The sequence below is a fragment of the Lysinibacillus sp. EB271-A1-10B genome, assembly GCF_058791335.1.
In genome coordinates, this window is record NZ_JBYTDL010000008.1 from 115,343 (window position 1) to 173,013 (window position 57,671).

General features: G+C 36.3%; 54 protein-coding genes and 2 pseudogenes (2 of these 56 running past the window's edge). 10 read left to right on the forward strand and 46 right to left on the reverse strand.

Features of this window, described 5'->3' with window-relative positions:
* Both AC3WSK_RS12940 and rpsU read right to left on the reverse strand, forming a co-directional pair.
* Positions 1 to 138: the 5' end (the start) of an NfeD family protein gene (locus AC3WSK_RS12940; RefSeq protein WP_492413443.1), read on the reverse strand. It extends 1,191 nt beyond the left edge of the window; 138 of the gene's 1,329 nt are visible here — the first part of the coding sequence; the start codon lies at positions 136 to 138; its stop codon lies beyond the left edge, outside the window.
* 331 nt (positions 139 to 469) lie between these two features.
* A complete protein-coding gene (gene rpsU, locus AC3WSK_RS12945; RefSeq protein WP_004227078.1) occupies positions 470 to 643 on the reverse strand; it encodes a 30S ribosomal protein S21 in 174 nt (57 codons plus the stop codon).
* 223 nt (positions 644 to 866) lie between these two features.
* Here rpsU and AC3WSK_RS12950 point away from each other — a divergent pair, with 223 nt between their 5' ends.
* Both AC3WSK_RS12950 and AC3WSK_RS12955 read left to right on the forward strand, forming a co-directional pair.
* On the forward strand, positions 867 to 2,204 hold the full coding sequence (locus tag AC3WSK_RS12950; RefSeq protein WP_492413445.1) for a TrkH family potassium uptake protein: 1,338 nt from the start codon (positions 867 to 869) through the stop codon (positions 2,202 to 2,204).
* 25 nt (positions 2,205 to 2,229) lie between these two features.
* Complete coding sequence (locus AC3WSK_RS12955; protein ID WP_492413447.1) at positions 2,230 to 2,886, forward strand: potassium channel family protein; 657 nt, start codon at positions 2,230 to 2,232, stop codon at positions 2,884 to 2,886.
* 68 nt (positions 2,887 to 2,954) lie between these two features.
* Here the strand turns inward: AC3WSK_RS12955 and AC3WSK_RS12960 are convergent, their stop codons facing one another.
* The 19 genes and pseudogenes from AC3WSK_RS12960 to AC3WSK_RS13050 all read right to left on the reverse strand — a co-directional run bounded on the left by AC3WSK_RS12960 (position 2,955) and on the right by AC3WSK_RS13050 (position 24,327).
* Positions 2,955 to 3,524, reverse strand: a complete 570-nt coding sequence (locus tag AC3WSK_RS12960; RefSeq protein ID WP_492413449.1) for a manganese catalase family protein — start codon at positions 3,522 to 3,524, stop codon at positions 2,955 to 2,957.
* A gap of 103 nt (positions 3,525 to 3,627) precedes the next feature.
* Positions 3,628 to 3,891: a spore coat protein CotJB gene (locus AC3WSK_RS12965; protein ID WP_079563481.1), complete on the reverse strand. Its 264-nt coding sequence runs from the start codon at positions 3,889 to 3,891 to the stop codon at positions 3,628 to 3,630.
* The gene (locus AC3WSK_RS12970) at positions 3,884 to 4,111 is read right to left on the reverse strand and encodes a spore coat associated protein CotJA (protein ID WP_492413451.1); all 228 of its coding nucleotides are present in this window, start codon (positions 4,109 to 4,111) and stop codon (positions 3,884 to 3,886) included. The genes AC3WSK_RS12965 and AC3WSK_RS12970 overlap by 8 nt, the downstream gene beginning before the upstream one ends.
* Before the next feature lie 352 nt (positions 4,112 to 4,463).
* Positions 4,464 to 4,949, reverse strand: a complete 486-nt coding sequence (locus tag AC3WSK_RS12975; RefSeq protein ID WP_079563483.1) for a DedA family protein — start codon at positions 4,947 to 4,949, stop codon at positions 4,464 to 4,466.
* A gap of 596 nt (positions 4,950 to 5,545) precedes the next feature.
* Positions 5,546 to 6,217 (reverse strand): deoxyribose-phosphate aldolase, encoded by a 672-nt coding sequence (deoC, locus tag AC3WSK_RS12980; RefSeq protein WP_492413453.1) that lies wholly within the window; start codon positions 6,215 to 6,217, stop codon positions 5,546 to 5,548.
* A gap of 285 nt (positions 6,218 to 6,502) precedes the next feature.
* Entirely contained in the window at positions 6,503 to 7,852 is a 1,350-nt protein-coding gene (gene mtaB, locus AC3WSK_RS12985; protein WP_079563485.1) for a tRNA (N(6)-L-threonylcarbamoyladenosine(37)-C(2))-methylthiotransferase MtaB, read from the reverse strand.
* 366 nt (positions 7,853 to 8,218) lie between these two features.
* Positions 8,219 to 8,986, reverse strand: coding sequence for a CsxC family protein (locus tag AC3WSK_RS12990; RefSeq protein WP_170939055.1), 768 nt, complete (start codon positions 8,984 to 8,986; stop codon positions 8,219 to 8,221).
* A gap of 145 nt (positions 8,987 to 9,131) precedes the next feature.
* On the reverse strand, positions 9,132 to 10,595 hold the full coding sequence (locus AC3WSK_RS12995; RefSeq protein ID WP_492413456.1) for a BC_2427 family protein: 1,464 nt from the start codon (positions 10,593 to 10,595) through the stop codon (positions 9,132 to 9,134).
* Positions 10,596 to 11,083: 488 nt separating this feature from the next.
* Positions 11,084 to 11,869, reverse strand: coding sequence for a CsxC family protein (locus AC3WSK_RS13000; protein WP_481817195.1), 786 nt, complete (start codon positions 11,867 to 11,869; stop codon positions 11,084 to 11,086).
* 413 nt (positions 11,870 to 12,282) lie between these two features.
* A complete protein-coding gene (locus AC3WSK_RS13005; protein WP_492413458.1) occupies positions 12,283 to 13,020 on the reverse strand; it encodes a 16S rRNA (uracil(1498)-N(3))-methyltransferase in 738 nt (245 codons plus the stop codon).
* A gap of 84 nt (positions 13,021 to 13,104) precedes the next feature.
* Positions 13,105 to 14,046 carry a 50S ribosomal protein L11 methyltransferase gene (gene prmA / locus AC3WSK_RS13010; RefSeq protein WP_427483587.1) on the reverse strand — a complete coding sequence of 314 codons (942 nt, stop codon included), beginning with the start codon at positions 14,044 to 14,046 and terminating at the stop codon, positions 13,105 to 13,107.
* A 21-nt stretch (positions 14,047 to 14,067) separates the two neighbouring features.
* A complete protein-coding gene (dnaJ, locus tag AC3WSK_RS13015) occupies positions 14,068 to 15,174 on the reverse strand; it encodes a molecular chaperone DnaJ (protein ID WP_079563491.1) in 1,107 nt (368 codons plus the stop codon).
* A 236-nt stretch (positions 15,175 to 15,410) separates the two neighbouring features.
* The gene (dnaK, locus tag AC3WSK_RS13020) at positions 15,411 to 17,249 is read right to left on the reverse strand and encodes a molecular chaperone DnaK (RefSeq protein WP_079563492.1); all 1,839 of its coding nucleotides are present in this window, start codon (positions 17,247 to 17,249) and stop codon (positions 15,411 to 15,413) included.
* A 78-nt stretch (positions 17,250 to 17,327) separates the two neighbouring features.
* On the reverse strand, positions 17,328 to 17,900 hold the full coding sequence (gene grpE / locus AC3WSK_RS13025; RefSeq protein WP_427483586.1) for a nucleotide exchange factor GrpE: 573 nt from the start codon (positions 17,898 to 17,900) through the stop codon (positions 17,328 to 17,330).
* 18 nt (positions 17,901 to 17,918) lie between these two features.
* On the reverse strand, positions 17,919 to 18,947 hold the full coding sequence (gene hrcA / locus AC3WSK_RS13030) for a heat-inducible transcriptional repressor HrcA (RefSeq protein ID WP_427483585.1): 1,029 nt from the start codon (positions 18,945 to 18,947) through the stop codon (positions 17,919 to 17,921).
* Between the two features lie 89 nt (positions 18,948 to 19,036).
* A complete protein-coding gene (gene hemW, locus AC3WSK_RS13035) occupies positions 19,037 to 20,182 on the reverse strand; it encodes a radical SAM family heme chaperone HemW (RefSeq protein WP_492413461.1) in 1,146 nt (381 codons plus the stop codon).
* Between the two features lie 290 nt (positions 20,183 to 20,472).
* Positions 20,473 to 21,642 carry a chromate efflux transporter gene (gene chrA, locus AC3WSK_RS13040; RefSeq protein ID WP_492413463.1) on the reverse strand — a complete coding sequence of 390 codons (1,170 nt, stop codon included), beginning with the start codon at positions 21,640 to 21,642 and terminating at the stop codon, positions 20,473 to 20,475.
* 96 nt (positions 21,643 to 21,738) lie between these two features.
* Positions 21,739 to 22,584, reverse strand: coding sequence for a DUF5643 domain-containing protein (locus AC3WSK_RS13045; RefSeq protein WP_492413465.1), 846 nt, complete (start codon positions 22,582 to 22,584; stop codon positions 21,739 to 21,741).
* A gap of 553 nt (positions 22,585 to 23,137) precedes the next feature.
* A pseudogene (locus tag AC3WSK_RS13050) lies at positions 23,138 to 24,327 on the reverse strand (DHH family phosphoesterase).
* A 63-nt stretch (positions 24,328 to 24,390) separates the two neighbouring features.
* Between AC3WSK_RS13050 and AC3WSK_RS13055 the strand changes: the two are divergent.
* From AC3WSK_RS13055 to AC3WSK_RS13065, 3 genes and pseudogenes are all read left to right on the forward strand, one after another.
* Positions 24,391 to 24,741 (forward strand): annotated as a pseudogene (locus AC3WSK_RS13055) (polysaccharide deacetylase family protein); the annotation flags it as partial.
* Positions 24,742 to 25,165: 424 nt separating this feature from the next.
* Complete coding sequence (locus tag AC3WSK_RS13060) at positions 25,166 to 26,815, forward strand: pyridoxal phosphate-dependent decarboxylase family protein (protein ID WP_492413467.1); 1,650 nt, start codon at positions 25,166 to 25,168, stop codon at positions 26,813 to 26,815.
* Positions 26,793 to 28,490 carry a methyl-accepting chemotaxis protein gene (locus AC3WSK_RS13065; protein ID WP_492413469.1) on the forward strand — a complete coding sequence of 566 codons (1,698 nt, stop codon included), beginning with the start codon at positions 26,793 to 26,795 and terminating at the stop codon, positions 28,488 to 28,490. Before AC3WSK_RS13060 ends, AC3WSK_RS13065 begins: the two co-directional genes overlap by 23 nt.
* A gap of 94 nt (positions 28,491 to 28,584) precedes the next feature.
* Here the strand turns inward: AC3WSK_RS13065 and AC3WSK_RS13070 are convergent, their stop codons facing one another.
* The 5 genes from AC3WSK_RS13070 to AC3WSK_RS13090 form a co-directional block, all read right to left on the reverse strand.
* A complete protein-coding gene (locus tag AC3WSK_RS13070; RefSeq protein WP_492413471.1) occupies positions 28,585 to 29,520 on the reverse strand; it encodes an SDR family NAD(P)-dependent oxidoreductase in 936 nt (311 codons plus the stop codon).
* A gap of 71 nt (positions 29,521 to 29,591) precedes the next feature.
* Entirely contained in the window at positions 29,592 to 30,170 is a 579-nt protein-coding gene (locus AC3WSK_RS13075) for a TetR/AcrR family transcriptional regulator (RefSeq protein ID WP_079563502.1), read from the reverse strand.
* Positions 30,171 to 30,306: 136 nt separating this feature from the next.
* Entirely contained in the window at positions 30,307 to 30,732 is a 426-nt protein-coding gene (locus AC3WSK_RS13080; RefSeq protein WP_079563503.1) for a GatB/YqeY domain-containing protein, read from the reverse strand.
* Positions 30,733 to 30,836: 104 nt separating this feature from the next.
* The gene (locus AC3WSK_RS13085; protein WP_492413474.1) at positions 30,837 to 31,139 is read right to left on the reverse strand and encodes a DUF5320 domain-containing protein; all 303 of its coding nucleotides are present in this window, start codon (positions 31,137 to 31,139) and stop codon (positions 30,837 to 30,839) included.
* Positions 31,140 to 31,445: 306 nt separating this feature from the next.
* Positions 31,446 to 32,204 carry a formate/nitrite transporter family protein gene (locus AC3WSK_RS13090; RefSeq protein ID WP_079563505.1) on the reverse strand — a complete coding sequence of 253 codons (759 nt, stop codon included), beginning with the start codon at positions 32,202 to 32,204 and terminating at the stop codon, positions 31,446 to 31,448.
* Between the two features lie 482 nt (positions 32,205 to 32,686).
* On the opposite strand from AC3WSK_RS13090, the gene AC3WSK_RS13095 reads away from it, so the two are divergent.
* The gene (locus AC3WSK_RS13095; protein WP_079563506.1) at positions 32,687 to 33,682 is read left to right on the forward strand and encodes a PLP-dependent cysteine synthase family protein; all 996 of its coding nucleotides are present in this window, start codon (positions 32,687 to 32,689) and stop codon (positions 33,680 to 33,682) included.
* 141 nt (positions 33,683 to 33,823) lie between these two features.
* Here the strand turns inward: AC3WSK_RS13095 and AC3WSK_RS13100 are convergent, their stop codons facing one another.
* From AC3WSK_RS13100 to AC3WSK_RS13110, 3 genes are all read right to left on the reverse strand, one after another.
* A complete protein-coding gene (locus tag AC3WSK_RS13100) occupies positions 33,824 to 34,819 on the reverse strand; it encodes a zinc-dependent alcohol dehydrogenase family protein (protein WP_492413477.1) in 996 nt (331 codons plus the stop codon).
* Positions 34,820 to 34,890: 71 nt separating this feature from the next.
* The gene (locus AC3WSK_RS13105) at positions 34,891 to 35,148 is read right to left on the reverse strand and encodes a hypothetical protein (RefSeq protein WP_427483577.1); all 258 of its coding nucleotides are present in this window, start codon (positions 35,146 to 35,148) and stop codon (positions 34,891 to 34,893) included.
* 358 nt (positions 35,149 to 35,506) lie between these two features.
* Positions 35,507 to 35,752 (reverse strand): YoaP domain-containing protein, encoded by a 246-nt coding sequence (locus AC3WSK_RS13110; protein WP_492413479.1) that lies wholly within the window; start codon positions 35,750 to 35,752, stop codon positions 35,507 to 35,509.
* A 306-nt stretch (positions 35,753 to 36,058) separates the two neighbouring features.
* Here AC3WSK_RS13110 and AC3WSK_RS13115 point away from each other — a divergent pair, with 306 nt between their 5' ends.
* Entirely contained in the window at positions 36,059 to 36,484 is a 426-nt protein-coding gene (locus AC3WSK_RS13115) for a GNAT family N-acetyltransferase (RefSeq protein WP_492413481.1), read from the forward strand.
* Between the two features lie 110 nt (positions 36,485 to 36,594).
* Here the strand turns inward: AC3WSK_RS13115 and AC3WSK_RS13120 are convergent, their stop codons facing one another.
* The gene (locus tag AC3WSK_RS13120) at positions 36,595 to 37,098 is read right to left on the reverse strand and encodes a GNAT family N-acetyltransferase (RefSeq protein WP_492413483.1); all 504 of its coding nucleotides are present in this window, start codon (positions 37,096 to 37,098) and stop codon (positions 36,595 to 36,597) included.
* A gap of 209 nt (positions 37,099 to 37,307) precedes the next feature.
* On the opposite strand from AC3WSK_RS13120, the gene AC3WSK_RS13125 reads away from it, so the two are divergent.
* Together AC3WSK_RS13125 and AC3WSK_RS13130 are read left to right on the forward strand one after the other, a co-directional pair.
* Complete coding sequence (locus AC3WSK_RS13125; RefSeq protein ID WP_427483573.1) at positions 37,308 to 37,832, forward strand: SpoIIIAH-like family protein; 525 nt, start codon at positions 37,308 to 37,310, stop codon at positions 37,830 to 37,832.
* Positions 37,833 to 38,055: 223 nt separating this feature from the next.
* On the forward strand, positions 38,056 to 38,673 hold the full coding sequence (locus AC3WSK_RS13130) for an exosporium glycoprotein BclB-related protein (RefSeq protein WP_427483572.1): 618 nt from the start codon (positions 38,056 to 38,058) through the stop codon (positions 38,671 to 38,673).
* Between the two features lie 494 nt (positions 38,674 to 39,167).
* On the opposite strand, the gene AC3WSK_RS13135 is transcribed toward AC3WSK_RS13130, so the two are convergent.
* The 16 genes from AC3WSK_RS13135 to hpaI all read right to left on the reverse strand — a co-directional run bounded on the left by AC3WSK_RS13135 (position 39,168) and on the right by hpaI (position 57,372).
* Positions 39,168 to 40,547, reverse strand: a complete 1,380-nt coding sequence (locus tag AC3WSK_RS13135; RefSeq protein WP_492413487.1) for an aminotransferase family protein — start codon at positions 40,545 to 40,547, stop codon at positions 39,168 to 39,170.
* Between the two features lie 121 nt (positions 40,548 to 40,668).
* Positions 40,669 to 41,973 carry an APC family permease gene (locus AC3WSK_RS13140; RefSeq protein WP_492413489.1) on the reverse strand — a complete coding sequence of 435 codons (1,305 nt, stop codon included), beginning with the start codon at positions 41,971 to 41,973 and terminating at the stop codon, positions 40,669 to 40,671.
* A gap of 507 nt (positions 41,974 to 42,480) precedes the next feature.
* Complete coding sequence (locus AC3WSK_RS13145; protein WP_079563515.1) at positions 42,481 to 43,299, reverse strand: helix-turn-helix transcriptional regulator; 819 nt, start codon at positions 43,297 to 43,299, stop codon at positions 42,481 to 42,483.
* 260 nt (positions 43,300 to 43,559) lie between these two features.
* Positions 43,560 to 45,053 (reverse strand): aldehyde dehydrogenase family protein, encoded by a 1,494-nt coding sequence (locus tag AC3WSK_RS13150; protein ID WP_492413491.1) that lies wholly within the window; start codon positions 45,051 to 45,053, stop codon positions 43,560 to 43,562.
* Between the two features lie 394 nt (positions 45,054 to 45,447).
* Positions 45,448 to 45,834, reverse strand: coding sequence for a 5-carboxymethyl-2-hydroxymuconate Delta-isomerase (locus AC3WSK_RS13155; protein ID WP_492413493.1), 387 nt, complete (start codon positions 45,832 to 45,834; stop codon positions 45,448 to 45,450).
* 15 nt (positions 45,835 to 45,849) lie between these two features.
* Positions 45,850 to 46,638 (reverse strand): fumarylacetoacetate hydrolase family protein, encoded by a 789-nt coding sequence (locus AC3WSK_RS13160; RefSeq protein WP_492413495.1) that lies wholly within the window; start codon positions 46,636 to 46,638, stop codon positions 45,850 to 45,852.
* A 33-nt stretch (positions 46,639 to 46,671) separates the two neighbouring features.
* Positions 46,672 to 47,430: a fumarylacetoacetate hydrolase family protein gene (locus AC3WSK_RS13165; RefSeq protein WP_492413497.1), complete on the reverse strand. Its 759-nt coding sequence runs from the start codon at positions 47,428 to 47,430 to the stop codon at positions 46,672 to 46,674.
* 53 nt (positions 47,431 to 47,483) lie between these two features.
* Positions 47,484 to 49,040, reverse strand: a complete 1,557-nt coding sequence (locus AC3WSK_RS13170) for a solute symporter family protein (RefSeq protein WP_492413499.1) — start codon at positions 49,038 to 49,040, stop codon at positions 47,484 to 47,486.
* A gap of 4 nt (positions 49,041 to 49,044) precedes the next feature.
* The gene (locus tag AC3WSK_RS13175) at positions 49,045 to 49,398 is read right to left on the reverse strand and encodes a DUF485 domain-containing protein (protein ID WP_170939056.1); all 354 of its coding nucleotides are present in this window, start codon (positions 49,396 to 49,398) and stop codon (positions 49,045 to 49,047) included.
* A gap of 62 nt (positions 49,399 to 49,460) precedes the next feature.
* Entirely contained in the window at positions 49,461 to 50,903 is a 1,443-nt protein-coding gene (locus tag AC3WSK_RS13180) for an aldehyde dehydrogenase family protein (protein WP_427483563.1), read from the reverse strand.
* Positions 50,904 to 50,931: 28 nt separating this feature from the next.
* On the reverse strand, positions 50,932 to 51,828 hold the full coding sequence (locus AC3WSK_RS13185) for a cytidyltransferase (protein ID WP_427483562.1): 897 nt from the start codon (positions 51,826 to 51,828) through the stop codon (positions 50,932 to 50,934).
* Positions 51,829 to 51,849: 21 nt separating this feature from the next.
* The gene (locus AC3WSK_RS13190; RefSeq protein ID WP_079563523.1) at positions 51,850 to 52,323 is read right to left on the reverse strand and encodes a flavin reductase family protein; all 474 of its coding nucleotides are present in this window, start codon (positions 52,321 to 52,323) and stop codon (positions 51,850 to 51,852) included.
* 23 nt (positions 52,324 to 52,346) lie between these two features.
* Positions 52,347 to 53,330, reverse strand: a complete 984-nt coding sequence (hpaD, locus tag AC3WSK_RS13195; RefSeq protein ID WP_427483561.1) for a 3,4-dihydroxyphenylacetate 2,3-dioxygenase — start codon at positions 53,328 to 53,330, stop codon at positions 52,347 to 52,349.
* Positions 53,331 to 53,360: 30 nt separating this feature from the next.
* Positions 53,361 to 54,830: a 4-hydroxyphenylacetate 3-monooxygenase, oxygenase component gene (hpaB, locus tag AC3WSK_RS13200; RefSeq protein ID WP_427483560.1), complete on the reverse strand. Its 1,470-nt coding sequence runs from the start codon at positions 54,828 to 54,830 to the stop codon at positions 53,361 to 53,363.
* 27 nt (positions 54,831 to 54,857) lie between these two features.
* Positions 54,858 to 56,375, reverse strand: coding sequence for a 5-carboxymethyl-2-hydroxymuconate semialdehyde dehydrogenase (gene hpaE / locus AC3WSK_RS13205; protein ID WP_079563526.1), 1,518 nt, complete (start codon positions 56,373 to 56,375; stop codon positions 54,858 to 54,860).
* Between the two features lie 70 nt (positions 56,376 to 56,445).
* Positions 56,446 to 57,372 carry a 2,4-dihydroxyhept-2-ene-1,7-dioic acid aldolase gene (gene hpaI, locus AC3WSK_RS13210; RefSeq protein WP_079563527.1) on the reverse strand — a complete coding sequence of 309 codons (927 nt, stop codon included), beginning with the start codon at positions 57,370 to 57,372 and terminating at the stop codon, positions 56,446 to 56,448.
* 132 nt (positions 57,373 to 57,504) lie between these two features.
* Between hpaI and AC3WSK_RS13215 the strand changes: the two genes are divergently transcribed.
* Positions 57,505 to 57,671: the 5' portion of a LysR family transcriptional regulator gene (locus AC3WSK_RS13215; protein ID WP_492413504.1), read on the forward strand. The gene runs 739 nt beyond the window's last position; the window shows 167 of its 906 coding nt (coding positions 1–167); it begins with the start codon at positions 57,505 to 57,507; its stop codon lies off the right edge, out of view.

Genomic DNA, 57,671 nt, shown 5'->3' on the forward strand with positions numbered 1-57,671 from the left:
GTGAAGTCCTCTTTCTACTTCATTATGAATTGGTATATGGTAGACCTTGCTACTTGCAAAAGCAGACGTTAATGGAAACGCTAACAAAAATGTCATCCAAATAACTATTAAATAGCTGAGGATTCTTCGTCTTCGCATCTTTTTCCCTCCCTTCTAACATGCTTCTCTCCTGTATATACGACTGACTATGCAAAAAGTTTCATAAATCCTAATAATTTTATTATACAGTGAATTATTAACTTATGTAGCCCTAATAACCGGATATAGCTTCTACAATTAAGTATGTAACAAAAAAGCCGAATGAATCACAAAGATTACATTCGGCTTCTCCAATATGTACGTAAAAATGAGCTAATGTAAAATACCTGAAATTAATCAACATGCGATTAATTTCAGGTATATTTTTGTCTGCTCAGTGAATCATACAATTGCGTGTTATGAACGTAGGGATTTTTAATGGGAAATTAAATTACCACTTACGTTTACGTGCAGCTTCTGATTTCTTTTTACGTTTTACGCTAGGTTTTTCGTAGAACTCGCGCTTTCTAACTTCTTGAATTGTACCACTTTTTGATACAGTACGTTTGAAGCGGCGAAGAGCATCTTCAAGCGATTCGTTTTTGCGAACGACAGTTTTTGACATCTCTCTTTCCCTCCCTCCGAACACACGTCAATACACAAATAGGCTATTAACCATTTGCTGTGTACTAAAGAATTATAACGTATTGTCTAAAAATGGTCAATAGAAAGTGTACGAATTAATCTGGTGAATTTTTGGTTTTATTCCCTTAAGAATTTTCAGCTCACTTTTGGACAACAATAAACATACAAATTTTATTAATTATAGGTTCAATGAGGAGAATAAAATGAAAACATTTATCAATAAATTAAGTCCTCCAAAAGCGCTTGTTTTGGGCTTCGCCATCATCATTTTAATCGGAACATTTTTCTTAACGCTCCCCATTGCAACGGTCGATACTAATGGTCTTTCATTTTTAGATGCTCTATTTACCGCTACCTCTGCTACTTGTGTAACAGGACTGATTGTTGTAGATACCGGCGATACATTTTCGATATTTGGAGAATTAGTTATTCTTTTTCTTATCCAAATTGGCGGACTGGGCTTTATGACATTTGCGACGTTATTATTTTTACTATTAGGAAAAAAAATTTCTTTAAAAGAACGACTTTTGTTAAAAGAGGCATTTAATAACGTTACAATAGCCGGTTTAGTTAAATTAGTTAAAAGGATCCTGTTATTTACTGCAATCATTGAAATGATAGGTGGCTTCATTTTATCTATTCGTTTTTCGTTCGATATGCCTGTAGGTAAAGCCTTTTACTTCGGATTTTTCCATGCCATCTCGAATTTTAATAATGCTGGGTTCGATATAATGGGTGACTTTAAAAGCTTCACAGAATATGTAGATGATCCTTTCGTCGTATTCACTATTTGTGCACTTATTACGATCGGGGGCTTAGGATTTATTGTTATTAATGAACTATATGAATACCGCGGGACGAAGCGACTTTCAGTGCATACAAAAATTGTTTTAACTACAACGTTTATTTTAACAATTGGCTCGACGCTATTAATTTTCTTATTTGAATACAACAATAGTAAAACCATTGGCCCACTATCTGAATGGGGCAAAATTCTTGGTTCATTATACCAAGCCGTGACACCTAGAACTGCTGGCTCTAATACCCTCCCTATTGGTGATTTTACACATTCAACATTATTTTTAATCATTTGGTTAATGTTCATCGGAGGAGGTTCTGGATCAACTGCTGGAGGTATTAAAATAACAACTTTTGCTGTTTTAGTTGCTACGATGTGGTGTCAAATGAAAGGGAAAGAAGATGTAGTGCTTTTTAGGCGTAGAATTGTTAATGAAACGATTTTGAAAGCTTTAACAGTTACAATGTGTGGGATGATGATTGTCGTACTTGTTACCATCGTCTTAAGTCTTATTGAACAACGTCATAGTTTTATGATGTATTTATTTGAGGCTACTTCTGCATTCGGAACAGCTGGACTGACAATGGGGCTAACTCCTGAGCTATCAACCGGTGGCCGTCTTCTGATTATATTAACAATGTTTGTAGGAAGATTAGGCCCCTTAACAATTGCTTTTGCCATTACAAATCGTCGAAAAACGGAGGTTTTCCGTCATCCAAAAGGAAAGATTATGATTGGCTAACCATAATAAAGGAGCGATGCATACAATGACAATCAAACAATATGCTGTTATAGGTCTAGGTAGGTTTGGTGTAAGCGTAGCCCGCAAATTATATGAAGCTGGGAATGAAGTTTTAGGAATCGATATTAATGAGGAAAAAGTCGAAGATGCTGAACCTTATGTTACACATGCAGTAGTTGCTGATACGACAGAAGAAAAAGCACTTAACTCCATCGGAATCAGAAATTTCGATTGTGTCATCGTCGCTATAGGTATTGATATGCAATCAAGTATTTTAACTGTCTCATTATTAAAGGAAATAGGCATAAACAAAATAATTGCAAAGGCTCTCGGCAAAAGACATGGACAGGTTTTAGAAAAGGTTGGTGCTGATTGGGTTATTTACCCTGAAAGAGATATGGGTGAGCGAGTAGCTAATCAGCTTCTTTCACCAAACATGCTGAATTATATTGAATTATCAAAGGAATACAGTATAGAGGAAATTATGATTCCTTCTAAAATGGTCGGACAAAGTTTACGGGATTTAGACATTCGTTCGAAATATAATGTCAGTGTTATTGCCATAGTTCGCGATGGTAATATTACCATCTTACCATCTCCTGATCAGATTATTGAAGAAAGCGATCTATTAGTTATGATTGGCCATAGAAAGGATCTTACTATTTTTTCAAATGTTGAATAGATAAAAGGCAAAATATCGAAGGTTGTGTCCTAAGATGATTTCCCCCTTGAAACAGCCTTCGATATGTTTTAGAAGATATTCTTGCTATCCCTATCGTCTTTTAAAATCTCTACAGCTTCTCTGAAACGTTGAGAATGAACAACTTCTCGTTCACGTAAAAATTTTAAGCTATCATTTAAATCAGTGTCATCTGATAAATCAATAATCCACTGATATGTCGCCCTTGCTTTTTCTTCAGCTGCAATATCCTCATACAAATCAGCAATCGGATCCCCTTTAGCCTGAATATAAGTTGCCGTAAACGGTGATCCAGCTGCATTCTGATAAAATAATGCCCTGTCATGATTGACATAGTGTTCTCCCAGACCCGCCTCTTTTAGCATCTCTGGAGTAGCATCCTTCGTCAGTTTGTAAATCATCGTGGCTATCATTTCTAAGTGAGAAAACTCCTCTGTCGCTATATCGGTTAACAGACCAACTACTTTATCAGGAATCGTATAGCGCTGATTCATATATCGAAGTGCTGCTGCTAATTCCCCGTCTGCACCACCATACTGCTCAATTAAATACTTAGCCAGCATAGGGTTGCATGTACTCACCCTTACTGGATACTGGAGCTTTTTTTCATAATACCACAAAAATAGTTCCTCCTAGTTACTCATAATCAATTATGCCTTGATCATAATCGCATTCAGAATCGGCTTTGGGCGTGCACAAAAAAACTCCTAATACATTAAAAAGTTAAACTTGCCATGGCCAAGGTGTATCTATCCAATTAAACGGATAATTTGAATAACTTCTCCCAAAATTCATAAGCGGACCAAATTTCTGTTCAAATTCAACCTTAAGTCGCATACTGATTTCAGTGTTTTCGTTAAATTGCTGAATAGCATCAAAATCGTGAGGATGAGTATCTAAATAAAGATTTAATTCCACTATTACAAAATCAATGGCTTGTATTTCTTCAAGTAGCGTATAAAATTCGGGTGGCATCTCCTTACTCATTCTTTACCCCCCCTTGTTGGGGATTTGGATAGGGGCTAAATAATTGAGGCCATAACGTACCAGATTTGAGAGCTTCTCTAGGGGTTGGGTATTGCGGTAGTCCAGGCGGTTGAAAACCCATATATAATTGGGGCGGTGTTGAAAAACTTTTAACCCTTATAGGTGGACATGGATCGAACGGACTAACAAAAGGCTTCCAATACTTATATTGAGTAAACATTGTATCCTCCCTTCTGTATCAATTACATCAGTGGAGTATATGAGGTACATTTAATGTTTATTCAGACGTGTTACGATCTGGAGAAAGTCACATTGTTACGGAACTATGTATCGAATCCGTTTTCAAACCTCCCTTACATAGCAATTAAAAACTTGATCTAATCTAAAGTAAAGGATGTTAGAAAACTGTTTTATCTGTAGCCCTTTATTATCGTAGGAAATAATTCGCGCATCATGTATAAGTACAAACACGTAATAAAACTCGCATTTAATGCGAGCTTTATTACGTGTTTAGTTTGGCAGGGTCTCTTTCCCCATCATACGCACAGATAAAAATTACACCGTATTATTTTTTAAAATGTTACTCCAAGAAAATATCCTATAGAAATAAAAATAATTACCCATACCATAGCGCCAAAACAAGCAAAAGCCAGAAAAGTACTAAACTTCATCTGTGTGATTCCAGACATGTAACTTGTAACGTGTCTAATCCCCGGAACAAAATATCCTATAATTATTGTCCACGGTCCAAAACGATGAAACCATCGTTCAACTTTAGTAAACCGTCTATTATTTAGTCCAAACCACTTTCCATATTTTATTATTAACGGTGTTCCTAATTTACTTCCAATTGCATAACTAAATACCATACCAGTGGATGTGCCTAAAAAACTTAAGATAATACTCAATAGAAAGTTTAAATGTCCCTCATGACACAAAAATCCCACAAACGTCATTAAGATCTCATCGGGAATGGGTAAGCCAATTATTCCTAAAGATAAGATTAAAAATATAGCTAGATATCCATATTGACTTATAAAACTGCTTATGAATTCCACGAATAGCTTCTCCTTTTTTAATACAAATCGTTACCTATATCATTAAACATCATATATTCCCCCATTTTTTCATTTAAAACACTCGAAGGAAATATTAAAAACGGCGAGGGAATTAAGATTAAATAATAGTATTTGATTGACCTAATTATAATCTACGCATTCAATCTTCAATACCCTATGTTATCGATGTTACTAAGTTATGTAAGAATTCGGTTCGTATCTATACAAAGTTCTTGTAAAATGATCCAATCATCAAGATTATTATAAGATTCTCGAAGCAAACCCATAAAAATGATAATATTCCTCTCTGTACATTTTTACAAGTACTCTTCATAATACAACATCTACTACGAGTTAAAAAGAGGTGTATTGTGAATGAAACACCAACAATCGTTCAATAGGTTAAATTTTGATAATAATCATCCAAAAAAAGTAATGGAATTTATCAATTTGCTCATTTTTTTATGTATAGAAATATCATTTCAGGAAATGAATATTTTCCATTATTAGACTATCAATCAAATTTTCAATAAAAACGGGGCTAGTTCTTAACGAACAGCCCCGTATCCCTTACTATATAAGGGTTTTCATTACTATTAATAATTAGAATCTGCAATTAATCCGTTCATAATAGCAACACCAGAACTTGCTCCAATACGAGTAGCTCCAGCCTCAACCATCTTTTGCATATCTTCTAAGCTTCGTACACCGCCAGAAGCTTTTACACCTAAATCTGGGCCTACTGTTTTACGCATTAAGGCAATATCTTCTGCAGTTGCGCCACCAGTAGAGAAACCTGTTGATGTTTTCACATAGTCAGTACCTGCTGCCACAGCTAGCTCACATGCTTTTACTTTTTCTTCATCAGTTAGAAGGCAAGATTCAATAATTACTTTTACAAGTGCGCTACTTTTTGCCGCTTCAACAACTGCAGCAATATCTGCTTGCACAAGGTCATAGTTTTTATCCTTTAATGCACCGATATTGATTACCATGTCTACCTCTTTTGCACCGTTAGCAATCGCATCTTTCGCTTCGAATGCTTTAACAGCTGGTGTGTTAGCACCTAAAGGGAAGCCAATTACTGTACAAACTAAAACATCTGAGCCTTGTAAAAGCTCGCTGCTATATTTCACCCAAGTTGGATTTACACAAACAGACGCAAAGTTAAATTGTTTTGCCTCTGCACACAATTTTTCGATTTGCTCTTTTGTAGCTTCAGCCTTTAATAATGTGTGATCAATCATACGTGCGAAATTTTGTTCCATTTTATTAGACTCTCCTTCTATCAACAAGTTGTACGTACCTCTCTGGAATCATAACATTTTTTAACGTTTCCGTCTAATTTTGAATGAAATTAGATGAATTGAAATTATTTTAGAAACAAATCCATTATGCCTCGGCATAATGCATCCGGAATCAAGTTTGTGCTTGCACATTCGACTCCAAGACTCCGCTTTCGCGGGTATTTAGACACCCACTGAAAGAAGTTAAAATATAGCAAAACACCGTTCAAAGTTTGAACGGTGTTTCTATTCATAGGTACTTTTTTTTTATTTTATAGTTTCTAATACACGAACGAATTGTCCTTTAGAATGAGGATATCCAGCTTGCGTAATTTTCACTTTTACAAGTTGACCGATTAGGCTTTCTGGACCTTCAAATACTACTTTTAAGTAATTATCAGTATAGCCTGTTAAAAGACCTGCCTCAACGCTTTCATCATGCACGAATTCTTCAGGAATTACCTCTAACACTTGATCTTCAAAGCGAGAAGAATATTCCTTCGCTAATTGATCATTTAAAGCGATTAATCGGTGAACACGTTCGTTTTTAATGTTTTCGTCAATTTGGTCCTCCATGCGCGCAGCTGGTGTACCTGTACGTGGAGAGAACGGGAATACGTGTAATTCAGAAAACTTATGGTCACGAATAAAGTTATATGTTTCCATGAACTCTTCCTCAGTTTCACCTGGGAAACCTACGATTACATCAGAAGTGACCGCCAAGTCTGGTAAAGCTTCATGTAGTTTAGTTAAACGTTCACCGAAGAACTCCATTGTATACTTACGACGCATACGTTTTAAAACTGTATCAGAGCCAGATTGGATTGGAATGTGTAAGTGGTTAACAACGATTTTTGATTCACGTAAAACTTCAATCACTTCATCTGTTAATTGACTTGCCTCAATCGAAGAAATACGAAGGCGTTTTAAGCCTTTCACATTTGCCTCTAAATCACGTAGAAGCTGGGCTAAATTGTAATCTTTTAAGTCTTGTCCATAGCCACCTGTATGAATACCAGTTAGTACAATTTCAAGATACCCTGCATCCACTAGTTGTTGGGCTTGGCTTAATACTTCTTGAGGATCTCGAGAACGCATTAACCCACGTGCCCATGGAATAATACAAAACGTACAGAAGTTATTACAGCCTTCTTGTATTTTTAAAGATGCGCGTGTACGGTCTGTAAATGCAGGCACGTCTAATTCCTCATACACACGATTTTTCATAATGTTACGCACAGCATTAATTGGTTGGCGTTCAGTAAGATATTGATCTATGTAGCCAAGTAATTTTGTACGATCCTGTGTTCCTACAACAATGTCAACACCAGGAATCGCCATAATTTCAGCTGGGGATGTTTGAGCGTAACATCCTGTAACACAAATGACAGCGTCTGGATTTTGACGAATAGCTCGACGGATAACTTGACGTGATTTTTTATCCCCTGTATTTGTTACTGTACATGTATTAATGACATAGACGTCCGCTTGACGATCAAACTCCGTACGATCATAACCTTCTTCTTTAAATAACTGCCAAATTGCTTCTGTTTCATAATGATTTACTTTACAACCTAGAGTATGGAAACTCACGATTTTTGATCGCTCGTTACTCATAATATATATCATCCTTTCAAGAGTACACTACAATAAATTAAATTATCAACGTGTCTTATAATAGCACAAATAAATAAAATGAGCCTAGCTTTTTGGCTAGGCTTCAAAAAATATATAAATGAAAATTGTTTACTAATAAGAGTTGCTCTACTAAAAATACAAATAATATAAAAGAAAAAAAGTCCAATCTCAAAATAAATTGCAAAAAGGCAGTTGAAAATTAGATTCACTCTAACTTTCAACTGCCCACTCAAATAGTAAATTTTTATCAGTGCCGTTAAATAGTTTTGGGCAGTTTTTTCAATTACATTTTCTTAGAACAGCCCTTTAATTTGTACTATTTGTTCTACTCCTCTAAAAACTAGATCAAGGACTAACTGGAGGAGTAAGTCCTAAAAGAACAGGAGTTACTACAGTGCTACCCGCTCCAAGGCGAACTTGTTGAACTTGCAGTACTTTTACTGTAAGATCAAGAACAATTTTTTCACGTAATGTGCAGAAAGTACCTTCTGGTGCTGCCATAATTGGTGAAAAATCTAGTTCAAAGAAGTTTGCAGCAACTAACTCGCCAAATGGTTGCTCATTGTACTTCACGAGATTTTGGAAGAAAGCCTTATCCAATCGAGCATCCATTTGAGTAACTTCATTCAGGAAGTTCGCTTCGGCAAACTCAGAAATCCCTAAGATTGGAGTAGTGCCTCCAGGTGTTTGTGGGAAAATAAGTTCTGTAAAACCAGAAAACGGAACGTCTGCAATTCTATCACGAAGTGCGCCATTACATGCTGATGAAGCATATTCAATATTTTTACGAATATGTCCTGCTACAAATAATTTAGCTCTTGTTACTCTAAAAAAGTCAGTGTTATCAATACGTGCAAATCTAACCGGCACTAATTTAACTTGATTTAGGAATACATTTTTTTTCACTCTTTTGATTTCAGTTGCTGCAGGAGTAAGCGTAATATCTGACTCCACAACTATTTGAAGTGTTGGTTCTGCAAGTACAACTGGAACTTTAATAGTTGGGGCTGTAACTGGTGTAGCGATTAGTGGAGTAGCCTCACTATTTAAAGGTATTTGTTCAGTTGATGCTACAGGGCAAGGTAGCATTTGATTTTCTAATTGTTCACTCAAAAAATTCCCTCTTTTCATTTTTTAGTCATTAGAGAGCGCTCTCTATATTGCTAGAATATGTAGCTATTAAATCTATACATGGACGTATATACTAGTTTTTTTCTGATATTACAAAAGGGATTTTTGAGTTGAGAGATAAGTTTTATTACCCTCTAGACTCTTGACTGTCATAACGGACTCGAATTTTCTGTACTTGTAGCATATGAATGATCAATTCTAATACCATATTTTGGCACAATTGGTTTGAGTGAATAATTGATTCATCTTGTGCAGGTACTGCATCCGTAGTCTGAAATGTAGTATATTCAATATTTTGATTTATAAAGCCTTCAATAAATAATTTTCCCTTTAACGCTGTACATGTCCCATTATTTAATGATTGGGAAAACTGACTAGGTACGAATCTACAGTTGGTTAGTACTACCTCATTCGAGATATCTTTTACTCCCACAATTCCTTTGTCAATTTGAATAAATTCTTCAAGACATATTTCTATCTTATATTCCCCTACAACAACCGGAACTCTAATATGCATAACATCATCGGAAGCGTAAGAGTGATTATTTGTTTCTCCTTTTTTAATTGATTGTGTGTTATGTAAAGGAACTACAACTGATTTAGACGGATTACTCGTCTGATTATTTTTTTCATAAGTATCATTTTTCATTAAAAATATTATTTCATTAATTTTTGAGTGAACTAAACGACAATCGGGCTGTTCAGGATAATCGGTTGAAGTATTAAATAGTTTAGTTTCAAGTTGAGGGGTAAGTTGATTGTTTAAATCAAGAAAATCAAATGTATTTTTAACAACCTCACCACAAATAGGAGCATGAAGAAAATCATCAATTTCTATATGAGTAGAAATTAGACTTTTTTTGGTTATAGAACATATTTGTCCTTGCGCTGAACTAATAGATACACTAATATCACCTGTAGAATTGTTTTTCTCCATCTCTTCTGTATCAATATCTCCATCAACTTTAGAAGGGCTGTGTAGCTCGCTATTAGGATCTAAACGCACTGCAAGATCCTCTTCTTCTACAGGACCGGTTTCATCCGCCTCTTCATTATTACGGAGATCATTCATTTCATCCTCTACATCAACTTCAGAAGGGCTGTGTAGCTCGCCAGTAGAATCTAAATGTGTTGCAAGATCCTTTTCTTCTACAAGACTGGTTTCATTCGCCTTTTCTTTATTACGGAGATCATTCATTTCATTCTCTATATCAACTTCAGAAGTGCCGTGTAGCTCGCCAGTAGAATCTAAATGCGTTTCAAGATCCTCTTCTTCTACAGGACTGGTTTCATCCGCCTCTTCTTTATTAAGGGGATCGTTCATTTCATTCTCAACATCAATTTCAGGAGGAATGAGTAGCTCACTATCGGGATTTAGATGCGTTGCAAGGCTGGTTTCATCTTTTTCTATAGCAAGGTCATTATTTTTAAAATCGACATTTAAAGAATATGAAATGTCACCTGTAGTATCTAGTTGAGGTGTATGATCTATCTTTTTCTTGGGTTTAATTTGATAATTACAATTGATGAAAACTTTTTGTTTGGAACTTATTTCTTTCATTTCTCTAAAATTAATCCATGGAGTTTTCATTCGTTCACTCCTAAATAATGTATTGACAAATAACGTGCAACAGGTGATTTGTAAAAAACTCCTAAGCATTTTTCCAGCCAAGACAGCTTTTTGGTCAAATATTCAGACTTTATGCGTTATTCTTGAGAGACATGTTCAAAATCCGTTTCTTCAAGAAAACTCACACTATAACCCTTCTTCGTTTTTAATTCCATGAAATTCTTTTTTCTTTTATTTTGATCTAAGTGTTGCACTTATAATTACAATCCATTTTATGCATTACTTTTACTTTTGCCACTCGGTCATTTCCAAATCTCAGTAGAAATGCGTTTAAGTCGATTATTTAAATAGAAAATATCTATCTTTACATTATTTTGTTTTCAACCCGATAATATATAGCAAAAAGGCAGTTAACAGTTCTATTCAATCAAACTGTCAACTGCCAAAATTCAAATATTGGATTTTCAATATCCCCCGAAACACCCGTTTTTATCTACTCGCTCCTCTAATTAACAAGGATTAGAAGGAGGATCAGGTCTAACTGGTGGATCAGCAGGACTAACCGGTGGAGTCAATCCTGGTAAAACAGGAGTTATTACAGCACTACCAGCTCCAAGGCGGACTTGTTGAACTTGCAGTACTTTTACTGTAAGATCTAGAACAATTTTTTCACGCAATGTGCGGAAAGTACCTTCAGGTGATGTCATAACTGGTGAAAAATCAAGTTCAAAGAAGTTTGCAGCAACTAACTCGCCAAATGGTTGCTCATTGTACTTCACTAGATTTTGGAAGAAAGCCTTATCCAATCGAGCATCCATTTGAGTACGTTCATTCAGGAAGTTCGCTTCAGCAAACTCGGAAATTCCGATGATTGGAGTAGTACCTCCAAGTGTTTGTGGGAAAATAAGTTCTGTAAAACCAGAAAACGGAACATCAGCAATTCTATCTTGTAGCGCTCCATTACATGCCGCTGAAGCATATTCTATATTTTTGCGAATATGCCCTGCTACAAACAATTTAGCTCTTGTTACCCTAAAAAAGTCAGTGTTATCAATACGTGCAAATCTAACCGGCACTAATTTAACTTGATTTAGGAAAACATTTTTTTTCACTCTTTTGATTTCAGTTGCTGCAGGATCCAGCGTAATATCTGATTCCACAACTATTTGAAGTGTTGGTTCTGCAAGTGCAACTGGAACTTTAATAGTTGGTGCCGTAACCGGTGTAGCGGCTAGTATAGTAGCCTCACTATTTAATGGTATTTGTTCAGTTGATGTTACTGGACAAGGTGGCATTTGATTTTGATTTTCACATTGACCACTCAAAAAATTCCCCTCTTTTCATTTTGTAGTATTCGAGAGCTCTCAGTATCAGAATATGTTGCAATTAAATCTATGAATGGACGCGTATACTAGTTTTTTATTCATTTAGATAAAGGGGATTTTTGAGCTGAGGGATAAAAATGAACACAATGCCAGGTACTCACCGTTGTGATGCCTGATTTGACAATATTCCTTCAATATGGGATTTCACTAAAAAAACCGATTCAAAGTTTATTGAATCGGCTCTACTTATAGGATTACCTAATAAAAACAGTCATTGAATGTAGTTTCTAAACCTTTGCACGACTGCCTATATATGCAAAAAAAAAAATGATGTTTACTCATTCATTGTGTGAAAATCTCTTTTAACAAGGCTAAACGCTGTCTCATTCAAATTCATACGATATTGCAGATAGCGCATAGAGTGGTGCCGTTTCTGCTCGTAAAATTCGGGGTCCTAAAGACATCGTTTGAGCACCTGCTTGAAGCAGGGCATCCGCTTCTTTTCGTGCAATGCCGCCTTCAGGACCAAAGATAATAAGAATAGATTTCGACTTCTTGTCATACACGTTTTTTAGCTTCTCTGCAAACCTTGTACGTTGTTCTGCTTTTGCATCCTCTTCATCCGCTATAAAAACGGCGTCGAAATTGCCTACTTGTTCTACTAGCTGTTTAAAAGAAATCGGTTCATATATTTCTGGGATATGTGTACGATGGGATTGCTCAGCTGCCTCTTTTGCAATTTTTTGTAGACGCTCTTGCTTTTTGGCACCTTTCTTTTTATCCCATTTAACGATGGAACGCTCCGCTTCAAATGGCAACAAGGCAAACATTCCAAGCTCTGTCGCCTTTTGTGTAATCAGTTCTAACTTATCGCCCTTCGGCAACCCACATGCCACTGTTACATGGACAGGTAACTCTGGTGAAGGAACGATTTCACCCGTAGTTTGAACGTGTACCTCATCCCCTTCAAAGGCTGAAATTTCACAAATATGAGCAGTATTTTGTGCGACAACTACGATTTTGTCGCCCTCTTTCATACGCATTACTCGTTCAATATGTCGGGCATCTTCTCCGCTAATTCTTGCTTCCGCTATGGCTGTCTCAATAAAATATCGCTGCATTTAAAACCGTACTCCTTTCTAGAAAGAAGAGAAAACGCCAAATCACAAGCACTCGGCTTCCGATTTGGCGCTTCCTCAGTCCACTTATTGTGGTCGACGTGCAATGATTGCTACCCAATCTTCCATTAATAATACTTCTTCGATTACAAAGCCTGAAGCTTCTAGTGCTGCTTTTACATCATCACGTTTTGCGGCAATGATGCCTGAAGTGACATATAATCCACCCGGTTTAACAATTGAAAATGCATCGTCAGTAAAGGACATAATAATTTCTGCTAAAATATTAGCCACAACGACATCAGCTGGTTCCTTTACAGTATCCAATAAGTTCCCATGGAATACTGATACTTTATCATCCACTTTATTTAATGCAACATTTTCTTGTGCTGAACGTACAGCTACTTCGTCTAAATCAAGTGCATGCACGCTCTTAGCACCTAGTAAGGCTGCACCGATTGATAAAACGCCCGAACCCGTTCCGATATCGATAACCCAATCTTCCTCTTTTACAACCTTCTCAAGCCCCTGTAAACACATAACAGTTGTAGGGTGTGTTCCTGTACCGAAAGCCATACCAGGATCTAATTCAATAATTAGTTCGTCTGTTGTTACTGGTACATATTCTTCCCATGTTGGTACGATTGTAAAGCGTTCAGAAATTTTTACAGGATGATAGTATTGCTTCCATGCTGTTGCCCAATCTTCCTCGTTAACTTCCACAATCGAAACAACATTTTCACCAATATCGATGTTGAAGTTCGTTAGATTCGTTATAGCCGCCTTAATTTCTTCGACTGTTTCATTTAAAAAACTAGACTCCGATAAGTAAGCCTTAACAATAACACCATCTTTCGGAAAATCTGCTTCATTTAGCGCATAAATTTCACCATACTGATCTTCTCGTGGCTTCGCAAATTCTGCAGAATCCTCAATAACCACACCACTTGCCCCTGCTTCATGCAAAATATTCGAAATTGCTTCTACCGCTTCATTTTTTGTATGAATGGATAATTCTGACCACTTCACGTAGCTCTTCAGCTCCTCTAATTATTCACCTTGGAATTTTTTCTTAATTTTATCGAATAGTGTGCTTCCTTGCTCTTCAGGAATATCACCACTGATTTCCGCAAATTCACGTAGTAATTGCTTTTGTTTTTCTGTTAATTTTTCTGGCGTTACAACTTTTACTGTTACATATTGATTCCCTGTGCCATAGCCATGGACGTTTTTGACACCTTTGTCTTTTAGACGGAATTGTGCACCTGACTGTGTTCCCGCTGGAATGCGTAGTTTTACTTTCCCATGAACAGTCGGAACTTCAATTTCATCACCAAGAGCTGCTTGTGGGAATGTCAGTTTTAGTTCGAAATAAATATCATCGCCATCACGCTCAAACTCTTTATGTCCTTGAACGCGGAACATAATATATAAATCCCCCGCAGGTCCTCCGTTTATACCTGGCTCACCTTGACCAGACACACGAATTTGCTGACCATCGTCAACACCTGCTGGAATGTTAACTTTGATTTTCTTACGTTGTTGAACTTTCCCTTCACCACGACAAGTAGAACATTTTTCTTTAATGATTTTACCTGCACCTTGACATGTAGAACAAGTACGACGATTCATCATACGGCCAAATGGTGTATCTACTGCCTGATTTACTTGACCTGCACCTTGACATGTTGAACATGTCTCAGGATCAGTACCCGGTTTTGCACCTGAACCTTGGCAAGTATTACATTCTTCATCTTTTGGAATTTCGATTTCTGTTTCTTTTCCGAAAATTGCTTCCTCAAACGAAATATTCATACGATATTGAAGGTCATCACCTTTGCGTGGTGCATTCGGGTCCTGACGGCGACCGCCACCACCAAAGAATGAACTGAAAATATCCTCGAAGCCGCCAAAGCCGCCGCCTCCGAAGCCTGCATTTGGATCCTCGTGGCCAAATTGATCATAGCGTGCTTTTTTCTGATCGTCACTTAATACTTCATAAGCTTCAGCGATTTCTTTGAATTTTTCATCTGCACCTGGCTCTTTATTAAGGTCAGGATGGTATTGCTTTGATAATTTACGGTATGCTTTTTTAATTTCATCTTTAGAAGCCGATTTCGTTAAACCAAGCACCTCGTAGTAATCGCGTTTCTCCATGATTCACACTCCGCTCTTTTTGCATAAAATCTATTGTATCATGCAGTTAAAAAAACTGCCTCTATTTTATTACTAATTATTCATTAAAAATGTTGCATCACATGTTTTTTCTCTTTTCTCTTAAATACCCTACGCCACTAGACAATTAAATGGGCATAACTTATAGCAGTAAATAAAGAGAAAAGCCAAAGCCGCAAGCGGTCTTTGGCTTCTTCACTTAACTGTGTTACTTACTATTATTTATCGTCTTTTACTTCTTCAAAGTCAGCGTCTACGATGTCGTCTTTTTTACCATCGCCAGCTTCTGCACCTGCTTCGCCACCTTGAGCTGCTTGAGCAGCTGCTGCAGCTTGTTCATATACTTTCATTACTAGTGGTTGTAATACACCTTCTAGTTTTTCTTTAGCAGATTTAATGCCTTCTAATTCGCCAGCTTCAAGCGCTTTTTTCAGCTCATCACGAGCATCTTCTACAGATTTTTTCTCGTCTTCTGTAATTTGTTCGCCTAAATCAGCAATTGTTTTGTCAACTTGGAACACTAATTGGTCAGCTTCGTTGCGAAGATCTGCTTCCTCTTTACGTTTAGTATCCGCTTCAGCATTTGCCTCTGCATCTTTTACCATACGTTCGATTTCTTCCTCAGATAAACCAGAATCAGATTGGATAACAATTGTTTGTTCTTTGTTTGTACCAAGGTCTTTCGCTTTAACAGATACGATACCATTTTTATCAATATCGAATGTTACTTCGATTTGTGGTACACCACGTGGTGCTGGCGGAATATCCGATAATTGGAAGCGACCTAATGTTTTGTTGTCAGCTGCCATTGAGCGTTCACCTTGTAGTACGTGAATATCTACTGCTGGTTGGTTGTCAGCTGCAGTTGAGAATACTTGTGATTTAGATGTTGGGATCGTAGTATTACGGTCAATTAATTTTGTGAATACGCCACCCATAGTTTCGATACCTAATGAAAGTGGTGTTACGTCAAGTAGAACTACGTCTTTAACATCACCTGTTAATACGCCACCTTGAACTGCAGCACCCATTGCTACAACTTCATCAGGGTTTACACCGCGGTGTGGTTCTTTATTAGTTTCTTTACGTACAGCTTCTTGTACAGCTGGAATACGAGTAGAACCACCAACTAAGATTACTTGGTCAATTTCAGATGTTGAAAGACCTGCATCAGATAATGCTTGACGTACCGGACCTACTGTACGGTTTACTAATGGTAATGTAATTTCGTCAAATTTAGCACGAGTTAAAGAAATTTCTAAGTGTAATGGACCCGCTTCACCAGCAGTGATGAATGGTAAAGAAATTTGAGTAGATGTTACACCTGATAAGTCTTTTTTCGCTTTTTCAGCTGCGTCTTTTAGACGTTGCATAGCCATTTTATCTTTTGAAAGGTCAATGCCATTTTCTTTTTTGAATTCTGCTACAAGATACTCGATGATAGCATCGTCGAAATCGTCCCCACCTAGTTTGTTATCACCAGCTGTTGCTAATACTTCAAATACACCGTCACCTAATTCAAGAATAGATACGTCAAATGTACCGCCACCAAGGTCAAATACTAATACTTTTTGATCTGTATCTTGTTTGTCTAAACCATAAGCAAGTGCAGCAGCTGTTGGTTCGTTGATAATACGTTCTACTTCTAAACCAGCGATTTTACCAGCGTCTTTTGTAGCTTGACGTTGAGCATCGTTGAAGTAAGCAGGTACAGTAATAACTGCTTTTGTTACTTTTTCACCTAAGTAGTCTTCAGCATAACCTTTTAAGTATTGAAGAATCATTGCAGAAACTTCTTGTGGCGTATATTCTTTATCTTCCACTTGAACTTTTTCAGATGTACCCATTTTAGATTTAATAGAAATAATTGTGTTAGGGTTTGTTACAGATTGACGTTTCGCTACTTCACCAACTTGACGTTCTCCGCCTTTAAATGCAACAACAGATGGTGTTGTACGGTTACCTTCTGGGTTTGGAATTACTTTTGGTTCTCCGCCTTCAAGTACAGAGACACATGAGTTTGTTGTTCCTAAGTCAATACCGATAATTTTGCTCATTAAAATTTCCTCCTATTATTGAAACGCAAATGATGCGTTTTCTAACTAATAATTGTAATTAACTAAATAGTACTAAGTCTATTCGTTCACAGATACCATCGTTGGGCGTAATACGCGATCCTTTAATATATAACCTTTTTGAAGCTCGCGTAAAACAACACCAGTCTCTTTTTCACTATCTTGCTCCTGCATAACAGCTTGGTGAACATTTGGATCAAATTGCTCACCTTCAGCTTTAATAATTTGCAAGCCTTCCTTCTCAGTTGCTTCGATCAGAGAACGGTACACCATTTCAATACCTTTTACGATAGAAGCCGTTTCTTCTGAAGTCGCTTCAACTTGTAAGGCACGCTCAAAATTATCAATGACTGGCAGTAAATCTGACAGTAAAGTTTGAGCACGATACTTTTCAGCAGCCTCACGATCAAGTTGGTTGCGACGACGAATATTATCGAAGTCAGCACGTAAACGTATATGACGGTTTTCCTCATCGTCTAGCTTTACTTGTAACTCAGCTAGCTTTGCTTCGTACTGTTCTTCGATTGTTAATTCGACTTCTTGTTCTTCTACTTTAACTTCTGTTTCTTCTACTTCATTTTCAGCTTGTACGTCTTCTTGTACAAGGTCTTTGTTTTCAGTTGTTTCCGTCACTTGAAATCCTCCTCATTATCAATCACTACGATTCTTCGTAAAGGCTTGTGTTAAATCCATGCGCATTACATCTAGTAAAGCAACAACACGTTTATAATCCATTCGTGTTGGACCAATAATTGCTATAGCCCCTTGCTGTTCTTCACCAATAGAATAAGTGGTCGTAATGACACTACAGTTTTCCATTTCTAGTTGTTTATTTTCCGAGCCTATACGAATATGAATGCCCGATTCATTAGGATGGAAGAGCGATTGCACTTGGCTAGTCGTTTCCATTAAGTCCAAAATCATACGGACTTTATTTAAATCGTGGAATTCCGGTTGGTTGAACATATTTGTTTTACCACCATAGAAAACTTTACTTTCCGAATTATGCATCGTCGCTGTCACGAGAGAGCGAATAAAATCATCCGCTGATTGAACATGCTGTTGTAATACTGTTAGCACTTCAGCTTCGAGTTTTTTATGAATATCTTCTAATGACTCACCAACTAGACGTTCATTTAAGATATTAACCATTTTCTCTAAATCAGAAGCGGTAAAATTAGGAGGTAAACTAAACATGCGATTTTCAACATGTCCATTATTCGTTACGATAATCGCTACTGCTGCATCGCTAGAAAGTGGCACAATTGAAAATCGTTTAACACGATGTCTTTGGACATCTGGTCCTAAAAGAATCGATGTATACGATGTCAGCTCCGATAAAATATTGGCCGACTTTCTGATAATATGCTCTACTTCTACTAAGCGATCGTTAAAAATTGATTGGATTTGCTGAATGTCCCTCGAATTAATGCCTTGAGGGCTCAACAAATGATCTACATAAAATCTATAACCCTTTTCCGAAGGCACTCGACCAGAGGAAGTGTGCGTTTTTTCCAAGAAGCCTAATTCCTCTAAATCCGCCATTTCATTTCGAATTGTGGCTGGACTAAATGTAATCTCTTGCTTTTTGGAGATTTGGCGAGAACCTACCGGCTGTGCAAACATAATAAAGTCGTCTACTATAGCTTGCAATATTTGTAATTGCCGATTTGTTAGCATGATCATCACCTCTGTTAGCACTCAACTAAGAGGAGTGCTAATACTATTATTAAGTTATCAAATCCTACATTTTATGTCAACGATATCGCTCAATCTTCTAGTAAAAATTGTTGAAATACTTCATTCCCTACAAAACGACCTTTTCGAGTAAGGCGAATTCCTTTAGTATCATGCTCCAATAGACCTTCTGAAACTAATTTTTCTATGATATGTGAGTAATGCCTATGCATGGATTCATTAAATTTTTCTTCATATATAGTGTGTGTAATTCCTTCCGTTTTACGCAGCCCTAAAAACATTTGCTCTTCACATTTTTCTTTCTCTGTTACAACATGTTCATATACAATTGGTAGTTCTCCTGCATTTACTGTATCCATATACTTTTTCAATGGTCCATGATTTGAATATCGCACACCTGCTAGATATCCATGAGCACCCGCTCCAAAGCCTGCATATTCATCGTTTTCCCAGTAAATTTTGTTATGTGTAGAACTGAAACCAGATTGAGCAAAGTTACTAATTTCATATTGATGAAGTCCATGTACCTCCATCTGGTTCATTAACACCTCGTACATATCTGCTTCAAGATCTTCAGTTGGTAAATGAAGCTTACCTTTTGTGTATTGATTATAAAAAATCGTTTTCGGTTCAACGATTAGTGAATAAGCGGAATAATGTGGTATATCAAGCCCGAACGCTTTTTCTAAAGTATCCTTCCATTGTGCCATCGTTTGTCCTGGCAAACCGTACATTAAATCCAAACTAATGTTTCTAAAGCCTACCTTTTTCGCTAAGTCAATTGTTTCATAGACATGATTGTTGCTATGTGTACGGCCAATCTTTTTTAACAACTCTTGATTAAAGGATTGCACACCCATGCTTATGCGATTTACACCACCAGCAAATAATGCTTGTAATTTTGCTTCTGATAGCTCGTCCGGATTGGCCTCTGACGTAAACTCCGTCACACTGTCCATTGGAATGTACGTACGGATAAGTTCAAGAAGTCTCTCTAGTTGTTGCGGCGTTAATGCTGTTGGTGTACCGCCACCAAGAAATATCGTTTCGATTTTTTTAAAACTTTCAGGATATTTTTTAGTCGCAAGCTCCATCTCCTTGCCAAGCATTTCTATATATTCATCAACTGGTTGATTTTTAAAATAAAATTTATTGAAATCGCAATAGTTGCAAATTTGATGACAAAAAGGAATATGAATGTAAACACCTCGTGCCATAGCTATCCCTTCTTTCTCGTTAGTCTTTTTCCATTTCCTCATTATAAACAATCGTGACAGGGAACGCCATGAATCCAACCAGTTAAAATAACTAAATCAAAACTAAATGGTTTGGACATTATTTATCTATAACAAGCATGACAGCAATCCCGCTGGACATGTTTTAAAAGGGGAAGATAGTTAAGAAGCTGTACACACTTTATTTAAATAGCCAACTTTCACAAAAAAAATAAAACCCACTGCAACAAGTGGGTTTGATTCAATGCAAATCAATATATTTTTGTGTGTCCTTAATAACATACAAATCCTACACAAATGCCAATTAGAACGAGCAAATAAGGTTGAATTCCCCAACGTAGCAAGCACCATAAAAAAGAGGCTGCGATTACGATGTCTAGTCCATTTTGAATTGTCTGTGTAACAATCGGATGAATAAAAGCTGCAGCTAATATGCCAACAACCGCTGCATTTGCACCAGCCATCGCTCCTCTTAATCCGGCAATACGATTAAGAGTTAGCCAAAAAGGCATTGCCCCTACTATAAGCAAAAATGCGGGTAAAAAAATCGCTATCGTTGCAATAATAGCCCCTGGCACTCCAGCAATGACCATACCTATATAAGAAGCAAACGTAAATAATGGACCAGGGACTACCTGCGTCATTCCGTATCCTGCTAAAAAATCGGAAGAACCCATTAATCCATTTTGGACAAACTGCGCCTCTAGTAAAGGCAATACGACATGACCTCCACCAAATACTAATGCACCTGATAAATAAAACTTTTCAAATAACATAAACCATTCATATTGAATAATTGGGCTAGCGATTGGTAAACCAATAAGTAATAGAACAAACAGCGCTAAAAAACATACACCGGTCATTTTTGAAATCGGCACAAGCGTTTCTTTTGGGTCTTCTTTTTGATTAGTCATCTTAAAAAAGAGATAGCCTATAAAAGAAGCAACAATAATAGTAGTTACTTGAGCAAGTGGATGAACCCATAAAAGCACTACTACAAGTGCTAACAAAGCGATTATAAAATGGCGAATACTAGAGATTAATTTTTGGGACATTTCTAAAATAGCTTGTGCAACAATCGCAACAGCCACTAATTTTAAGCCATGAACCCAGCCCATATCCATCCCTGTATATGCAGAAAAATACGCAAATGCCATAAGCAACAAAACCGATGGCAATGTAAAACCAAGAAATGACACAACACTCCCCAATAAACCGCCTCTTAATAAGCCGATACCCATCCCTACCTGGCTAGATGCTGGCCCAGGTAAAAATTGACTGAGTCCAACTAGTTGACTGTATTCTTTATCAGATAGCCATATACGCTTCTGAACATATTCATTTTGAAAATACCCTAAATGAGCAGTAGGACCCCCAAAGGATGTACAACCTAATTTTAGTGAAACTAAAAAAATCTCCCATAATTTTCGCAATATCTTCAACTACTCTCGATGTCATATATATTCATATTACATTGAGTAATCATCTTTTTAGTTTAAGATATTGTAAAATTTAAAAAGTTACGGATGTAGGTTTCGTTATTTATCTTCAATTTTAATAGCAGAGCCCAGTTCACTTCCATTTTTAGCAACTGGAATTAGCTCATAACTATTTCCGGTCAAATATAATGCGTCGAGGCGGACACCCCATTTTGTATAATCTTCATTTAAAGGATAAGCAGAGTTAATGTGCCAAGTTTCCCCTGACGCTGATTGAATTTTAAAATGTATCGCTTCATTTAGTAAGCTTTTCTCGGAATGAAAGTAAATCGTTGTAGATATTGGTGTAGAAACAACCTTTTCTATCGTTATTTCTTGACCATCTAACAGCTTTACTTTTTTCTCAACAGAGAAGGTATTTCTATCTTCTTGTAATTGCTCTTGCGAAGCTTTCACTTGAAATTCCCATGGCTCGTCAATCTTTTTTTCCCCGTTCCAGTTGTTATAACGAATATCTAAGCTTAATATTTTATCTGCTGGTAGTTCTCTTAATTTCACACTACTATAAATTGTATAATTTTTATCGGATTGTTGGATTGTCTGTCCTCCATTTCTAACCGTGAGCTCTTTTCCATTCACAAAAACTTGTGGAAAGAAAAAGATTTGATTGTCGAAATTTAAGTCCTTGACTGGCTTAAAAGTAGCGTTCAGTAATATTTGGTTATCATCAATGATTATTTCATTTAACGTTAAACGTCCGAGAGCATTTTCAGTAGTTTTGTCGACAACTGTTTTGTATGCTTCAAAATTCAAATCTTTCTTAAATAAAAAATAATAAACAATGACACAAGTAGCTACCAATAAAAGCAATACTACAATAAACCATATTTTGCGTCCTAGGTTTCCCTTTGGCTGATTCTCAACTAGAAGCATATCGGACATCATGTACACCTCATTTTAAGAAAGTATGTCTGCACAAAAGCTTTTTATTTATTGTAGTTTTCAGTTGAACATTATATAACCTCTAACGTTGTCTTGATTTGGCTGATTTCGCTATGTATCTAAAGGAATAATGTATATTCCTTTATTCTGAATGAACATAAAGTATTGCTATTTGGCAAAACGAGGGGTTGATTTCCGTTCCGACTGGGCGCTTTGTTGCTGCCGCTTCGCTGCAGGGTCTCGGGCCAACAGATGTTTTTTGCGCAAAAGCGTAGTGCTAACGTAGCGGCAGCAGAGGGTTTTGATTGTGCGAAAGCGCAGCGACAGCAACAGCACGATGTTGATCACGAAGGCATTATCACAGGGTATGATTTTTTTAGCCTTCGTTCCCCTATTGCTGATCCCCAAGGAGTCACCCCGTCTCCACTTCAATCAACCACACAACATAGTATCGTCACTGATAATAAGAGGAAATCCTCTCATTTAAATCGTTGCACAATCTAAAAGATTCCCTTGACCATTTTTTCAACACTACTTTAGGAATAGTCCATATCCCTTACTCTTGATGACGAACCTTTTTGGCCTCTTCCATTAAATACTCTACAAATAACTCATCTTTCACTAACCATGCTTGATAATTTCTTTTTAAAAACCATTCCGCTTCATAAAAACTTGTAAAGATTTGATCTAATGGCAGTTTATTTTTTCAATTATCCAATCAAAATCACTTATTGAATATAGAAGGAAATTTTCTTCTTCAAGATTTTTATACATTGTCCCAAACGAAGAAAACCTTAAATTATAGCGATTTCGTTTGGCATCTTCCGGTATTGGTGCTATATGAAATGTTTGTGTTACATACTTCTCATAAGCTTCATCTGTTAAAGAGCAACCAGCTGCTTTTTGATGCCCTCCCCCTCCGAATTCTGCTGCAATAGCTGAAACATCTACATGATCATGAATCGTGCGAAAGGAAATTCTTTTGCCACCCATATTTAATATAGCTATAAAATCAAGGTGTACATTTTCTTTTCCCAATTCATTCCCAAGCTCTGAATGATAAGATTCTGCATACACTACACCTGTAAAGTATTCTCCTATCGATGTTTGAACTAGCTCCCGTTTTTTTCGGCGGATGTACCGTTCTATTTTCTCTTCTTCCATACGCAACATTTTCTTTTCAAATTCATCAAAGTCAAAGTGTTCGCTTGTCTTTAAGCGTTCAAGCATTTTTTCTTCAAAGTCATCGATTGATACTAAAAAAAAGAGAGTGTTTAGCCGACGTGCTTGTTGATTATCATTCTTTTCCCATTCCCATGTATCGTACTGTCTCACTAACTCTACAAATTCTGTGATGGCATTTGTTTGTTCTAAAAATCCATGTGAAACAAGGTACTGATAAAATAAGGACGTTGCCGATGTTAAATATCCATTTTCATCTTCTACTATTACTTTACCCCATTCATAATCGTTCAAATGATAAGCTGTTTTATGATGATCAAGCAACTGAACATTGCCAGTTGCTGTATAATAATCATCTAATCTCTTTTCATTTTCCTCATTTGGAGATAAGTCTGTAATTAATAAAAATGTACCTTGTTCGTTCGTGTCTAAAAAAAATTCAATCTCGCGATCAAGCGCTGAAATCGAATTGTACCTTACCTTCACTTGATCTTGAAAAGCAAGTTTGGCTAAAATTCCGCAACCTATTCCATCTAAATCATTATGTGATAGCAATTTGTACATTTTTTCACCTCCCAATTAGTATGGTTTAACATTAAAAAATTATCGGTATTGTTAGGAGTGTTTATGCTGAAAAAGAGGACTACTTATTTAGGACTTGGTCTATTATTCATTGTTGCTTTAGGATTTGGTACATATAAGTTGATGAATGCTAGATCGTACCAACTATTTGGCACTATTACTTCACATGTCGAAACACATCAGAAGGTCGTAGCATTAACTTTTGATGATGGCCCTACTAAAAATGTTAGCGCCATTTTATCCTTATTAGACGACTACAACACTAAAGCAACCTTTTTTCTAATTGGAAAGGAAATTGAGGAAAATCCAGAGGAAGCTAAAAAAATTGTCCAGGCAGGTCACCAAATTGGAAATCATACGTATTCACATCAGCGAATGGTGTTTAAAAGTCCTGCTGTTTACAACAGCTTGTGATGCAGGACAAACATATCACATCATTTATACTCGCTTCTCATTCATAGTCATAAAGCATTAAAAAATCCGCATTTATTTATTAAATTAAAATTATTATTTGCATAGTATTCACCATAAAAAGTTTCTTTTCCTCATAGAATTCCCCCTTCACTAACTTTGCAAAAATACATAAAAAAATGTCATGAAAACCCTTTAAAATCAACATTAACAGAAATAATCCATTATATAAATTCCCCAAATATTTCACCACAAAACAAGTTAGACTATTTAGAAATGTCTAAAATTAATTTTCCAATAAAATATAAATTCATTTTTTGTTATAATATGTTATCATTATTTTAGTAAAACGACCTATTTTTATGAAATAAAAAAACAGGGGAAAAACGAACTATAAAGGATGATGAATATGAAAAAAATCCAGCAATTATTCCAAAGTGAAGATGGAAATATCGAACAAAGAGAGAACTTTTTAACCCTATTAGAGAAAATTGTTACATCATTAGATGAATTAAAAGATCCACAAACAACGACTCTTGGACCGATGAAAGAACGCTCTGACAATTTCTATAAAGAGTTAATGCAAGAAAATCAAGTACCAGTTTCAGGTGTCGGGCTTGATCAAGTTGTAAATGAATTAACAAAATTGATGCAAGGACATCCTTACCATACACGCAACTTTGTAACAAATGTTTTGCCAATGGCAAGCATTCCAGGCATATTGGGCCAATTCACAAATGCTCTACTTAATGGTAACAATCTATGGGATGTATACGGACCTGCTGCCGCAGAATGTGAGGTAAAAGTAGTAGCAATGATGTCGAAGTTAGTTGGCTACGACTATACACAAAGCTTTGGTTACACAACTTGGGGTGGACAAGGGGCTGTTTTCAGTGGGCTACGTCTTGCAATCGCTAAACAATTCCCTAACGCAAAGGAAGATGGCATACCTAATAATTTATATTGTTTTGCTTCAGAAAATGCTCATTACAGCTTATTAAAATCAATTGAAGCAGTCGGCATCGGTAGCAAGCATTTAATTCGTGTTAAAGCTGGACAAGATCATTCAATGGATATCGAAGACTTACGTTTGCGTATGACTGAGGTTATCGAAAAAGGTGGTATTCCAGTTTATGTAGTTGCTACAACAGGAGCTACAGATCAATTTGCTATAGATGATGTACAAGCAATCAAAAATGTTACAACTGAGCTAGAACAAAAACATTCCTTAAAGCCTATACATATTCACGCTGATTCAGCGTTAGGTGGTTTTTACGCATTTTTCAACGATTATGATTTTAAGGCAAACCCACTTCAACTAGAAACAGATGTTTTACAAGGACTTGAACAAATTAGAGAACGTATGCAATATCTACCTATTGCAGATAGCCTTTGCTTCGACTTCCAAAAGCTTGGTCAAACACCGTATTTAACAAGCTTATTCTTAATAAAAGAAGGAAAACATTTGCAGCTATTAGATATCGAGGACTTTGACACACCTTATGTAGGTAATCGAGGCTATGGTTCTTACCATACAGGCTATACATTAGAGTGCTCTCGTATGGGTAGTTCAATTGCTATTTATGCTGCATTACAGGCGTTTGGTAAAGAAGGCTACCAACAAATATTAGCTAATTATGTGCGTGTAAATTTAGCGTTCCGTGTGCAGTTAGCTGAGAAAACGCCAATGTTACAAGTAGTCAATGAGTCTAATATTGGACCAGTCACAGCCTTCCGTTTATATCCAGAAGGTTTGAATTGGAATTCTGAACAGTCAGGTAGCTATACACAAGATCAAATTGAATATATTAATGGCCTAAATGCTTCTTTATTTGAAATTATAGGAGAAGGTCGCGACGAAGTATTTTTCGGTGATACAACACGTGTTTGCACTGTCAACACTAGCGATACAAAACAACAACTTCCAGTCGCTGCTGCAAAATTCTTTTCAATCTCTCCTTATACTGAGACAGAACATATTAGTGATATGGTTCAGTTCTTACAACAAAAGGTGAAAGTATTGGAGGCTGCTAAAGTTGAGTATAGTCAAAAAATTTAAAAGCTCTTTACTCTATAAATATATTGCCAGTTTCACTATTCCAATTGCTATTATTTCTGTAATATTTAGTATCGTATTATTTATTACATCTAATCGGATCATCGATAATTTCGTTATTACACAATTTGAGTCAGAATTAGAAATTATATCAAATGTAATTTTTGATGATATTGACATAAATGACGTCAAAGCTGCAGATGACGGTGATAAGGATAAATATGAAGACATATTAAAGGAATTAAATGAAGCTCTTAAAGAGTATGATATTCAAAATGCCTACGTTCTTTCCCGGGCAAACGGTAAGGAACATATCGTGGCATTAAGTGATAAAGATGATTATCAAGAGAGCTATGCTTTTAGCCAGGAAATGAATGATGCACTAGATAATGGAACTGTTCAATCCAGCGATATTTATGAAGATGAATATGGAATTCATAAATCGATTTTTTTACCATTTAAAGATACTGATATTCTTTTTGGTTTAGATATGGACGCTTCCTTTATTTCTAAGCTTCAAACAGAAACTCTTTGGATTTGTATCATCATGACCGTGATGTTTTTGATATTCGGTATTATTGTGGCTTATGTCATTAGCAAAGGTATTATTAAACCAATTAAAAATATGACTAGTTATGTTGGTAAGGTTGCACAAGGCGACTTAGCTGTTGAATCACTTAACATAAAGGGTTCTAATGAAATTGCACAGCTTTCAGATGGCATTGAAAATATGACAGGAGACTTACGCTCACTAATTCAGCAAATTGCTGAAAATGCTGAGCAAGTAGCTGCTATGTCAGAAGAGTTGTCGGCAGGCTCTGAGCAAACAAGTGCATCTATTCAACAAATTACATCCTCAATGCAAGAGGTAGCTACAGGATCAGAAAAACAAACTTCCTCTATTGAAGAAGTAGAAACTCATATTACGACAATCTCCACAAGGATGTCAGAAGTTGTAGCGAGCGTAAATGATGTCACTACTAAAGCATCTAATGCATCTTCTATTTCTGAAAAAGGTAATACGACGATTCAAAGTGCTACAGAAAAAATGGCCTTAACATCTAATGCTATTCAAGAGACTTCAGATGTTGTGAAACGTTTAAGCACTTATTCAAACGAGATCGGCGATATTGTCACTTTAATTAACGAGATTACGGATCAAACAAATTTACTCGCTTTAAATGCCTCTATTGAAGCAGCACGTGCTGGTGAGCATGGTAAAGGCTTTGCAGTTGTAGCCGAAGAAGTGCGTAAATTAGCTGACCAATCTTTAGCAGCGACGAATAGTATTCGAACACGAATTGAGACGATTAAAGAAGAGTCTACTCAAGCTGTGAAATCTATGGAGATTAGCAGTAATAATCTTGCAGAAAGCTCTACTAGCTTTAATGAATCAGGTGTAGCCTTTAAAGAAATATATTCGAATATTACTTCATTAACTCAAGAAATGGATTCTGTCAATAATATCATTTCTAACATTAATGACGGGGTTAACAACATTGCATTTTCTGTAGAGGAAGTTGGTGTAGTAGCCGTTCAAGCGTCTGGAAACATTCAAAATGTGGCTGCTGCTTCTGAGGAACAATCAGCTAGTATTGAGGAGATTACGGCGTCTTCAAATAATTTAGCTGAGATGGCACAACAACTTCGTAATATCATACAAAAATTTCAGCTGTAAGAAATACTAATAAAAAATCCGCTATGCTTTCTGTAGGTAAGTTTCTACCAACAGAAGTTTATGCGGATTTTTTCATTGTCACTTAAAAGTCTTTTTATGCTCTCTTGTTCATCCATGCAAGCGTTTCTTCTAGCCCTACTCTATACGAAGTACTTGGTAAAGCGCCTATTTCCTTTTCAAATTTCTCCCCACTTAAAATGACTGGTTCTTCTGTTAAATACAAGATTTCAACTACTTCTTTCATAGAAGGAGCAAATATTCCAATCAGCCGGATCATGCCTTTAGAAACTGTACGAATACCCTTTTTGTAGCCAGTAATGTCACGTAAAATTTTCACTAGTTCTTCCCCTGCAATTGGATGAGCAGCTGGCACATTCCAATTTTGATTATAGGTGTCGTCTCGCAAAGCAAGCTCTACCATAGCCTTTGCGCCATCAACTGTATAAAGAAATTCCCTCTTCACTTGCATATTCCCTACAAAATTAGCTTTTTTATCTTGCGCAACACTTTTTAATGTTTCATAGAGTATTGTGTTCTCTGCGTTTGGTCCGTATAAATCAGGAAAATGTACAATTAACGAGGGTGCATTACTGTTTTTCAATTTATTTTCCATCGTTAAGCGAATTTTCCCCTTTTTCGTCTGTGGTTCCTTTCTAGCTTGCTCTATTACAGGGTTTGTCGATTGTCTTCCATATGCATAAATATTATCTACAAATGCAATCTTCGCTCCTCGCCTCTCGGCTATGTTGATCACCATATCTAAGCATCGCAAATGGAGTTTTTTCCAATCCTGATACGGAAAACTAATAGCATGAAAAATAATATCCACACCGTTTGAAGCTCTCATCATGTCCTGTTCATTAAATACATCGCCTGAAATGATTTCGACATTTTTGTGCTGCCGGAAAAGTGCAACTAACTTTTTTTCATTTCTAGCAAATGCCTTTACCTGTATATTTCTACTAACTAGTTCATTTACTAGCGCATAACCCATACCACCAGATGCCCCAATAACTAATGCTTTTTGCAAACTATATTCCCCCTTTAATTAACCACTGGTCAAATAACTGTTAAAAGAAGGCTCTAGATTTTTTTCTAGAGCTACTCTCTAAATGTTAAAGCCTTCATAAGAAATTTTGCATGTACATCCACTGCTTCTTTCGCTTCCTCATAATTTTTAACATAATGACGATAATGTGCAACAAATCCATGAAGAGCAATGAATGTAGAATGAATATCTGAAATCAACAGTTCTGTTGTTGATAAGAAACGTACAGATTGTGCAAATTTTTCATAGCTAAGGTTTGCTGCCTCTTGCGATAGCCCATCAATTTCGCTATCCCTCATGATAAACATTAATTCATACTGACTTTGATTATTTAAACCAAACGCCATAAAGCCTACAAAAACATTCAGCAGTTTAGTGTCATGATCTTCAGGACCGTTCATATTTTCATCTAAAGTATTATTTAGTTCAAAAAAATAATCACTTAATATCGCATAAAATATTTCGGCTTTATTTTTAAAATGATAATAAATAGCCCCATGACTACAACCAAGCTCTTTAGCAATACTACGCATTGATATTTGCTGAAAATCCTTCGTAATAAATTGCTTATGAGCCTCGTTTACAATCATTTCTTTCGTCAAATCTTTTGTTGATGGCTTACGTGGCGACATAGTACCCTCCTTATTGACCAGTGGTTAACAATAAGTATAAAAGCACTTTCATCTTTTGGCAATAGCTACACAAAAATATAGTAACTCAAAAAACAACCCCGTACTACTTAAGAGTAGGGGGCTGTTTCTAACGATATTAAATAAGGCCCTTCACAACTTTTGAAATAACAGCGCCTTCAGCTTGACCAGTTAATAAAGGTTTTGCAATTTTCATCGCTTCACCCATGTTCATTCCTTTTACAACGCCAGCTGCCACAAGCTTTTCTGCAATTTCTTCTTCAGTTAATTGCTTTGGTAAAAATGATTTTAACAGAACTAATTTTGCTTCTTCTTTTTCAATTAAGTCAGCTCGACCTGCATTTTGAGCGCCCTCAAGAGCCTGATTTGTTTGCTTTACTTCACGATTTATAATAGCCATTTCCTCTTCAGGCGATAAAGCTACTCCCTTTTCTTTTTCAGCTAAATCTAGAGCAGATTTCAAAAGCGTTAATACGCCTTTTGCTAATACATCCTTTTCTTTCATTGCCTTTTTTAATTGTTCAAATACCTCTGTTTTTAACAATCTTTTTCACTCCTTTGTGACATTTATTATACCATAAAAAAATACCGTAACCTTAAGGGATACGGTAGCATGTGTCACAGAATTATGCCGAGGCATAACTGATATTATTTTACTTGTTTAAGCATAGATACTTCAGCTTTTGTCGTTATTAAATCCGATGATAAAATATCAAATTTTGCATCTACAAGATCAATTTTTCGACTTAAATTTTGTTCAACTTTGTCTAATCTTTTTTCCAACACTTCGTTTTTTTCTTCTAATCTCTTCTCAACTGCATCGAGTTTTTCTTCTAATCTCTTCTCAACTGCTTCGATTTGTTGTTGAAGGTCCGATTTTATGTCTTGCATTTGCTTTGAAAGCTCTAAAATTGCTTGAAGAATCGTATGTTGGTTGACTTCTTGTTCCATTTTTGAGTTCCTCCGCTCTTTTATATTTATTACATTATCTATTAATTTCTCGTATTAATCACAATAAAAATAGGTAGAGTTACATAAGCAACTCTACCTGTCATTCTATCTACGATTTATCTAAAAGTCAAAGTATTAAGAGATGGAAATTGTCAAGTATTCATCCGTTAATTTCACTTGATATAATCGCATCGCTTTATATTCCTGTATATATCAACAGGTACTTACAATCACTTCTCAAATTGCCATGGCAAGAAGTATTTTACTCTACTTAAACTGACTACATTAGCAATATTTAGTGATTTATTAATCTCTGCCATTTACCCAATAAACAAAACCAATAACAGCTCCACCAATAATATTCCCTAGTGTTACAGGCAATAAATTTGAAATGGCTCCACCAAACGATACTAGTTCACCATGAGGTATGAAAAGAGCAAGAGAAAACAATGTCATATTTGCTATACAGTGCTCAAATCCTATTGTGACAAAAGGGAAAATACAGCAGAAAATCATCGCTAATTTTCCTGCCTCTGTTTTCAATTTATACGTACACCATACGGCCAAGCATACAAGTAAATTACATAAAATACCTCGCAATAAAAGCTCAACGAAACTAGCATTCATCTTAGCTGTAGCAAGCTTTTCAATGTAAGCTGCTGTGTCTCCAACTGCTAACCCCGAGTAAAAAAATAATGCGGCTGCTAAAAGAGAACCAAAGAAATTTCCTATGTAACTAAACGACCAAATGCCCAACATCTCTAATGGCGATGATTTTTTTGATAGTGTACTAACCGTTAAAACTAGATTATCACCAGTAAATAAATTTGCCCCAGCCATCATAACCATACTAAGCGCCACACCAAATGCTAATCCTTGTAAGATTTTCATACTTGGTACCTCAGTCGGACTTAATAAGCCGCCAATAGTAGTGATGAGCAAAATTCCAAATCCGATAAAAAGTCCGCCAAAAATAGCTAATAATAAATAATTAGCAGACTTATGCTTCATCATGTTAATTTTTGTTTCAGCAGTTATACAAACTGAAGAAATTGTTTCTTTCATACTTTCATCTCCCAAATAACATCAAGCTAACTTAATAGCTCTTTTTTACCGTTGATCTCAAGTAGTCACCTAGTTACCACTCAAACCAACTTTTATACAAGGCTACATTTTAACAAATATTATTCCAAAATATCGTTAATTAGCAAATTTAAAGTAAATCCCTCCAAACAAACATATATTTATGCACTTTAAAGATTACTTTAAACCTACTATTAGTTCATTTGGATTAAAAAAATTTAATTAATCAAAAATAATGAAGGAATTTCTTTCTGATAAGACGTCAATTTGTGTTACACTCGACTCACTTTCGCATAGCCCCAGGAAAAATTAATGTGTAGATATGATTCATCATTTTTTTCTATCATTAGATTCAATCTTTCTATCAGGCACTTTATTGCTTCAATGGATTTATCATGATACAATTCCATTAATTCCTATAAAACAAGTAAGATAAGTAAGTTAAATTAAAGGGGTTGATTGTGATGGGTCAAATTGTAACGAATAAGATCAAACAATCTATTACAGAATTAATCGGTCATACACCACTATTAGCATTAAATCAGTATATAAAAGAGCAACAGCTAGAAGCCGAAATTATCGTAAAACTAGAGTATTTTAATCCTGCTAATAGTGTGAAGGACCGTGTTGCTAAAGCGTTGATTGAGGATGCTGAAGCTCGTGGTGTATTAACAAAAGATAAAACAATAATCGAAACAACAAGTGGCAATACTGGTATTGGTCTAGCAGCAATTGCAGCAGCAAAAGGCTATAAGCTTCGAATTTACATGCAGGATGGTGTTAGTGAAGAGCGCACAAAGGCTGTAAAGGCATACGGAGCGGAGGTTGTCCCTTTTTCAGATGTCCCAGAAATGGTAGCTGCTTTTGAGGAAACAGAGGGTGACTTTGTTGAAACGAATAAAGTATTTCGAGAAACGGTCGTTGAACAAGAAGAAAATGTTGTGTTTTTAAATCAGTTAAATAATGATGCCAACCCAAATGTTCATAGGTTAACTACTGGTCCTGAGATTTGGGAGGATACGGACGGACAAATTGATATCTTTGTGGCAGCAATCGGCACAGGGGGTACGATAAGTGGTGCTGGAGCATACTTAAAATCTAAAAATCCAGTTATTCAGATCATTGGTGTAGAGCCTGCTGTTAATTCCATTGCTACCGTTCATAATCCAGATATCATTGAAATCACAGGTGTTCACCGCTTCTCCGATGCTGACGAGGTCCGTGTACCATCGAATGTTCATTTAGATATAATTGATGAAGTACTTGAGGTAGAAACTACACAAGCTTATGAGGCTGCACGCGCAGTTGCAAAATCAGATGGTATATTAGTAGGTACTTCATCAGGTGCTGCTATATTTGCCGCCACAGCTCTTGCAAAACGTGCAGAGAACAAAGGAAAACGAATTGTCGTTATCCTACCTGATACTGGTCTACGATATTTATCAACTGATTTATTTTAGAATCACAGTAAGCTTAGATTTTTTTGGCAAATCATACTTATAAGGAAAGATGCTGGGACAAAAGTGTTTCAGCTAACAAAAATACCGAACTAGCTCAATGAAACGCTCATGAAGTGTTTCGGGATAGTTCGGTCTTTCTATTTATTTATAACTTGTTAAAAAAATCTTTCCTTTAGTAGTTTTAGATGATTCAACAGCCGTTATCGCCTTATTAATGTCTAACAAATCATAATGAGAATCCACCGTCATCATTTTTAACTTTCCACTATTAACTAGATGGATTAAATGCTGAAATGTACGTTGCCATCTTCCCACCGATACTTGCCTATTCCAATGACGTAAATGGAACATATTTACATTTATATTTGCCTCTTTAACGATTCTCTGCCAATTCACTTGCACACCTGATAAAAGACCAATGGCTAAAAAGTCCCCTCCAGATTTCAGACAAAAAGCAAGGTCATTGCCAGCTGTCCCTCCAATAGAATCAATAGCAGCATTAGCGCCCCGACCATTTGTTAGTTCCATTACTGTCTCATAAAGCGGTGCTTTTGAAGTATCTATTACATAGGAAGCACCAAGCTGAATTAAATCGTCAGTATGTCTATTATTTCTCGTAACCGCGATTAATTGAAAACCTAACAATTTTGCTAGCTGAGCAAATATGTGTCCAATTGCGGACCCGCAAGCATTGACTATTAAAACATCATTTGGCTGCAATTGTAATATGTCTGTACATGTTACCCAAGCTGTCATTGGGTTGATATACATTTGTGCTGCAGTAAAATCATCTATAGTATCTGGAATGGGTACTGCGAATTCTACGCTTGTTTTTACAATTTCCTGCCAAGTTCCTTCCCCTCGCAAAGGTAATACACGCTTTCCGATAAGATTCTGAGAAACACACGGGCCTACATCCTCTACAATACCTACCCCTTCATAGCCAGGAATATTTGGCAAAGAAATTCGATGGGCATAACTCCCCCATATTGGGATTAAATCAGAAGGGTTAATAGGGCGTGCCAGCATTCGAACAAGAATTTCTTGTTCTTGAGGAGGTTGAATCATTTTATTTTCAAACTTCAAAACTTCCCGAGGGCTTCCAAATTCATATAATTTAATGCTTTTTGCTTTCAAAAAATTAACTCCTTTATATAGCAGTTTTGTGACTACTCCAAAATGAAACCTTCCGAGGAGCTTTCTCATCCTCACCGAGCGTTCCAGCCTGTTGTTGGGTGTAATCCTATATATTCCTCTATTGTTGGATTTGCTTCACTTAAGGAGACTGGTCGTAAAACATCTCCTTTGTACTTGTGATCTTTACTATACTTTCTACCATCTGGTGCGTTTTTTTGTAGCACAATTCGTTCTCCGGCAATATCGATCGTTGCTGTTGCAAATACCACAAAGAAAAATTGTTGTGCATGATGGTGATAATGATTTACCTCAACTGTTTTAGCAGCCATAAGCTCATAAATAATACTGAGATCATTATTTCACTAAATGCCATACATCCTGTTGATCTCCCTATATTTAATGTTCTGTATACTGTTTGCTATTTTTCAAAGCTGATCTACCTGAATTCTTAATTCTTATGGATATTTACCTGATAATTCTATAAAATATAAATAAGGGTAATAACTTTTAAAAATCCTAAGCTGTAAGGAGTGAGAACGTTGAATATCCAAAAACAATTGTTGGGCACTGTTCTCGGATATATGCTTGCTATCGTAATTGCATACATCTTTTTCGATTATTTTTCTTGGTCGTTTACTCTAGGTTCTTTTATAGGTATTTGTTTATTTGCTCTAATTTTAATGTTCATCAAAAGGGGATAAATTCCCTACTCATAATGTAATTAAATACTTTTTCGAATTTGTTTGCGCTCATAATTTTATATGAAATAAACTGACCATTGTAAAATAGTCCAAAGGTCGTCCATATGATAGGTGCATTCTGTGCTTCATCTTTCGCCATTAGTTGATATGTATGAAAAGGAATGCCCCTTTTCTCTTCTATATTTTTCAAATCATCTATAATACCAACTGCAAACGGGCATTGGGCCAGCATAAATTTGAATATAATTCACTTTACCACCCGCTTCTTTACCTACAAAAATTAATCCTGCTATTGTATAGTTCATCACCAAACTTATAACGTGACACACATTTTAACGAATGCCATCCCAAACTTTTATGATAACCCTATTTTATTATATCGAAGGTTGATAACGGATAGTAATTTCTTTTCTTAATTACTAGTATCTAAAATTTACCGCAAATGTGAACAATCGAAAACGGAACATTATTAGAATGAGAATAGCCACCATTTAATTTGGAAGCGAAATTTCCCATTATAAAAGAGGAGGAAAAATGTATGCAATATAAAATCTTACAGGAGCAAAATGAACATAAAAAATCTTTAATTAATAAAAAGCTTTACGAATACAATTTAAAACACTTTCCAAAAGATTTAAGAGGCCGATATCAAGCAATCAACCTCTTCCTTACAGATGAAAATGACCAAGTCCGTGGTGGCATATTGGGGGAAATTTGTTGGAATTGGTTAGAGATACATACACTTATGATCGATGAGGAAATTCGCGGATTAGGTTATGGCTCTAAATTATTAGTAGAAATCGAACAAATAGCTTTGAATAACAACTGTGATTTCATAAAGGTCGATACTTTAAGTTTTCAGGCTTTAGGTTTTTATGAAAATCACGGATATCAAGTTTACGGTACATTGGACAATGTTGGACGGGATTATAAGCACTACTATTTAAAAAAGGATCTTTCATAAAAATCTCCTAAAGGAACTTCCTATCGAACTAAAATAATAAATAATCCTCTATATCATAAAGTATCAAAAAGTTGTAGTTGTAATCATTTAGTCTTCATTATGTTTTACAATTACAACTTATTTAATGAATATATATCGTGAGTTTTATTAAAAACAAACGATTCCTTTTCCTTCATTAAGCCATTTTTTTCAGCCACACGAATAGAAGCTCCATTTTTTGGATCAATAATACTTATTAATCTTTCTTGTCCCAAATGTGCAAATCCATATTCCACACAACCTTTAGCTGCTTCAGTTGCATATCCTTTAGACCAATATTTTTTATGAATATGGTAACCCACTTCAACTTCATTTTTTCCATCAACGATTTGTTTAACAAGGCCGCAATCTCCAATTAATTCTTTTGATTCTTTTAAACAGACAGCCCATAAACCATAACCATCTTCTCGATATCTTTGTTTATTTTTCTCAATCCAATTTTTAGTTTGTTCTAAGTTAAATGAGGATGGATAATATTTCATTGTTTCAGCATCTGAAAAAATTGTGTAAAGGACAGAAATATCCTCATCATTAAATTCTCGTAATTCTAGCCTTTCTGTTTCTATAATTATCAAAATAATTTCCTCCTTAAATCGTTTTCTCTTATTCTAAGTTTATAACAATCCATAACAGACTTGTGCAAATTTGTGGACTTAATTTATTTTCAAGGTTTATGTAAGAATTAGGTCTCTTAGGAATATATTTAAGGTAAATAAAACGATGCTCTCTTAACTATCTTTCAAGTGATGGCTCATTAACCATTAAACTGATGGAGGGACAGTACATGCACCTACAAAGTAAATCGTCTTGGTTACTTATATTATTAACTCTAGTAGCGGTTATTTCAGTCTATTCTTTGATAGATTCACCAAAACAATCAAAAGAGGAGATTACATTTAAAAAAAATGCAGATCAAAAAGAAACTTTACAGAATGTGACAAAAGAAGTTTCCTCTCCAAGCTCTTTATTTGAAGAAACGCGCCTACAAGTTAGTAATGAACGAAATCAACTTCGCCAAAAATTAACTCGAAAAATTACATCAGATGGGTATTTTGCTGAAGAAAAAAACAAGGCAGCTATTGAAATTGATACTCTCAATAAAGAAGAATCCACAGAAACAATGCTTGAGATGCAAATTAAGTCACTAGGCTATCCCGATGCTTTAGTAAGAATAGAAGGCAAAAAAGTTTCTGTAACAGTGATGGCAAAGGAACTATCTAAATATTCCGCAAACGGAATTATCTATCTGGTAATAAAAGAATGCGAGGATGCTAATGTGCAAGTTAAATTTGGCGCTAATAATTATTAAAGACTAGAGAAAAATGGTATTCAATATATAAACAAACGTTACTTACGACATGTAGAGATTTTTTTGATAGCATGCCCCCTTCTCCCAATAGAAACAACAACATTAAGTCGCTCAAAATGAGAGGCTTTTTTCATCGTTTAAAAATAAAGAAATAATTATAAAGTTTATAGCCCTTCTCACTTCCCTTCTTCAACATATCATAGCGATGAAAGGAGGGAAATTTGTGTGCAAAAATAATTGTAATCGTTCATCAGCAAGTAAAGATTGTAATAACTTAGGACCATTTGTGGCCACAGATATCAATTGTATCAATTCAAAAATTGGGAATGGCAGAGAAAATCAAGGTGGTTCAATAATTCCCTTCTCCTCTGGACGACAAACAGTCGTTGAAAATATACTTGGCAATAGACTTGCTAGTCTCATAGGGTTTGGTTCGGCTGTAGACCTTGTACCTCTTGCAAATAATACGATTAATTTAACCGGACTTTTAAGTGAAGCCTTCACCGTCCCACGTGACGGGAATATAACTGCTATTTCAGCCTCATATAATGCACTTGCTGGGCAGGTAGAATCAGGATCTGTGACAATCCGTGCTCAAATTTTTCTTGCACCTGTAGGAAGTAATACTTTTACTGGTACAAGTGCTAGCGTTGATTTAGTTCCATCTATTACAGAACCTATACCCGTAGGCCTTTTAGTATTTGCATCGGCTACTATCTCACCCGTACCAGTAACTGCAGGTGATCGTTTATTAATGGTATTTTATATTTCATCGGTACCAGGAGAAACTGCCGTTGACATTATTCTTGGTAATGCGAGTGCAGGAATTAATATTGTATAAAAACAACACCCCTTTCCTCTAGCCAGTAATTGAACGGTACAGGGCTCTCTCTATGCGCTTCGTCCTCCACAGATGATATTTCAATTGTCTAATTAATTACTCGTTTTAAGCTTTTCCATAAGCCCCTGCAAATACAGCTCTTAATGTACTAGCAATCGTTAGTATACCTTCTTTTTATCCATAGTAATTTTGACTATGACTACTTAGGAACAATAAATATCCTACTTATTGTCTTGCTTTTTGCCTTACTTACGTTATATGTACAGGGTTACTTCTTAAATAGTAGCTAAAGAACAACCGAAATTATTTTTAAAAAGTATGATACTAGAGAAAAAGATGAACTTACATTGCTCCGTAACAAGTTTAGACCGTATGATGAATAAACACAAAAAGGCCAGGTACTCATATGTTATGAGCGCCTGGTCAACAGTTGTTCATTGGATATAGTCTTTACTATCACTATCAATAGTCTTAATAGATTTTGCTAGCGTGAATTAAATTTGTTTTTCGAACCTTTTAAGAGCGTCAGACATTCTGTTAATAATCTCTTCAACCTGTTGGCTTGTAATAATAAGCGGTGGAGCAAGAGCAACCGTATTTGTTCCCTTCCAATCGAAGTAACGCAATTGTAGCCCTAAGTCCATGCATATATCTGTATACAGAGCTGCGGCGTGTACCGATGGATCAAATGCGATGCCGTTTTCAGGATCTTTAACTAGCTCAATACCGGCAAGTAGACCAAGACCTCTTACATTCGTTATATGTTTATGATTACTTTCGAGAAACTTAAGTCCTTTTAATAATTGTTCACCGCGAAGTCTACTATTCTCAACAATTTGATCCCTTTCTAATATCTCAAGTGTCTTTAAACCAACCGCGCAAGCCATTGGATGTCCACTGTATGTGAATCCATGGAACATCATTTCATCTGATTGAATAAATGCTTCTCTTACATGCTCTCTCATAATTACGGCACCCAAGTGTGCGTAGCCACTTGAGATTCCTTTTGCAACACATAGAAAGTCCGGAACAATGTTCCAATTATCAACACCAAAGGTCTTTCCAGTTCTTCCAAACCCACAAATCACCTCATCTGCAATAAGCAAAATGTTGTGTTCGTAGCAAAGTTTGCGAACAGCTTGAAGGTATCCGTCAGGAGGGAACCTTACCCCGCCTGCTCCTTGGATTGGCTCCAGAATGACAGCGGCTATGTTGTCGGATCCTTCTGATTCAATTATCCCACGAATCGAACGCGAGTAATTTGGATCACTTTTATCACCAAGCTCTGCATTCAAAACATGCGCTGCAGCTGTAAGGAAGTTCGGAGCATTGGAGTTCGTAAATTTGTTGAATCCCTCGATTCCTGTAGCACTTGTGGCTCCTACTGTAACCCCATGGAATGACTGTTCAAGAGAAATAATTTTTGTTTTCTCTGGCTGACCTTTTACTTTCCAATAAAAACGGGCTAGTTTAAATGCAGTATCATTAGATTCCGAACCTCCCGATGTGAAGAAGCAAACATTCAAATCACCAGGTGCTAACGAGGCCACTTTCTGTGCTAAAAGGATAGCGGGCTCATTGGATTGTCCGCTGAATGAAGAGCTGTAAGAAAGTTTTAACATCTGCTGTTTTGCTACCTCAGCAAGCTCTTCATTTCCATAGCCAAGATTAACATTCCAAAGCATCGAAACCCCATCAATACGCTCTTTCCCCTCTATGTCTTTCAGATAAATTCCTTTACCTTCTGTAAAGATTGTTGAAGGCCCTGATAAATAATGAGCTCTTGGTGGTGTAGTCGGATGCAAATAATGCTTTTTATCAAGCTCTGATAATTCCAATTTGCTTAGGTTATTCCGTTTTGTAACGTATTGCATATTTTATTCCTCCTTTAATAGACAAATATAATTAACTTTCCTAACTAGTTGTCCTATCAATAAAGCCTTTGTTAATTCATTTAGCTAATGCTCTGAGTAGGTATAAAAATTGTTATTTTATTTAACTAATATTCTGCCCTTCTATATCTGTTAAGAGTTTCTTGGATTCTTTTGAATACATGGATCGAATCGCGAAATAACAAACACCAATTCCCATCCAAGTAAATCCAACTATTTTTCCAGCTGTTGAAAGCCCCCACAAAATATAAAGACAAACTGACATCCCAATTAATGGAACAATCAAATGTTTAACGATATTTTTTTGCTTATTTTTTAAATAATAATGATTAATTACACAAATATTCACGAAAGCAAATCCTAATAATCCACCAAATGCAACTAAGTCAGAGACAATTTGCAAATCCAAAGATACTGCACCAATTACTCCGATGATTGACATTAATAAAATATTATTCATCGGTGTTTTATACTTTGGATGGATATAGCTAAAAAATTTTTGAGGGATGACATTGTCACGTCCCATCCCCAAGAGCAGACGACTTGAAGCTGATTGGCTTGCTAAGGCGCTTGCAAATCCAGATGCGATAATCGTAAATGTAATAAAAGTCTGAAGAAACCCGCCCCCTATCGTCTCTAAAACGTTGAAGAAGGCTGTGTCGGGATTATCAATAGTTAAATAATTTCCTACAAGAATCACTGCTAAATAAGTGACGGAAACATAAAATACCGTTTGAATGACACAGGTAAACATAATGGCCAAACCAATTTTATTCCCCGCTACGTTCGTCTCTTCAGCTAAGGTTGTTATAGCATCAAAACCTAGGTAAGCGACAATAACAATAGCTGCCCCGCCAATAACTGCTCCTATTGAAAATGAATCACCATCATAAATTGCCTTATAGCTTATTAAAGATAACTCACCCGTTATAATAAAGTGACTTGCGCTGAAAACGAAGGCGATCACCGCGATAATCATGAAGAGCACTAAAACTGAATTCAACTTAGTTGCTATATCAATTCCAATTATATTTACAATCGTGATTGGGATAGCGAAAATGAGAACCCAACCCCAAACCGGAATACTTGGTACAAGGGCGTTTGCAAAACTTGCACTGATCAAAAAAGTTAGCATGGGTATCAACAGATAATCAAGGAGCATTCCCCATCCAGCTATAAATCCTATTTTAGGGTGTAGCGCTTGATGGGCGTAGGTATAGGTTGAGCCCGCAACTGGGTAAGCTTCAACCATTTTACCGAAACTGTACGCCGTAAATAACATTGCAACAAAACCAAGAACATATGAGAGGACAGAATGGCCATGAGATACCAAAGTGATAATTCCAAACATTGACATCGCTGCAACTGGTGCCATAAAGCCAAGACCAAAAATAACTAAATCACGCATCTTTAAACTTCTTTTTAGACTTTGCCCATCTGATAAAATTCGAATGTTCTCTACTGATTTTTGTGTTTCTATAATCCCTACCCCCATTGGTGTTATTATAATTTTGTTATTTATACAAAGCGTTATCCTCCATATTCAAACCTTTCCATTCAAGTCAACTCAGGCATGCTTTGTCTAACTGTACATTTCCGGTTCTGGGGTTAATAGACTCAAACGTTCTGCCTAACACAGCCTCAACTCAATCACCATTAATAAACAGTTGATATTTCGTCGTTCATCTGACTCCCCTCTTTCGTTTTGTTTATTGCCATTTTTTCCTACGAACTGTAGTAGGAACAATAAGCATTCTTAATATTAATTACAGATTATCAGATGAAGATCATTTAATATTGTAAAAATCGGAACATTCTAAATTTTTACTCATAAATTGTTCCAATATGCTCATGCCAGGCGCACGTAAAAAGCAATTACTTAAATAAGTAATTGCTTTAGCAATACAAACATTATTTAGCTGGTTTTCAGGCAACTTTTTTGCCCAGTTAATTGATAAGGTGTCATGCATCCAAAATTCCGAAACTCATGAATCAAATGGGCTTGGTCATAATAACCATTCTCATAAATAACATCATTTAACGTAAAGTGGGTTGTCCTTAGAAGCATATTTAGTGATGATTGAAATCTTACTATTTGGCTAAATAATTTTGGGGAAATTCCAATATGGTCTTCAAATTGTTTTCTTAAATATCTAGTTGAATATCCTACTTCTTCTGCAAGTTGAGTTATGGTAATATTACCTCTTGTCGCGTATATATTATATAATGCTTGTTTTATTAGTTTTGTTGATTTATCCATCTCAAAAATTTGGTTTTCCAATATTTCATTGAATATATTGACTCTCTCCACAAAACTTTCGTCGGTTACTACCCTTTCTAAAATATTCGTATTTACAGGAAACATTTCATTTAAGGAAATTTCTTTATCTGTAAGGTCTTTTATACCGAATTTTATTTTCTTAATATCTAGACATGGCAGAAAACGCATACCAAAGTATGTACTGTTCGGGAGAAGGTTAATCACTCTACTTTTAGTAACGCTTCCACAAATATTACCGTAATGCTGATCACAATTAATGAGAATATCGATACACCCATCCGGGATAACAGAAATTTGACTACTTACCCCTCCCATTTTAAATTGATAAAACAGAATAGATGGTTGGTTTGGTTTAATTCTAACTTTTTGTTCAATATAGTAATCTGTCTGAAATTCAAAGTCAGGCTGAGACGGCAAGTAACTAATTATTTTCGAATTTAAAGAACTAATCACTTATACCCCCTTTAACACATATTAGTAAGCGCTTACAAATCGATGCTTAATATATCCTCGATTAATCAAGTAACAGCCAAATCAACGGTTTACTACTTTTCTTACAGAAAGTATGTGTAAGTAGTTATTTTGCAATTATTAACGGTTGGTCCTCATCTACGTCTACTCTCTGGCTCTCTATTTACAGATTTCCCGAACGAGAAAGCGCATGCAGGGTGTAGCTCGTTCGGAAAATCAGTAATTTGAATTTCACTGTAATCCTAAAACGGATAATCTAATTTACTCGTCTGTACAGATACCCATTTCGCAACAGTAAACTCCTCTACAATCCATTCATATCCAAAACGTCCAATTCCACTTTGTTTCACTCCACCAAATGGAACATTTCCTTCTAGCACTGCAGGCATATCATTTATATGTGTTGTACCAGATTCGATCTCAAGGGCTAATCTTTCCCCTCTTTCTAAGTCACTAGTCATAATGGAAGAGGATAATCCATATTCCGTGTCATTAGCAAAACGAATGGCCTCTTCATCACTTTCAGCCGGAATAATTTGTGCAACAGGACCGAAGATTTCACAAGATGCAAGACTTGAATCATTTGGTACGTCAACAAATACAAATGGAGAAATAACATTCCCTGTACGGTCACCTTCTACAGCAACTTTTAATCCACTTTCCTTTGCTTTATTAACTAAATCCATAATTTTATCAGCTTGTTTTTCATTTATAACAGGTCCAATAATTGTGTTAGGGTCCTTGGGGTCCCCTACTGTTAATCCCTTTACTTTTTCTACGTATCTAGCAACAAATTCATCATAAATATCTCTATTAACAATAATTCGGTTTGTTATCGCACAGATTTGACCACTATGCAAAAATTTCCCGAAGATGGCGACTTTCACTGCTTGTTCAACGTCGGCATCTCTTAAAACTACTAAAGGGTTATTGCCTCCAAGTTCTAATGCCATTTGTTTTAATGTTCCGCCTGTTACCTTATTAATATGTTTTCCTACTGCAGTCGATCCTGTAAAACTGATAAACGAAGAATTCGTATTTAACAGGAATTCATCTCCTGATTCTTGAAGATCAGTTAAAATTGAATTAAACACTCCAGCTGGAAGTCCTGCTTCTTCGAAAGCCTTTGCAAAAACTTGTCCACCAACTATTCCAACTTGGAGATCTGGTTTATGAACAACACTGTTCCCGAGAGCAATGGCAGGGAAAATTGTTCTTGTTGCCATGTTAAATGGAAAGTTAAAAGGCGTGATGGACGTAATAACACCTAAAGGTAATCGATATACACGATTAACCTTTCCTGGCGTAGTAGATACATAATTTTTGGGTGTGTATATTTCATCAACCATATTAATAGAATCTTTTATGTCACTAACCCCAAAGCCAAACTCAATATGAGCTTTAAGTAGTGTTCCACCTGTTTCTCGTGTAATTAATTCCAAAATATGCTCTTTATTTTTCTCTAAATAGTCTAATGCTTTTGTTAAAACCTCTCTTCTTTGTTCTGGAGTAGATTTAGCCCATTCCTTTTGTGCTGCTTTTGCTTTGTGATAAGCGTCTTTTATTTGCTCTATATTCGCTAATTCTACAGATGTAATAGTTGACTGATCATACGGATCCTTTATTGAATAAATTCTTTTACTCCCCCCCTCTACCCATTGACCTCCAATATAACTTTTGTTTATTTTACTTGCCCATTCAATGCAGTTCACATCTAAAGCCTGATTCTTTATCATTTAAAGTCCCCTTCCTGAAATGAAAATCTAAACTTAACGCGATGTAACCTAAATTGTAAGCGATATCAATTGTTTTTTTATTGTAAAAAGCGGAACTACTCTTACAAACTAAATTATTTACCCTAAGCAAAAGTTCTGAGCAAATGGTTTTTATATAACTTCTGTTTTCTTTTTATAGTCCTGTCCACATTGTATTTCCTATTTTTTCCCTTTATTAACGAATCCTCCTGAATGTTATCTTGATATAATGGCTCATACCCTCTGAAAAATGTCGACTATGAGCCTTTTAATCAATGAAACAACAGTAATGAAGATCTTAGATTAAAAATCTAGAAAACTTCTTTTAGCCAAATTTAAATCTATTACCTTTAACGCAGATTGACTTTCAGCCTTCTTACTTATTAAAACGCTTATGAATATTGTTATACTTGTAAGTACCTTCCTCACTGAATTCAATCAATTCCATAGATAATGCCAGATATCGTCTAGAAAATAAATCAGCAAAATGACCCTTGATTACTTCGAATAGTTCGTCACAAGTTTCTTTCTTATTTTCAGTCGATCTCCCCGCCCCAATTTTTAATATAGCGTGAACAAATGCATCATCTTCCGCTCCATCTGCTACTCGGTAATTTTGAAGTTCTACTGCTCTTGATCGAATTCCTCCAGTCGGAAAAAGATTACTACGGCTAATCAAAATATCATTCACTTTTTTAAGCAAATTCGGAATGTCTGCTTCTTTCTTTATATTATCGGTATACTCAACAATAAAATGCGGCATGTATTCTCATCCCTTTCACTGACTAAAAATAGCGTTATCACTTTTAGTTCTTAAGAAATGTTTTTCACTAATAATGGTATTTACTAGTCGTCCCACCCCTTCAATTTCAGTAATGACTTCATCTCCTTCCTTTGTATCAGCTAAGCCCTCAGGCGTACCAGTAAGGATAATGTCGTTTTTATTTAATGTCATAAAACTACTTAAATACTCAATTAATTGAGGAATATTAAAAATCATATCTTTCGTTGTGCCTTCCTGCGTAACTTTTCCATTTACATAAGTACGCAATGTAAGATTCATAGGATCTTCAATATCTTGTGCATCGACTAGCCATGGACCAATTGGTGTACAAGTATCTCTATTCTTTACTTTTAAGTTCGGACGATAATAGTTTTCTAAATAATCACGGATGGCATAGTCATTTGCAACGGTATATCCTGCTACATAATCATATGCATCTTCTCGTTTAATGTTAGTCCCGGAACGCCCAATGACAACTGCAAGTTCACATTCGTAATGCATATTGGTAGCTTCATACGGTCGGTAAGTCTGACCTCGATGACCGATAAAAGTATTAGGACCTTTTAGAAAAACTAAAGGTTCAGTTGGTGCTTGAAAAGCAAGTTCCTTTGCATGATCTGCATAATTTAGTCCTAAAGCAAAAACAGTTCTAGGTTGGACAGGCGGTAGCCAGACCACTTCCTCCTCAGAAACAATTTGTCCATTATCTAGTTTAAGATGACCGTCATCTGTTTCAATTGCGTGATGAACGACATCCTGAAATACTACACGTGCATGTTTCATAATAATCGCGCTCCTTTTAAAACAATGAGATTCTCATTCAACTGTATTTTCCAAATAACCGATTCCATCGATTTCAATTCGTACTCGATCTCCCTTTTTAACAAGCGGAGGATTTTCAGGTACCCCAATCAGTAAAACATCTCCCTCATACAGCGTCATAAATTCAGAAATTTCAGAAATCAATTGCGATACAGGACGAATTAAATTAGCCGTTGTATTCTTTTGTTTTAATTCATCGTTAACGAATACAGTAATTGTCAACTTATCAGGGTCAACGATTGCATCTCGTTCAATAATCCATGGACCTACAGGGCAAAAGTTATCTCTTGCTTTTTGCTTAATAGCTGGTCGATAAAAACTCTCATGTGGAATACTCACATCATTTACAATGGTGTATCCTAATACATGATTTAAAGCTTTTTCTTCTGTTACACGAGTAGCATCTTTTCCAATGACAATGCCTAATGAGGCACCTACTTGCAGATGAGACGTATCCTCGGGTAATGGAATTGAAGACTTAAATCCAGTAATGGTGTTCACCGGTTTTATATATAAGACAGGCGCTTTGGGAGGTTGTTTATAAGGTTCGTTCGTTAACGATGAACCTAATGCTTTAAGCTCGCCACTATAATTTAATAAAGCCCCATATACTGTACCTGAAATCGGCGCCTCTAAAGAGGACTGCTCTACTGTTAAATTTCTATCACCGAGAATAATTGTATTGCTTTGAGGATCTACTTCCACTTCTTTTGTGTGGAGGGTTTCACTAAATTTAATAATTGCCTTACTCATAACTATTCACTCCTCTCATAAACTCGTAAATTCTTCTGATGATTACTTAAACACTAATGATTAACTACACCTTTAACATCATTACCTATATTTGACTTAACGATAATTTCCGAAAAATTATCCTCTACATTTTTTGACTTGCGGGCCCCTATTAATGTACCAATATAGCAGCCTAAGAAACCTAGCGGTATAGAAAGAATTCCTGGTGATGCAAGAGGGAAAATAGGATTACCAGTAAATAAAGCTACACCTGGTTCTGGATTCCAAACATTTGGACTCAACATGACCAGACCAATCGTGCTAATTAATCCTATAAGCATCCCAAATATTGCTCCAGTTTTGTTGAATTTTCTCCAAAAAATAGTTAATAAAATAACTGGTAAATTCGAACTCGCTGCTAATGTTAGAGCGATTGATGCTACAAAGGCAACATTGAAATTTTGAAGAAATAGTGATAAGGAAATGGCGATAGCAGTGATGAGAATCGATGCAAGACGTACCATAAACATTTGCTGTTTTTCGGTTGCCTTCCCGTCTTTTAAAATTTCGTTATAAAAGTCATGGGAAAATGCTGTTGCTCCCGTAACCACAATTCCAGCGACAACTGCGAGAATCGTAGCAAAAGAAACCGCAGAAATGAAAGCAAACATAAAATCTCCGCCAATATACCTTGCTAATAACGGCGCTGCCATATTCCCTGCTGGGTTAGCCTCTATAATATTCGAAGTTCCAACTAGCTTTGCTGCTCCAAACCCAAGGAAAATGACCATAATATGGAATAGCCCCATGATCCACATAAGCCAAACAACTGACTTTCTGGCAACCTGAGCATTAGGTACAGTTAAAAAGCGAACTAATACATGGGGTAGACCCGCTGTCCCAAGAATGAGCCCAAGAGTTAAAGAAGCCGCATCCCAACCATTTTTATATTTTAAACCAGGATTTAAGAAATCAATTCCAAAAGGAGTGGCTGTTTTCATATCAGTAAAAATGCCAATAAAATTAAAATTAAATTTCCACATAACCATTACAAACATAATAAAGGTTCCACCTACTAAAAGAACGGCTTTAATAATTTGAACCCAGCTTGTTGCGGTCATTCCTCCAAACAAAACAAAAGCTAACATAGCAACACCAACAATAAGGACTGAAGTATTATACGGAATGCCTAATAATAATTTGAATAAAGCTCCTGCAGCAACAAGCTGTGCAAGCATATAAAAAACTGAGATGATTATTGTATTGAAGGCTGTTACACCTCGTACTTGTTTAAACTTAAATCGAGCAGTAATCATATCACCTAACGTATATTTCCCAAGATTCCTTAATGGTTCTGCAACTAAAAATAAAATGACAAGAAAAGAAACTAGGGCACCGTACATAAGGAAAAATCCGTCATATCCCGTTAAAGAAAAGGCTCCAATTAACCCCAAAAAGGTAGATGCAGACATAAAGTCTCCAGCTAAAGCAAGCCCATTTTGTCTAGCAGTCAGACCACCTCCAGCTGTATAGAATGAACCCGCCGTTTTTGTTTTTTTGGAAGCATAGTACGTAATGAAAAGTACCCCTATTGACATAAGTACAAAAAGAAGTATTATATCCCATCCCATATGTCTACAGCCCCTCTTTTACTATGATTTGCTTTACTTTTTCGTCAAATTCAGCAGACTTCTTTACATAAACACTGCATACCCAAAATGACATGAAGATAATTGAAATACCGTAAATCCACGCTAACGTAATGTCTCCTATTACTTGGACGTTTAATATAGTTGTAAACAAGGCTAGGAATGGTAAAGCTAGAGAATATGCCAAATAAAAAATGGTGTATGAAATAATAAACTTTTTCTTATTTAAAAGTAGTTGTTTAAAATCCTCCGAAGTGGAAATTTTGTTATAATCTATTTGTTTGTTGTCTTGTTGTTCGATGTCTTGTTTTACACTACTCTGTTCTTTTACTAGCTCCAAATTGATAGCACCTCTTCCTAATAATTTAATAGGGTTCTTAAATGCTTCTAATTTTTCGATTTTTAATTTCTATTAAAAACTACTAGTTTTAGCTCTGTCATTTCCTCTACAGCATATTTTATTCCTTCTCTTCCAACTCCACTTTCCTTCACACCTCCATAAGGCATGTGATCTACACGAAACGTTGGAATATCATTAATCATTACGCCTCCAACATGAAGGTTTTCAGCTGCTGTTAACGCTGTATGAACATTATCTGTGTAGATTCCCGCTTGGAGACCATATCTCGAATCATTTACTTGCTCAATTGCTTCCTCTACTGTTTGAACTTTATTGATGATAACAATTGGAGCAAACACTTCTTGACACGAAACTTTTAAAGAAGAATCTGCATTTAATAATACTGTTGGCAATAGAATATTCCCTTTTGCGATTCCCCCGGTTGCTACTTCTGCTCCATGTTGTTTCGCTTCATGAATCCAATCTAAAGTACGTCCCACATCTTCTTTTGAAATAAGCGCTGAAACATCCGTACGTGGATCTAAAGGGTCACCAATCTTGAGTTGTTGAGTTTCTTCAACGAATTTTTGCACAAATGTTTCGTACAAACTTTCATGAATATAAATTCGTTGTAATGATATACATACTTGACCTTGGAAAGAAAAGGCTCCCTTCACACAACGATTAATAATTGAATCTATATCGATCCCTTTATCAATAATAACGGCAGCATTTGAACCCAGTTCTAATGTCACGCGCTTCAGTCCTGCTTTGTTTCGAATACCAATTCCAACAGCTGGGCTTCCCGTAAATGTAATAGCTGCAATTCTATCATCGGTCACGATTTTATCTCCCACGACTCTTCCGCTTCCAGTAATCACATTAAGAGCTCCATTAGGTAAACCAGCCTCCTGTAACAACTCTGCTAAAAAGAAAGAAGATAGTGGGGTTTGAGATGCTGGTTTTAATACAATTGTATTTCCTGCGGCAATGGCAGGACCTACTTTATGGGCAACTAAATTCATCGGGAAATTAAATGGAGTAATCGCTCCAATAACCCCAATAGGTTCTCGCACCGTATATGCAACTCGTTTTTCTCCACCTGGTGCAGCGTCCAATGGAATTGTTTCTCCATGAATTCGCTTTGCTTCTTCAGCTGCAAACTTATACGTTTGTATTGTCCGTTTCACTTCTTCGATCGCAGTAGCAATTGGTTTAGCTGCCTCTAAAGCGATAATTTCTGCAGCTTCATCTAAACGCTTCTCAAACAAACCTACCAAACGTTCCAAAATAGCTGCACGTTCGTGAGCTGGCATTTTCGCCATTACTGTTTTTGCACGACATGCAGCTTCGATTGCCTCATTCACTTCTTTTTCATTAGCCTTAGGAATATATGCAATAACATCTCCAGAGTATGGAGATGTTAGGGATGCATGTTCAGTGGCCTCTTGCCATTGACCATCAATGTATAAGTTTTTCTTTCTTGCTTGTACTTTTAAATTCATAGTCTACTCCTTTCTAGCTTTCTATTCATTAGATCACTAGCTCATCTTTTTTCATGTATTCATTCATTCCGTAGGACTCATTCTGCTTGCCATATTTATAATCTAGCCACTTTACCTTAATCCGCTTCTTGTATGGGTATACAGAACAATCTTTTAATTGTATTAATAATGAAGGGTGTTGCTCATTTATAGATATTTGGTGGCAGGTTCCATCATAATTATTACCATCTATTTCAACTTGAATATGGTAAATACCTGGTTTAGGCATTCGGTATCTCTTTTTTACTATTAATTTAAGAAACTGATGGTTGTTGTAAAAAAGGGAACTTTGATTTACTTCTCCATTAATTTCATAAAAATCGCCAAGGTACATAGGAATCTTTTGCACATGACCTTCATCAAGCAATTTTCGGATTGCTGTTGAACTAATTTTTTCATCATCATGTTGGATCTTTGGAACAGTCGTTACTTCCAAACTTCCGGGATTATACTCTGATAACGTTTTCATATTACCGAGTCCTTTATAGCCATAATGATAATCAAAGCCTGCTACAGCATGTATACATCCAAGTCCTATAATGTATTGTTCAACAAAATCGTTAGGAGAAAGACGAGCAAACTCAGGGCTAAACTCAACAACAAATAACTTCTCAACACCCAGCTTTTCAAACCGATCTTCTTTCAAAGGAAGCGGAGTTAAATAAGTCATTGGCTCCAAATGAGGAAAGAGTATATCTTTTGGGTGCGGATAAAACGTCATAACACCAAAGGCGCATTGTTTTTGCACAGCAATTCGTTTTGCTGTTTCAAGAATTCTTTGATGGCCGATGTGAACGCCATCAAAAAAACCAAGAGCCAAAACACAAGCTTCCATTTCAGTGAACTTTGATTTATCAATTGAACTTTTAATAGTAATTGTCTCCATCGTTTGCCCTCTCCTTTTATGTTAAGTTAACTGCGGTGCAGTGATCTGGCCATATTTTCCTGCAAAGAATGTCAGAGGGTTTCCTTCACGAAGAACAATTTCTTCCACTTCTCCAAGGAACAGTGTATGGTCACCAGCTACTTGCTTTCCATATACAGTGCATACAATATTAGCTAGTGCATCCTTTACTACCGAGATTTCGTTTAGGCGGTCAAATTCTGGTTCTCGCTTTTCTTTGATCTGGCCGGCGAATAACATGGAAATTTCTTGCTGGTCTTCCGATAAAATATTTACTGCAAATTTACCGGAACGGTTAATTTTATCGAGCATTTTTGCATTTTCTTTAATTGATATTAGTACGAGTTTTGGGTTTAGCGACACTGACATGAAGGCATTTGCTGTCATGCCATGTGGCTCTCCATCAATGTCCGTTGTAATAACTGTTACGCCCGTTGCAAATTTACCCATCGCATCTCGAAATGTACGATCATCCATTAAAATTCCTCCATTCCTTTTATTTAAATAACAAGCTCTGGTTTGCGCTGTGCTAGGTTTGGTGCTTTTGATTGAATTTGTTCATTCGTTTCAATATCTAAAAACGGAGATGTTTCATTAAACCAACTGTCCGGTGCTTTTGCCCCCCATAATGTTTGACGACGTGGGTCATTTAAATCCCATCGAATCGGCTCGAAGTCATTGTCACTTGTTAAGTAATCTCCGTTATACAGCTCTATGCGATATCCATCTGGATCTCTTAAATACAAGAAAAACGCATTGGATAAACCGTGGCGTGCTGGACCTCTTTCAATGTTCTCTGAATAACCAAGAGAAGCTAAAACATCGCAACAATGAATTAGAGCAAGTGGATCCGGTAGCCAGTAAGCAAAGTGATGAAGACGCGGACCATCTCCGTTCATAAAGGCTTGATCGTGCACGGTCTGTTTGCGATGGAGCCACGTAGCCCAGATACTTCCATCTTCTATAGTTGTATATTCAGAACATGCAAAGCCTAGCTCGTTGATAAAGAAGTTGTAAGCTTTTTCTACATCCGGTACAGCACAGTTTACGTGGTCAATCCGCTGAATTCGTGCACCGCTGTATAAATCGTAGCGCTGAAGTAAGCGCTCTGCTTTTTCAATCTTGCAGAAAAATTCAAGAGGCATTCCTGAAATATCATGTACATGCAGTGCACGCCCAAGAGCATGCTGAGTACCTTCCTTTAGCCACTTTGTTTTTAAGCCTTTTGCTTGAAACAATTCAGCCAGACGGTCAAGATCTTCTTCTTTTTCTACTTTGTAACCGAGTGCGTGTACCCCTAACGTCTCGGACTTTTTAAGGACCAAGCTGTGGTGTGTGTGTTCTTCAAGCCCTTTCAAATAAACACAGTCGTCCTTAGTTTCCGTTTCAATCATACCGAGCGCTTTTACATAAAAATCTTTTGAACGGTCTAAATCCTTCACATTTATAACAGTTCTGGCAATACGAATGATATTGAAATCCATACTCCTCATCTCCCTTAGTCGATTAATTAGTTATTTTTTAACTAACGCTTCTGATCGATTCAAAAATTCTTTTACACGATCAACATATTCTTGTTTGTCATACCCGTTATAAAGCGTACTTGCCATTCTAACTGGATCACCGAAGAAGAAGCGCTCATAAAGTGTTTGTCGAGTACCGAATGAACTTATACATACATCCCATGCCAAACGATAAAGTTTCACACGATCATAAGCATCTCCAGTGGCTGATTGTAAATACTTATCAAGATCCGGACGAATTTCAGAATTGAAGTCTGCTTCTGCTGGAATCGCCATTAAGCCACTTGCACCCATTAATTGCATAATTTCTGTAAAGCGTGGGTAAATTTTCGGGAAGTAATGACGCGCTGCATTTAACGGTGCAAATTCTGGTGTCATAGTTCCCCATCTATCCACTTTTGCATTTGCTTCGGCAGCAACGACATATGCTTTCATCGTTTCAAGTGCAATAATTACCTCAGAGATTTTCTCCTGTATATGTTGGTATTGGCCAATATTAATGGTCTCTGCCATTAATTGAAGAATACCAAGTACAAACTCTGTTTTCGCGATATTTTTTGATACAACTTGATGTGTCATATGAACAACTGCATTACTTTCATTGTAGGCCTGGTTGCACACATTAACATCACCAAGAGCAAAGACTCGATTCCACGGAACGACAACATCATCAAACACAACAATGGTATCCATTTCTTCAAAGCGAGATCCTAGTGGATGGTCGAAATGAGACTTACCATAATCAAAAGATTCTCGACAAATAAATTTCAAGCCCGGTGTGTTATTAGGAATAGAAAATGCAAATGCATATGGATTTTCTTCAGCTGATTGTTTTAACAAAGTAGATGGGAATACCATGATTTCATCGGTAATACCACCTTGAGTAGCAAGTAATCTTGCCCCTTTGATAACGACCCCTTCAGATGTTTTCTCTTTATTTCGTGCTGCAATATACGGATCTGGAAGCTGTGCTGAATTTACTCCCCTATTGACTTGAGGCTGAATCAACGTATGTGTTAAAGATAAATCATTTTCACGGCAATACTCGTAGTAGTTGGCCATGTTTTCGGCATAGATGGAGTCCTGTTTTCCGAACATTTCTGCAGCCGAACCATACGCCATCATCCCGACATTAATGTAATCAGGGGAACGTCCCATCATGCCACCATTATATTTCGCCCATTCTTGCATCATTTTGCGACGTGTCACCAATTCTTCTTTTGTTTTTGGCTGAATAAAAGATGTCCCTACCCGTTCACCAGTTGTTGGAGATACATATGTCATGTAATCCTTTTTGTCTGGATCATGTTGCAAATCGTAAAGTTCTGCCTGAGTTTTCATTACTCCTTTAAAAGCTGGATGTTCTGAAATCTTTCCTTCTACTCGTTTGCCATCAATCCATATATTTGCCTGTGCATTATCGACTCTTTCAATATATTGCTCTCCTGTTTTTGCTGGCATTATTGTGTCCCCCTTAGAAAATAGTTTTTACTTCCCAAATTGCGGAATATGATGGTCACCTATAGCAACATGGATTACCTTTGGTTCTGTATAGAATTCAAACATTGCGAAATGACCACCCTCTCTTCCAATTCCACTATCTTTCATACCGCCAAATGGAATTCGAAGATCTCGTACGTTTTGAGCGTTAATCCAAAGCATACCTGCTTCAATAGCATCCGCCATACGATGTGCTCGTTTTAAATCTTTTGTCCATACAAAGCCAGCTAGTCCGTAAGATACGTCATTTGCCATATGAAGTACTTCTTCATCTGTTTCAAATTCGATTACGGCCATAACGGGACCAAAGATTTCTTCCTGACATACTCTCATGTCATTTTTTGCATTTAATAAAAGTGTCGGTGGTACAAAATTACCTGCCTTTACCTTCTCCGGAACCACGCCCTGAACTACTTCACAACCTTCTTGTTTAGCGATTTCTATATATTTTTTTACTTTGTTGTAGTGACCTTTTTCAATTAGCGGACCAAGCTCAGTTGATGAATCCATTGGGTCACCAATTTTAATGTTTGCGACACGTGCTAATAATTTTTCAACAAATTGAACTTTAATATTTTTATGCAAGAATACTCGAGAATTGGATGTGCAACGTTCCCCGTTAAAAGAGAAAATCCCCCATATTGCTGCATCTAAAGCTCGTTCAAGATCTGCATCATCAAATACAATTAAAGGTGATTTCCCACCAAGCTCCATCGAGGTTTTCTTTAAAGTATCCGCAGAATTTTTAATAATAGTGGAACCTGTAGTCGTTTCACCTGTAAATGAAATCGCTTTCACATTTGGGTGAGCAACAAGAGCAGCCCCTGCTGTTTCTCCAAATCCATGAACGACATTAAAGACTCCATCAGGAACTTTAGCTTTATGAATAATTTCAGCTAATTTATTTGCAGTCAATGGTGAAAGTTCAGCTGGTTTTAGCACAACAGTATTTCCAGTTGCTAATGCAGGCGCTACTTTCCAAGTCTCTAACATGAATGGGGCATTCCATGGCGTAATTAACCCTATAACTCCTAATGGTTTATAAACTGTATAATTAATGAATTCATCATCCATTGGGTAAGATTCGCCATGCAATTTTGTCTCAACCATACGTGCATAAAAACGGAAATTTTCTGCAGCACGTGCGGTTTGATTTCTCGTTTGGCTAATTGGTAGACCTGTATCTAATGATTCTAAGAAAGCGATTTCTTCAATCTCCTCATCGATGAGATCTGCAATTCTATTAATATATTTCATTCTTTCTTTCAATTTCAACTTGCCCCACGGACCATTCTCAAACGCTTCTTTTGCTGAAAGAACTGCTTGATTTATATCCGCTTCACGCCCCTCAGCGATATAGTTGTTTATTTCATTAGTAAATGGATTTTTATTTTCAAAAATAGCATCTGATTTACTGTCGACAAACTGTCCATTAATATATAGTTTTACATTTGCTACTTGCTTGTGTACGTGATTTTTTTGAGTCTCAGTTACTTGAACTTGCATGTTATTACACTCCTCATTCTTCTCTTACTCCTATAACAAGGAGTAAGAGAATTTTTTAGATTTTGAATAATTATTTAGTTACAATCTCATTTGACAAGATGCCATATTGATTTAAAACTTCACGAATTTCGTTTTGAAGTACCTCAGATGGTAAATCCATTGGCTTGCGTAAAACTGGCGTAATTTTACCCATCATGCCCAGCGCTGCTTTTACTGGTCCAGGGTTAGTCTCTTTAAATAACACATCATTTAATGTCATTAATTCAAAATGAAGATCTAACGCTTTTTCAGTGTCTCCTTCCTCCCAAGCATTGTGCATTTCTGCTACTTTCGCCGGTGCAACGTTTGCTGTAGCGCTAATAGAACCTTTCCCACCGATTGTTAACATTGGGTAGCAAAGAAGTTCAATTCCCGAGAATAGACTAAAATCTCTACCACAATTTAATAGCACCCGATTGACATGCTCAAAATCTTTATTTGACTCTTTGGCACCAATAATGTTCGGACAATCTTCAACAAGTCGAGCCATTGTTGTTACTTCCATATTCACTCCTGTTCTTCCAGGAATGTTATATATAATTATTGGAATATCCACGGCATTGGCAATAGTTTTATAGTGTTTATATAATGCTTGCTGGGAAGGCTTGTTATAGTATGGAACAATGACCATCGCAGCATCTGCTCCCATTTCTTGAGCAGCCTTTGTTAGCCGAAGCGCTTCATTATGATTAACTGATCCCGTTGCTGGTATAAATGGAACTCGTCCGTTAATCGTTTTACTTGCTGTCTCCATCACAAGCTCTCTCTCTTCGATTGTTAGAGAACTAGGTTCCCCAGAAGTCCCGGTTACCGAAATACCATGGCTCCCACTTTCTATTTGCCAGTTAATTAAACTTTTAAATGTCTGTAAATCTAAACTTTCATCTTCCTTGAATGGTGTAATAACTGGTGCAATCGAACCTTTTAAACTTTCCTTAGCTTTTCGAATTCTAGACATTTTATCTTCTCCTTTTCTACCTTTTCATGGAATCGTTTTCAAGATTAATGTATCATTAAGTTTAAAATATTTAAAATATTTAAAAAGTTTGTAACGTATATAAAATAAATATGCTTTCTAAGGAGGAATTTCATGGATATAAGACAATTGCGATACTTTGCCACTATTGTTGAAGAAGGCCAAATCACTAGAGCAGCGAAAAAGTTACATATGGCCCAACCCCCCCTTAGTCAACAGCTAAAAGCGCTGGAGGAAGAACTTAGTACTCTTTTGATAGTACGAAATGGAAAGAATATAGA

Coding starts and splice junctions, on each gene's coding strand:
- AC3WSK_RS13140 (WP_492413489.1), bottom strand. CDS start 41,973: ATGCGTGATTTAGTTATTTTTGGTCTTGGCTTTATGGCACCAGTTGCA.
- AC3WSK_RS13190 (WP_079563523.1), bottom strand. CDS start 52,323: ATGGATGATCGTACATTTCGAGATGCGATGGGTAAATTTGCAACGGGC.
- AC3WSK_RS13115 (WP_492413481.1), top strand. CDS start 36,059: ATGCAATATAAAATCTTACAGGAGCAAAATGAACATAAAAAATCTTTA.
- AC3WSK_RS13075 (WP_079563502.1), bottom strand. CDS start 30,170: ATGTCGCCACGTAAGCCATCAACAAAAGATTTGACGAAAGAAATGATT.
- rpsU (WP_004227078.1), bottom strand. CDS start 643: ATGTCAAAAACTGTCGTTCGCAAAAACGAATCGCTTGAAGATGCTCTT.
- dnaJ (WP_079563491.1), bottom strand. CDS start 15,174: ATGGAGAAACGCGATTACTACGAGGTGCTTGGTTTAACGAAATCGGCT.
- AC3WSK_RS13170 (WP_492413499.1), bottom strand. CDS start 49,040: ATGGGATGGGATATAATACTTCTTTTTGTACTTATGTCAATAGGGGTA.
- dnaK (WP_079563492.1), bottom strand. CDS start 17,249: ATGAGCAAAATTATCGGTATTGACTTAGGAACAACAAACTCATGTGTC.
- AC3WSK_RS13005 (WP_492413458.1), bottom strand. CDS start 13,020: ATGCAGCGATATTTTATTGAGACAGCCATAGCGGAAGCAAGAATTAGC.
- AC3WSK_RS13090 (WP_079563505.1), bottom strand. CDS start 32,204: ATGAAAGAAACAATTTCTTCAGTTTGTATAACTGCTGAAACAAAAATT.
- AC3WSK_RS13110 (WP_492413479.1), bottom strand. CDS start 35,752: ATGCTGGCCCAATGCCCGTTTGCAGTTGGTATTATAGATGATTTGAAA.
- hpaD (WP_427483561.1), bottom strand. CDS start 53,330: ATGGATTTCAATATCATTCGTATTGCCAGAACTGTTATAAATGTGAAG.
- AC3WSK_RS13060 (WP_492413467.1), top strand. CDS start 25,166: ATGAAAAAAATCCAGCAATTATTCCAAAGTGAAGATGGAAATATCGAA.
- deoC (WP_492413453.1), bottom strand. CDS start 6,217: ATGGAACAAAATTTCGCACGTATGATTGATCACACATTATTAAAGGCT.
- AC3WSK_RS13165 (WP_492413497.1), bottom strand. CDS start 47,430: ATGAGTAAGGCAATTATTAAATTTAGTGAAACCCTCCACACAAAAGAA.
- AC3WSK_RS13160 (WP_492413495.1), bottom strand. CDS start 46,638: ATGAAACATGCACGTGTAGTATTTCAGGATGTCGTTCATCACGCAATT.
- AC3WSK_RS13045 (WP_492413465.1), bottom strand. CDS start 22,584: ATGATGTCCGATATGCTTCTAGTTGAGAATCAGCCAAAGGGAAACCTA.
- AC3WSK_RS13000 (WP_481817195.1), bottom strand. CDS start 11,869: ATGCCACCTTGTCCAGTAACATCAACTGAACAAATACCATTAAATAGT.
- AC3WSK_RS13180 (WP_427483563.1), bottom strand. CDS start 50,903: ATGAATTTAAAAGTACAAGCAAGAAAGAAAAACTTATACATTGATGGT.
- hemW (WP_492413461.1), bottom strand. CDS start 20,182: ATGGCACGAGGTGTTTACATTCATATTCCTTTTTGTCATCAAATTTGC.
- hpaE (WP_079563526.1), bottom strand. CDS start 56,375: ATGCAAGTTCAAGTAACTGAGACTCAAAAAAATCACGTACACAAGCAA.
- hrcA (WP_427483585.1), bottom strand. CDS start 18,947: ATGCTAACAAATCGGCAATTACAAATATTGCAAGCTATAGTAGACGAC.
- AC3WSK_RS13095 (WP_079563506.1), top strand. CDS start 32,687: ATGGGTCAAATTGTAACGAATAAGATCAAACAATCTATTACAGAATTA.
- AC3WSK_RS13125 (WP_427483573.1), top strand. CDS start 37,308: ATGCACCTACAAAGTAAATCGTCTTGGTTACTTATATTATTAACTCTA.
- hpaB (WP_427483560.1), bottom strand. CDS start 54,830: ATGCCAGCAAAAACAGGAGAGCAATATATTGAAAGAGTCGATAATGCA.
- AC3WSK_RS12950 (WP_492413445.1), top strand. CDS start 867: ATGAAAACATTTATCAATAAATTAAGTCCTCCAAAAGCGCTTGTTTTG.
- AC3WSK_RS12970 (WP_492413451.1), bottom strand. CDS start 4,111: ATGTTTACTCAATATAAGTATTGGAAGCCTTTTGTTAGTCCGTTCGAT.
- mtaB (WP_079563485.1), bottom strand. CDS start 7,852: ATGAGTAACGAGCGATCAAAAATCGTGAGTTTCCATACTCTAGGTTGT.
- hpaI (WP_079563527.1), bottom strand. CDS start 57,372: ATGTCTAGAATTCGAAAAGCTAAGGAAAGTTTAAAAGGTTCGATTGCA.
- AC3WSK_RS13105 (WP_427483577.1), bottom strand. CDS start 35,148: ATGGCTGCTAAAACAGTTGAGGTAAATCATTATCACCATCATGCACAA.
- AC3WSK_RS13135 (WP_492413487.1), bottom strand. CDS start 40,547: ATGCAATACGTTACAAAACGGAATAACCTAAGCAAATTGGAATTATCA.
- AC3WSK_RS13185 (WP_427483562.1), bottom strand. CDS start 51,828: ATGGAGACAATTACTATTAAAAGTTCAATTGATAAATCAAAGTTCACT.
- AC3WSK_RS13085 (WP_492413474.1), bottom strand. CDS start 31,139: ATGGAACAAGAAGTCAACCAACATACGATTCTTCAAGCAATTTTAGAG.
- AC3WSK_RS12995 (WP_492413456.1), bottom strand. CDS start 10,595: ATGAAAACTCCATGGATTAATTTTAGAGAAATGAAAGAAATAAGTTCC.
- AC3WSK_RS13150 (WP_492413491.1), bottom strand. CDS start 45,053: ATGATAAAGAATCAGGCTTTAGATGTGAACTGCATTGAATGGGCAAGT.
- AC3WSK_RS12955 (WP_492413447.1), top strand. CDS start 2,230: ATGACAATCAAACAATATGCTGTTATAGGTCTAGGTAGGTTTGGTGTA.
- AC3WSK_RS13155 (WP_492413493.1), bottom strand. CDS start 45,834: ATGCCGCATTTTATTGTTGAGTATACCGATAATATAAAGAAAGAAGCA.
- AC3WSK_RS12965 (WP_079563481.1), bottom strand. CDS start 3,891: ATGAGTAAGGAGATGCCACCCGAATTTTATACGCTACTTGAAGAAATA.